This window comes from Aquirufa echingensis (assembly GCF_042714525.1).
Classification (GTDB): domain Bacteria; phylum Bacteroidota; class Bacteroidia; order Cytophagales; family Spirosomataceae; genus Aquirufa; species Aquirufa echingensis.
On sequence record NZ_JBBKYA010000001.1, the window covers coordinates 60052 to 117722 of the forward strand.

The window sequence follows — 57671 nt, forward strand, 5'->3', positions numbered from 1 at the left end:
ACAAAAGGTAAAATTCAATTAGCGGGAGATTTAAGTGGAACTGCTGCAACTCCGACCGTACCTGGATTGGCCAATAAAGAAAACTTGAGTAATAAGTCGATTAGCGTTTCAACAGATGCGACTTCAGATACTAAATATCCAAGTGTCAAAGCCGTAAAAGATTACGTCGATTCTGCCACACAAGGTGTAGCTTTGCAAACAACCGTTGCAGGAAAAGAAGATGTAAGTAACAAATCTACTGCTACGACTTTAGGTACTTCAGACATCCTATACCCTACACAAAAAGCCGTAAAATCTTACGTCGATTCGCAAATCGCTTCTTCCACCATCGTAGATGCGGATGCAACCACAAAAGGTAAAATTCAATTAGCGGGAGATTTAAGTGGAACTGCTGCAACTCCGACCGTACCTGGATTGGCCAATAAAGAAAACTTGAGTAATAAGTCGATTAGCGTTTCAACAGATGCGACTTCAGACACTAAATATCCAAGTGTCAAAGCCGTAAAATCTTACGTCGATTCACAAATAGCCTCTTCCACCATCGTAGATGCGGATGCAACCACAAAAGGTAAAATTCAATTAGCGGGAGATTTAAGTGGAACTGCTGCGGCGCCGACCGTTGTGAAAATTAATGGAGTAGCGCTTGCAGGACTTTCAACAGGATTATTAAAAAATACAACGAGCTCGGGGATACCTAGCATTGCAATAGCAGGAACCGATTATTTGGGTGCTGTGTCACCGGGAAGCTCAGGAAATATTTTAACATCAAATGGGACAACTTGGATTTCTGCAGCACCTGCCGCGGGCACAGCAAGTACCTTATTAAACGCTCGGCTAATCTATGGAAATAGTTTTGATGGATCAGCGAATGTAACTGGTGTGATTGCATCAAATTTTGGAGGGACAGGAAATGGATTCACTAAATTTACGGGAGCAACAGGAATAGAAAAAACATATACCTTACCAAATTCAGATGCAGTTATATTAACGAATCAAACTGCTGTAACAATCAATCAGGGAGGAACAGGTGCCACAAATAAAACTGCAGCATTTGATGCCTTATCACCAATGACATCCCCAGGAGATATCATCTATGGGATTTCAGGAGGGTCTGCAGCAAGATTGGCCAGAGGAACAGAAAACCAAGTTTTAACAATTTCAAATGGTTTACCTGCATGGACAACATCTACAGCAACAGCTCAAGCTCAAGACTCGAATGAAGAAGCAAGCGCTACGCTAAATCAAACAAGTTTCACATTAGCACATACTCCAGCAACAACTTCAAAAGTGCGAATGTACATTAATGGTATCCGAATTAGCAATACGGCTTACACGATTAGTGGCTCAACTGTTACTTACATTCCAACAAACAATGGTGCATACGATTTAGCTGTTGGGGATAGAATTCAATTTGATTACCAATATTAATGAGAATAATAATGCAATGCTTGTACATGTTTAAATCAAGCAGCCTTAAGAAACAAGCAAGTTATTTTTCAACTCAAAAAAATTAGTATTCTAGCCTTCAGGCTGCGAGAAATTCACCCAATAAGATTAAAAAATTTGGACATAGTAATAAATAGATTTTGACAAGCGTATTTCTTACCTAACAAAAATGCCAATTACAAGAAGAGTCTTGGCAAACATGTCGATTCATTTTTTACCAATGATTTTACAACATTTATTAATATGAAAAAAGGACTACTTTTTACCTGTTTTATTTTAATGGCTTATAGTAGTGTAGCCCAACTCAGTGATCTTCATTATTTGCCACCACTGAAACAAGAATCTTCTCCAAATTATGCCATATTTGATCATAAAATTTATTTAACCACACCCAATACGACAAGTTTCGTCGTGGATGTTTACCGCGGAACGAGTACAACAACCTACACATCCGTAACCATCTCAAAAACGAGTGCAGGTACGTTCACACTTCCAACAACAACATCATCCACCGAAAACAATATTTCCATGATGGATAACACGAATACAGGAGTTGTTCAATCCATCGGAGGCCTAATTTTTAAATCAAGAAACGGAGAAAAATTTTATGTTAATTATCGAGGTAAATCAGGATCCCAAGCTACTTCTGTTACCTCTAAAGGTCGAGCAGCATTAGGAACCGCATTTAAATGGGGAGGAATGCCAAATCGAGGTGGTAGCTATGCATTACTAAGTAACTCGATGGGTATCATGGCTACAGAAGATAATACAATCGTAAATATATTTGGATATAACCCTGCCTGCACCTTTCGAAGCGGTAGCAATGCAGCGGGTATTACTGCAGATGCCATCACAATTACACTCAATAAAGGACAAAGTTATGTACTTGAATCTATTCCATCTACAGCCGGATCTCCTAATGTAGATGGCTGGATTGGCACCTCCGTTACATCCGACAAGCCCATAGCTATGAGTGTGGGCCAACTACATGTTCAGCCTGTATTGAATGTAACAAACCAAGATTGTGGAGCCGACCAAATCATACCCGAAAACACCTTAGGGCGCGATTATGTTTTTGTAAGAGGAAACGGAACAGATCAGTCAGAATTTGCCATTATCGTTGCTACTCAAAACGGCACTAAAATCTATGTAAATGGTTCTACAACTGAAATCGCCACAATCAATAACGGTGATTACTACATTATTCCAGGTTCCTATTATTCAACCTCATCCACAACATCCTCCGTTCCAGGCGGTAACATGTATGTCCAAACATCCAAAGAAGCTTATGCCTTTCAATGTCTTGCAGGATCCACAGCTACTCAAACTGTCGATCTAAATTTCATAGCACCCGTGAACTGCCTTTTGAGTAATAAGGTAGATAATATCTCGAACATAACAGACATTGCCGGACTCACGATGACGGGCGGAATCACCCTAATCGCTTCTACTGCGATCAACGATGCAGATATCGTAGTTAATTATGGCACTAATACTGTCAGTTTAGCAACCTTACAAGCCGCAAAAAAATCAGTTAGCGGCACTTCTGACTGGAAAACCTATTACCTCAGTGGCCTTTCTGGGGACGTTGCAGTTTCAGCTCCAGGACCTATTGCTGTAGGTTTCATTCTTGTGAATACAAATGCTGGAGCCTCTGGATATTTTTCGGGATTTGAAACTATCCCAAGTATCAATGTAAACATCTCAGGTGACGGATGTCTCCCAGGATCTACCCTCGTGGCAACGGCCGGTTTTCCTTCCTACGCCTGGTATCGAAATGGAGTTCTTATCCCAGGTCAAACAAACTCAACTTATACACCATCGATTGCAGGCGATTATTACGTAATCGTTTCCACCGGTTCATGCGATTATCAATCAGCTTCCCAATCTCTTTACGATTGTAATCCAGAAGTAGTTACTTCTATTACGGCAGACAAAAACTCCGTCAACTCTGGAGAAACCATTACTTTTTCAATTAAAGCAGCCTACTTAGGATATGATAATTTAACCAATCTAGTCATAAGAAATCAAATTCCGACCAACCTTAACATTATTTCAGCTACACCATCTTTTGGTACGTGGACCGCTTCAGGATCTGATTTCAATTGGAATATTGGAACCATGTATCCCAGTGAGGAACACAGACTCACAGTCGTTACTACGGTCAAAACGCTAAATGCAAATTCCACCCAAACGTATGTGCTCACAAACACCCAAACCCAAACAGATGCTAATAAAATCGTTGACGATTCCAGTGAATCTATCCAATTTTTAGCTCGGGAAATTCCGATACAGTCTAACTTCACATCACTTATCAAACAAATAGGACAGGCTAACTTTAATCTAACACCTCCAAGCTCTAACAGCTCAGGTTCCTTCACATATAGCAGCAGCGATACCAGCGTGGTCAAGATTGTAGGTAGTCAAGTTATCCTCGTAGGTCAAGGTGATGCCACCATTACTGCAACACAAGCAGAAACGGCTTCCCATTCAGAAAAAAGTATACAATCTACCATTTCAGTATTACCCAAAAACGGACTTATTAAAACGGGTAAACTTTCTACAATAAGCGCTCAGGTTGTTAACAAAAATGGAGCAAGAGGTTTTGGTACGGGACACAACCAATATGGGGAAGCAATCATTTCATTAAATTCGCCAACAGTATACACTAAAACGATTTCAAACATCACAAGCACAACAGCTAGCTCAGGAGGAATCGTCGTTTCACACGGAGGGAAAAACGTTACTGCACGAGGGGTTTGCTGGAGAAGATTACCTGGGGCTACAATAGAACACAACTTCACTACGGAAACAGGGACAATTGGAGCATTTGTTTCTAACCTTACGGGATTAAGTCCCAATACACTTTATTATGTCAGAGCTTATGCTACAAATAAACAAGGAACTAGCTACGGAGAAGAAATTAGCTTTACAACAAGTAATTAATCTGAAAAACTTCGAAACGAATAAGTCATAATTTTAATTAGATTTGGTAGATCATTGTAAAGATTATGACTACCACTTGGCTTACAATTTCTTGGCTCTTATATTTCTTTGTCCACAGCTTTTTAGCAAGCACAAGAGTGAAGAATTATTTTTCCAAAACCTGGCCAACTCTTTTCGCTTATTACCGAATCCTATACAATATCATTGCCATCCTGGGCTTAGGCATTTTACTTGTACATAGCCTACCAAAAGCTGCTCAAGCCCTCAACATCTATCTGGGAATGACCCTTAGCGTCACGGGATTCATCTTGATTATACTCGCTTTCCGCGCATTTAACCTCAGGGAATTTTTAGGACTTGAACCCGAAAAACAGACGACATTAGTTGTGTCAGGGATGTATCGTTATGTCCGACATCCGCTGTATTTTGGAACAATTATTTTCATCGCAGGACTTTACCTACTTTTCCCATCTAGCAATATGTTGACCATACTCATCATCAGCTATGCCTACATCTGGATAGGTAGCAGATTGGAGGAGCAAAAATTACGCGAACGATATGGTGAATCTTATCTGAAGTATTCCCAACAAGTAAAATCCCTCATCCCCTATGTTTATTAGAGAAGCTGTCGTCACGGATATTCCTGCCATGCACCGCATTCGCATGGCTGTGAAGGAAAACGTTTTGACTAATCCATTGGCTGTTCAAGAATCCGACTACATCCCATATTTAATGAAAGAGGGAGCCGCTTGGGTATGTGAGGATTCCGATCAGATAATGGGTTTTGCGATTGTGGATGTAGACGCAGGCGAAGTTTGGGCCCTTTTTGTTGACCCTGATTTCGAAGGAAAGGGAATTGGGTCGGGCTTACATGATACGATGGTTGTTGCCTATTTCGCAGCGGGACAAACCGAATTGATTTTAGGAACAGAACCCGGAACGCGTGCGGAGGCATTTTATCGTCACAAGGGTTGGGACCAAACTGGCCAAAAATCCAACGGGGAAATCATTTTTAAAATGCAACGAAAAGACCTACATTTATCGTCCTAAACACGAAGCTATGAATCCTAATTTCGGCGCATTTAAACGCATCATTACTACGCCTGTATTATTCAAGTTTTTTATCTTCAAAAATTTGTCCGCGGCTTTCTGGTCGGGTTTAAACATTCATCACTTTGATGAAGAAACCTGCACCGTACGGGTTAAATTATCCTGGTTTAATCAAAATCCTTTCCGCTCCATGTATTTCGCAGTAGAAGCGATGGCAGCTGAAATGAGTAGCGGAATGCTCGCTTTTGCCCAAGTATACAATCGGAAACCGGCTGTAAGTATGTTGGTCGAAAAGGTAGAGGCTACCTTCGTTAAAAAAGCGACGGGAACCATCTTTTTCACTTGTGAAGATGGCAAAGCGATGGAAGCTGCTGTGGACGAAACGGTCAGAACGGGCGAAGGAGTCAAGTTGACATCCAAGGCCATTGGCAAAAATTTAGAAGGCGTCATTGTCGCCGAATTTACATTTACCTGGAGTTTTAAAGCAAAATCCATATGAACCATCCCATCATGACTTGTTTGTGGTTTGATAAACAAGCCAAAGACGCATTTACCTTTTATGAATCGGTCTTTCCCGATATCCAATTGATTTCCGAAAATCCATTTACCGTGAATTACTCACTCGCCGGAAAACGCTTCATGCATCTGAATGGCGGGCCTGAGTATAAAATTAATCCATCGATTTCCTTTTTCTATAATGCAGCCAATGAGGCAGAAATTGATCGAATTTGGGCGCAACTCATTGAGGGAGGCAACATCATGATGCCTCTAAATACCTATCCTTGGAGCAGCAAATACGGCTGGGTTGCCGACAAATTTGGCGTGAACTGGCAATTGATGCTAGACCATGTCAGCGGCGATAAGGTATATCCCAGCATGATGTTTACGGAAGATAATAATGGGAAGGCGGCGGAGGCAATTGCCTATTACACGTCGATTTTTCCGGACTCCAAAACCGTTCACCTAAGTCCCTATGGGGAAGGTGGCGCGGATGTCGCGAGACATTTAAGTTATGCTCAATTTGAGTTAAATAAGCAGACATTCGGGGCGATGGATAGTTCGCACATGCATGCATTTTCGTTTTCGGAAGGGGTTTCGCAAGTCATCGTTGTGGATACACAAGAGGAAATTGATTATTTCTGGGATCATCTGACTGACGGAGGTTCTCCCGGGAAATGTGGTTGGCTGAAGGATAAATATGGCATTTCATGGCAGGTAGTCCCGAGTAGTTTGGGAAAATTCATGTCGGATCCAGAGACCGCACCCAAAGCAACATACGCCTTTCTACAAATGTCAAAATTCATCATCGCTGATTTAGAAAAGGCTTGTGAAAAATAGCTAAATTTACAGCCCAAATAAACGCTTGCTCATGCAAAAACCCTATGATTTCCTGATTGTTGGCGCCGGCTTTTTCGGCAGTATCTGTGCGAGAGAATTGACGAATCAGGGCTATTCGTGTTTAGTTGTTGAGAAGCGCGATCACATTGGGGGAAATTGCTACACAGAAAAGCGCGATGATATTCATTTGCACGTATATGGGGCGCATATTTTCCATACTTCGAATGAAAAGGTTTGGACATGGATTAATCAATATGCCAAATTCAACCATTACACGAATCGGCCGATTGCCAATTACAAAGGGGAATTATTCGCTTTGCCGTTTAATATGTGGACCTTCAACCAGTTGTGGAATGTAAACACGCCGGCAGAGGCCCAACAAATTATTGCCGAACAGGGAAAAGATATCCAAGGCGAACCTCAAAATTTGGAAGAGCAAGCGATTAAGTTGGTCGGCAAAGACATCTACGAAAAACTCATCAAGGGCTATACCGCCAAACAATGGATGAAGGACCCGAAGGAGCTACCAAAGGAAATCATCAAGCGCTTACCGGTACGTTTTACTTTTGATACGAATTATTTCAACGACCGCTATCAAGGCATTCCGGAAGGAGGCTACACGCAGATATTCGAAAAACTATTGGAGGGCATTGAGGTGCGTTTAGGCGTGGATTATTTGGCAGATAAATCAACCTTTAATGCGATGGCAAATAAGGTCATTTACACCGGTCCAATCGACTCCTATTTCAATTATCAACACGGCGAATTAGAATATAAAACAACGCGTTTTGATCATGTCAAACATGATTATCCAAATCACCAGGGTGTTGCGGTGATGAATTATACGGAAGAAGAAATTCCCTATACGCGTATTATTGAGCATAAGCATTTTGAGTTCAACGAAACACCGAGTACCTGGATTAGTTACGAATATCCGGAGCCTTACAAGGCGGATGTGACGGAGCCTTATTACCCGGTAAATGACCAGGTGAATAATGATTTGTTCCAAAAATACCGTTCGTTGGCTAATCAAGAAGAGCAGGTATTTTTCGGGGGGCGCTTGGGCGAATACAAGTATTATGACATGCACCAGATTATTGATCGGGCACTGACGATGGTGAATACATTTACAAAAAAATCCATGAATGATTCTACTACAACCGGAATTCAATAATTTTTACCTTAGTCTTTTGTTGGCAATTGCACTTGTCATACTGTGCTACAAACGCCCAAACACTTCCATTTATTTGTTTGCGGGATTAGGCTTGCTCATGTTGTTTTGCATGCGACTTCCGGTGTTGATGTACAATAACCAACTGAATGTCGACGAGAGCCAAATGGTTTCTAATTTAAGAGCACTCGCGAAGAACCCCATTTATTGGCAATCCGCAGATGGTGGGACAGTTGGCCCTGCAACTTACTACAGCGCACTTGTGGTGACCCTTTTTCAAGAAAGTATTGATTTCCGCTCGATTCGTTTGGTCGGCTTTATTTTACTGATTTGTAACCTCCTGTTGTTTTACAAAACCTCATGCCTCTTATTTGGGAAAAAAGCCGCCTTGCAAGCATCTGTATATGTGGCAATCTTCTTTACATTTGTGATTCATCCGGACTTCTTGCATTACTCCAGTGAGCAGTTCCCTATCTTCTTATTAAACATAGCCATTTACATACAGGCTATTATGTATGTAAATAAAAAGTCGCATGGCCTATATTACTTTTTTTTAGGGCTGATCGTAGGAATAATTCCCTTTGCAAAATTACAAGCGATACCGCTAATCGCAGTTATGGCGGTATTCCAGTTATTTCAATTACGCCAAAAAACATGGCCCCAATCACTAATGGGGGGAATCGTGGGTGTGGCCACTTTTCCATTGCTTTTGCTCGTATTCTTGAACTATTTTAATCTACTTGAAGATTTTTGGACTTACTATATTGAAGACAATATTATTTACACCGGGACGAATAAACGAGCCTATGGGATTATCAATGTGGTAAAACTATTGGGCAAAAGTTTTGACTTCTTTTTCTATTGGATAGGGATCATCGGGGTGTCCATGCTAATTGGGAAACGGAAAATGCAATGGCTAAGTAATCCCATTTTTATTTTCATTTTTGGTTTGTTGGTAGCGGGCCTATATGCTGCTGTCGTTACAAAAAACAACTTTCCTCACTACCTACATTTCTTAGTTTTTCCGTTAGGTTTATTGTTTGCGCAGGCGCTTTCCTTGCAAACAGAAAAAAATACGCGCATTATATTACTACCCTTTATCCTGTTTTTGGGATGGACGCTGGTGGAGGAGGTTTATATGAGCAAAATTTCAGCCCATCTCAAGTTGATGAAAACAAACGCAGCCTTAAACATAAGCCCTGTCGCGAATTACATTAAATCAAGGGCAAAAGAAGGGGATAAAATGAGTGTTTGGGGATGGCAAGGTAAGCTTTACATCGAAGCTGATGTACTTCAAGCTGTGGCCGAAAACCAAACATTGCATTGTATGCAGGAGTCGGTTTTAAAACAAAATCATATTCATCGATATCTTCAAGATTTGGAGAGAAGTCAGGCCCGTTTCGTTATTGATGCTACGCAAGATGATCCTGGTTATTTGGCTCCTATCGAAAAAGTTGCTGCGGTAAATAATTACGTGTTAAAAAATTATACCCTAGACACGACGATATCCAACAATCGGATTTTCATCCGTAAATAACCCTCCCCCACTCACCTTTGCCAATCCTCCAAGGTTTGGCAAAGGTATATAGGAAAAAGTTCAAGAAACTGATAATTATCCAAGCAGCGCCTTCATCTTTTTCGCGATGAAGTTTGTCGCATATTCAGGCGCTAAGCGGCACAAGAAATCCATGAATTTGGAATCTGAGCCAACCAATATTCGGTATTGATTCGTCTCCATGCCGTGTAAAATAATACGCGCGGCTTCGTTGGCCGGCAAAGCGGTCATCCCCGATGAACCCGAAGAAGCCTTAGGTATTTCGATGCCTGAATTTGCCGTAATATTCGTCGCGATTGCCCCCGGAAATACCACCGAAACATGGATAGCAGTCTCCTTCAATTCTGCATACAAGCCTTCGGTAAATAATTTAACCGCCGCTTTGGCTGCTCCATAAATACTTTGACCCGGTACAGGTAGAAACCCGCCCATGCTCGAAATATTCACGATGTGCGCCTCAGGGCGTTCTAATAAATGAGGCAAAAAAGCCTTCGTGACATTCACACAGCCGTAAAAATTAACATTCATCACCCGTTCCACTTGATCAAAACCCAAGTCCTTCACCTTCACAAAAGGCTGAATGATTCCGGCGTTATTGATGATGCCATCAATCTGCCCAAAATGCTTAATCACCTGCTCCGGCAAAGCAAGCAACTTGGCGCGGTCCGTAATGTCCACCTCCAAAGCCAAAAAATTCGCCGCTCCACCCGAACAAATTTGTTGGGTCTCCAATAATTGAGGCAAATGAATATCCAAGGCTGCAACCTTTCCTCCTTTGGCAATTATTTGATGTGTCATTTCACGGCCCATGCCACTTCCGGCACCCGTAACTAAGAATACTTTTCCTGCGATTTTCATGGCTATTTCAGTTGGTGAATTTGAACAGGCCCCAATAATCCGGATGTCTCCAAAGGCATCGTCGGCTGAATCATCATGGGCATTGAAAGGTACGTAATTCGCTTCACATTAGGCTGTGCATCTCCGACCAAACGATTCACCCAAGAGTTCACCACCTTCACCTCAAGCTGATTCGCTCCTGCATGCAATTGCTTACTTATATCCGCAACAAATGGCTGCTTCCAGCACGTCGCCACCCATTGCCCATTCACATAAATTTCTGCCAAATTCTTCACATCGCCTAAATCCAATTGCCACTTCGAACCCGCAGAAGTACTAGGCACCTCAATCGCATGTGAATAAGTAGCCGTTCCAGAAAAATACTTAATGCCTGCATCCGCATGCTGATTCCATGCCTGTAATTCCGACATAGTTATCATCTCAGGGGCACCCCGATTTTCCTGAAATTTAACCTGCCAAGGTCCTGAAATTGTCATAGAAGAAACCTGGGCTGGCTTTTTTACGACAAGCGACTTAGTTTTAGCATTGCCTTCAAACACAATAAATTTCGCATCCCAAGGACTGAATTCCATGTCTATCAGCGTTCTTCCTTCCTGCATCCGATACGATAACGCTGATATTTCTCCTGTCTCTGGATTGTACACCTGCGGAATCTTGCCGCTAACCCGGAATGATAACGAGGCTTTGTTGGCCTGATCCGACCGACTGTTCACCCAGTAAATTTCCTTGTCTCCTACCTGCCGGTGCTGAAACAATACTTCGGCGGAATTACCCGAAACTCGTAGATCCGCTGCCAACGATTTCGACGCTAAAACAGCATCAGCCCTATGGCCAAAATGAACCGAAGGTAAGGAAATCAATTGCGTTAAAACCCGCTGAAATTCTTGTTCTGAATCTGCTAAACTTGGGCTAGAAATAGGTTTTGTACCGGCTATCCAAGCCCCTTTTTGTGCTAAAAAGAATATCCGCTTCAAAGTCACCAGCGTCATCTGTTTCGCCGTTTCATCTAAATATAATAGTTGATAGCGACTACCCCCCCGACTAACAAATTGACCTTTTTCTACATCAATGGCATCGCGTAAGGCACTCGCGTTCACATAATCAAACTCAAAACCTGCCGGAATGCTAGGCAAGGATTTCATCGCCAAAGAAGTGATATTTTGGTTCTCTCCATAGTAATAAAGGATGTCTGCCACATTGTGACCTTGTTGCAACATATACGAACTCCGACCTAAATAATCCGCCCAAATCTTCGCTTGTTTCGCCCAGGTTTCTTGGCGCGTAAACCATTGTCCAAAGGGTCCTAAGGTCAAACCTGGAAACAACGAATCCAGAGGCTGATGCACCGAGGTATGTATCACAAAACGATTTAATCCGGAAGCTAATTCCATGTCGGCCGTTCGTTTCAATGTTCCCGGATGCGGACTGAAGGAATTCCCTGCTGTCGTCATTGACTCGCCCGCAACGATGTTTTGGCCATATATGTGTGCCACAGAAGCAGATTCACGTATGTCGGCCCGTGAACGCGGCTCTTCATCCTTCCCAGCTGCCAATGCCCCCGGCTGCCACATCGCCGCCATGGGAATATCAGCTTTACGCTTCACATCCATACCATCGGCTAAGTAAATTCGCCCATTTTCATGTGACTCTGTATAACGTTTCATGCCGCGTTTGGCTAATAAATCACCAATCAACTCATAATGATTCTCAACGATCAACTCCCCGATCGTCTTGCGAAAATCCCATAAAAAACGCTCACTCGCCTCCGCATCTTGGACGATTCGACCTGTCAAAACTGGCATCCAAGGCTTCAAATCATATCCCCTTTTTGCCTGAAAATCGGCAGCAAATGTAGGCGACCAGTTCATGTGTCCCGCCTCATAACTATCCAAAACCATATGACTCAAAGCACCAGGGCCTAGTTGGCCACCCGTCGCCTGCGCATACTGATCGAGGTAATTTTCCATGTAGCGCGTAACCGCTCCTCGGTCTAATTTATCCACTTCCAGACCCGTTGCTTCTGGCGAAGCCGGGTGATTTTTCTTTCCCGTTAAGGAATATCCAAAGCGCAAAATTTCCCAATTTCCCGCTGGGGCATCCCAAGACAAGGTACCGTCGGCTTGTACAAATTTCGTCACATCAATCACCTGATTTGCTGCAGGCCCTTTTGAAACGGGAGTCCCTGAAACGGCTAATTCTTTATGTGCTTCGAAACCCGCTTTGGCCTCAAAAAGATGTAACCGCGGCGTAGTAAACACATTAAATTCCGAAATTTTCATCCCCTTGGGTTCGGTGGAAGGACGCATGCCAAACATGGCAGCAATACCCACATCCCCCGGCTTCTCCGTTTGGTAACATAAACGAATCGCTTTCACGCGCTGAGGAGCAAATGAGACCGTCGTTTGTGAGGTGATGGTTGGCGGCACTTTGACCACTTCCGAAAAATTCACCCCATCCGCACTTACTTGTATACTTCGATTATTTCCTCCGCCATTAAATGCCGCTAATTCACCGTATGATTCATTGGAAAGCATCACACTCGAAATTTCGGTTGGCGCTTCAAACGTATATTGAATCCAAGCTTGCTCACCTATTTTCATCGGTGGCAAATAGCTCATGTGATGCAAATCCCCATCCGTTAATTCGGCCAAATTAAATTGCCCTCCACTGGAACTGACTTGTGGTTTTAAGTCGCGCGCCGACTGGATTTGCGAAGCGATAGGATAGGCCAAAACGGCGATATCTTGATAATGCTTGACAACCTTTTCGGCAGAACCTGCGGCAAATCCTCCAGCCTCAAAAGGCACATTTTGCATGGGTCCTGTGATATCCGACGGATGCGGCAAAGCGACAGTAATTTTTTGCCCACCTTGAACGCGCAATTCAGACCAAACATATTTTTTCATGCCGTCTGAAGGCGCCACCCAGGGACCACCTGTCACACTCCAACCCGGCGAACCGGCGATGGCCATTTCTAAGCCTTTTTCTTTGGCATAATCCGTTGCAAAACGGAACGCATCCTTCCAGGCAGGAGTCATGTAGACGAGTTTTTCTTTGACCGCTAGGGGTGTAAATAAACTCGCGTCAAAATTTTGAAACCCTCCAATACCCGATTGCTTCATCCAATCCAAGTCTTTTCGGATACCGTCTTTCGTAATATTTCCATTCATCCAATGCCACCAAACGCGCGGTTGCGCAGTGTGGGGCGGCTGAACAAAACCCTTTGATAAATCAGATACTTGCGCGTACGCAGTTAGATTCGCGACAACCAGTGCCGCGAATCCGAAATGCTTCTTCATGTGCTTGAAATTTATTCTTTAACGCGTGTTCCTTTTGCCTCAAACATCCCCATCAAGGTTCCTTTCAAATTGTCTGTGTCAACTTTCGTTAATTCTACATTGACATCATAGCCTTGCGTAGAGAAATAGATAACCACTTTTTCGCTGTCATCTTCTACTTTCGAGATATCAACAGCAGGAAGTGAATCATCGCCAACAATCTTTAATTGGCCTGTCAAAACGCCATCCTTACGAACCAAGTTCGTCGCGAAAGTCGCATCACCATTTGGCGTACCTAACACTACAATTTTCCACTTACCTGCGAAAAAATCAGTAGGATCCGGCTTCGAAGCGAATGCTGACGCTGAAAACAAAGTCGTCAAAACAAATACAAGTGCAAGAATCTTTTTCATAACAAATAGATTTTAAGGGTTTATAATGAGGCAAATATAGAAACAAATTTTACATTGTCTATTTTTTAGACAATAATTTCTACCTTTGAAAATCACTGAATTAATAGCAGCTATGTCGGGAAGCTTTACCCATCCAAGTCACCAGAATTACATTGCACAATTATCCATTGATTGTGTCATTTTTGGCTATCAGGACGCGACATTAAAGGTGCTCATTCCTAAACTTAATTTCAAGGGTGATTTTTACAGCTTGCCCAGCGGATTTGTTCGTCAAGAAGAAGATTTAGATCAGGCCGCCCTACGTATTTTGGAAGAGCGAACGCAATTGGCCAACATCTATTTACAGCAATTCCATGTGTTTGGTAATGCCGACCGACATAATGAACGCTTTATGCTGGATTTGTTAGCCCTAAACCCACAATTAACCGGTCCCCAAGAAGAATATGATTGGTATGTGCGACGCTTCGTTTCGGTGGGTTATTATGCGTTGGTTGACATCAATAAAGTAAAACCCCAATGCTCAGAATTGGATGAAAAAATGGAATGGATACCCGTGCAGGAGCTTCCCAAACTCATTTTGGATGGGGCAGAAATTATTGCCAAAGCACTAAAAGCCATGCGACTTCATTTTGACGATCATGTTGTAGGCTATAACCTCTTGCCAGAAACCTTCACCATGAAGGAATTGCAACAATTGTACGAAACAGTTTTCGACAAACCCTACCGAAGAAACAATTTTCAAAAAATGATCTTAGATTTGAATATTGTGGACAGATTGGAAAAACAATTTACGGGTGCCGCGAATAAAGCACCCTATTTATATACCTTTAAACCTACCTCAAACAAATGAAAATTGCATTGTTTCTATTGATGAGTATTGCGGCCTTTGGCCAACAAGTCATTAAACTTTATCCGGGCAAGGCTCCGGGATCCGAAAACTGGAACTGGGAAGTAAAGGAGTTCACGCCCATGCCGAATAATCGGATGTTGTTCAATGTGACCGAACCGACGCTGACCATTTATCCTGCCGCTCCGGGCAAAGGAAATGGCACATCCATCATCGTAGCTCCAGGAGGCGCCTTCCATATTTTGTCCATCGATTCAGAAGGACATGATGTCGCCAAATGGCTTAGCGCACGCGGAATTACGGCGTTCGTGCTCACCTACCGCGTCGTGAAATCCAATGGCCCCAATCCCTTCGCGGAGCTAATGCCTTTGATGAATAACTTCAAAAAGCTCGACGAAATCAATGCCCCCATCGTAGAAATGGCTACCCAAGATGGCATCGAAGCCATTAAATATGTCAAAGCAAATGCCAAAACACTCGGCATTGATCCGAACAAAATGGGCTTCATGGGCTTCTCGGCTGGCGGAACCTTAACCATGAATGTGCTACTAAGCGCTCCTCAAAACTTAAAACCAAATTTCATCGCACCCATCTACCATTATGCAGATGCGGTGACAGGCAAAGAAATGCCAAACGCTGTGACTCCGGCTTTCATCGCCGTGGCTGCTGATGATAATTTAGGCTTCGCGCCGCACAGCATCCGACTTTTCGAACGCTGGACTGCCGCCAAACACCCGAGTGAATTGCATGTATATGAAAATGGAAGCCACGGATTTGGGATGCGAAAAAACAATACGGCGAGTGATAACTGGACGGTAGATTTTGAGAACTGGTTAAAGGTTCGCAAGTTTTTGTAGGCCCTAGGCTGAAGCCTAGGGTTATGATTTTATAGCCCCAGGTATTGATAACCCCAGACTTTAGTCTGGGGATTTGAAAAACAACCCGCCAACTATCCTATCCCTTCTAGGGATACTCCTTCTCGTTAATTTCCGTACATTCGATTTCTAAACCGATTGAACATGAAATTTGCCCAGATCATTTGCCTGACCTTGCTAAGTCTTTCGACATTCGCGCAAGTAAGCCTCACTAAACTCCAAGTTGAATACCAAGATCGTCCCTTAGGGATGGATGAAAGCAAACCGCGTTTCTCCTGGCAAATGTTAAGTTATTCTGCTTCTCGGGGAGATAGACAAATGGCCTACCGCGTTCTAGTCAAAGACGAAAAGCAAAACGTGGTTTGGGATAGCCAAAAAGTCAAATCGGATATTTCCATAGGTCTTCCTTATGCCGGAAAAGCGTTAACGGCGCGTCAAAAATATACTTGGCAAGTGCAAGTTTGGGACCAAAAAAATCGACTCATATCCGCCAATTCATCCTTCGAAACTGGCCTATTAAACAGTGGATGGAATGATGCGCAATGGATCGGATCCAATGATTTGCCGCTCTACAGCAACTACCTGTCGGTCTATAAATTTCAGTACAAAGTTCAGTTGGACGAGGCTTCCCATTCGAAAAAAGCATCCTTTGTTTTTGGTGCAAATGACCCTCGTTTGCAGAATAAAAACCTCAATATTCAAGGTGTGGCGAGTGCCAAAAACGAAGCCTACATTCGATTTGAGTTAGATATCTCAGATAGCACGCAAGCCTTTTTTAATGTCTTTCGCGCAGGTTATGACCCAAAAGATCAAGCGAATAAGCCTTTATATCGCTTCCCTATTCCAACAAATCTGCTTTCAAAAGTCAATCAATATCAAGTACATACCATCTTTGCGACTTGTAATTTTGGCGTGTATGATGTGTACATCGATCAGGCCGATAAGGACCACAAAATCAACCCAAGTCCCAAAAACGCAAGTCCCTTTGCCCCTTCCGGATTCAATTTAAATCCGGTCGGTGTGGGAAATAATTTCATCTCCTATCCGATGTTGGCCGAAATCGGCTTTCAGGTGCCCACAGGTGAAACGGCTTATTTCTCCGAGGTATTCATCAAGAATTTCCGCCAGCCGAGTAATACACTTTTTGCAGCAGCTGACAATCCAAAATTATGGCCCGGCTGGGATGGAAAACAGTTCCGCGTCAATGGAACGATGGCAGTCGCGAATCCGAGTCAGCACGCCACGCCGATGTTGCGAACCAAATTTTCCACGCAAGGCAAAGCCATCAAAAAGGCACGGATTTATGCAACGGCCCGTGGGATTTATGAATTGTACTTGAATGGAAAACGCGTGGGCGACGAGTATTTCAATCCCGGTTTAACCCAGTACAACAAGACGCATCAGTACCAAAGTTTTGACGTGACCTCCCATTTAAAATCCGGTGAAAATGCCTGGGGTGCGTGGTTAAGCGAGGGCTGGTGGTCAGGAAATATTACCTACAGCGGGGATAGTTGGAACTATTTTGGGGACCGACAATCCTTATTGGCCCAATTGATAATCGAATATGCCGACGGCAGCGAACAAGTAATCCATACGAATCCGTCGCAATGGAAAAGCTATAACGACGGTCCCATTCGCGTGGGCAGTTTCTTTCAAGGAGAAGTCTACGATGCGCAAAAAGATGCCGCAATTGCCAGTTGGACAACAGCGGATTACAGCGATAAAAACTGGAAACCGGCAGCTGCGATTGCGCTGGAAGGAACAGCCTTTTTGGACAAATCATTGGACTACAGCCACATGAAATTAAGCGGGCAGTTGGACGATCGTGTACAAGTTCGCAAAGTTTTGCAAGCGCAGTCGATACAAGAGCCCCGCAAAGGCGTTTTCGTTTATGACATGGGGCAAAACATGGTGGGCTTTCCCAAGATTTTCATTCCAAACGGAAAGGCTGGACAGGTCATTACCTTGCGCTATGCGGAAATGTTATACCCAGATTTGGCAGAATATGCTTCGCAAAAAGGGATGATCATGTTGGAGAATATTCGCGCTGCTTTGGCACAGGATATTTATGTATTGAAAGGTGGCGATGAATACATTCAGCCCCGTTTTACCTTCCATGGCTATCGTTATTTAGAAATTACGGGAGTCGATCAGGCACCTGCGTTGCCACAAGTGGCGGGCATTGTGCTATCGTCGATCAGCGAAATTTCTTCGTCTTATGAGACCTCAGACCCGATGGTCAATAAATTATGGACCAATATTACTTGGTCAATGCGTGGAAATTTCTTATCCATTCCTACAGACACCCCGGCTCGAAATGAGCGGATGGGCTGGTCGGGGGACATCAATGTCTTCTCCAAAACAGCCACTTATTTAGCTCCAGTCAACAATTTCTTACGTCGGCATTTACAAGGCATGCGCGATGTGCAGCGGGCGGATGGACGTTTCACGGATGTTGCGCCGATGGGCGGAGGATTTGGAGGGACGCTTTGGGGAAGTGCAGGAATTGTGATTCCGTGGGAGACATATCAGCAGTATGGTGACAAGGCTTTGTTGGCTGAACATTACGATGCGATGAAGCGTTATGTGGCTTTTTTGGAAACCAAACAGAACCCGGAAGGGATATTGAATGAGGGTCCACTTGGTGATTGGTTGAGCCCGGAAGGAAATAAAAATGACAACACCGCATTTTGGATGAGCTACCAGGCCTATAATTACGAGATTATGGTGAAGGTTGCGGGGATTTTGGGATTTGCGGAAGATGCAAAGAATTATGCTCAAAAAGCTGCTGCTCGGAAGGCCTTATTCAATGCCATATACATGGATGCTTCAACGCATAAAACGGTGAAATCAGGCGTAAAAGCGGCGACCATGGGCCCGCCGAATGCTGCCGCTGTTACGGGGAAAACCGACAAAGGCCAGTTGGTCGATACGCAAGCTTCCTACGCCATTCCATTGGCATTAGGCATTTTCGATGCGACGAATAAACCATTCGCGGTCGCGGGATTGGTGGAGACGGTGAAGCGCTCGAATACGGATGATGGTGGTGTGGCGCGTCCACCCTATTCGTTGATGACAGGATTTATTGGAACGGCGTCCATCAGTGAGGCATTAGCCGCAAATGGCCAACATGCCGAAGCTTATCGCTTATTAACGCAAAAGACCTATCCATCTTGGTTATATTCGGTGGCGAATGGGGCGACGACGATTTGGGAGCGCTTGAATTCGTACACGGTGGAGAATGGATTTGGAGGAAATAACAGCATGAATTCGTTTAATCATTATTCGTTCGGCGCGGTGGCGGCCTGGATGTACAATCATTCGTTGGGCATTCAGCGCGATATCGATTCTCCGGGATTCAAGCATTTCTATTTACGTCCGATTCCTGATCCGACGGGTGTATTAACGCATGCCAAAGGGCATATTTCCAGTATGTATGGAAAGATTTCCAGCGGCTGGGAAGTGAAAAACGGTCGGGTGACTTATAATTTTGAAGTGCCCGCAAATACTTCGGCACAATTGACCTTACCCGTGAAAGTGGGCGCGCGCATCACAGAAGGAACACGTAAATGGAAAGCAACGAGCGATTCGTTTGTGCAGGAATTAGCAAGCGGGAAATACGAATTTATCGTGGAATAACACCCCACTTACCTTTGGCAAACCTTGGAGGATTGCCAAAGGTATAGGCTGGGAATCAAAATTTTGAACTATAAACTGATAAAATCGATACCATGCACAGATTTATCACAATCATTTTATTTTCCATTACACTTAACACATTCGGCCAAATCAAACTCCCCGCTTTGGTTGGCGATAACATGGTGCTGCAACGCGACAAGCCCACGACCATCTTGGGTTGGGCAAGTCCCGGAGAAAAAATTCGTATAGAAACCCGTAATAAAGTCATTAAAACACAAAGCGATAAAACGGGGAAATGGACAGCTCAAATGCCCGCCTTTTCAGCAGGAGGACCTTTCGATATGCGCATCAATGACGTCCTAATTCACAATGTACTTTGGGGCGATGTGTGGTTGTGTGCGGGGCAGTCCAACATGGTTTTGCCCATGGAACGTGTGAAAGAATTGTATGCCGAAGAAATAAAAAAGGCCCAATATCCACAGATACGTAATTTTTTCATCCCAACGGTCTCGAGCAAGATTCAAGAAAAAACCGATTTGCCAAAAAGCATTTGGCAAGAAACCAATCCCCAAAGCGTCCTCAGCATGGGAGCAGTCACTTATTTCTTTGCCCAAAAACAATTCGAAAAAAACCACATACCCATCGGCATCATTAATGCCAGCGTGGGCGGCTCGCCCATCGAATCGTGGTTGAGCCTAGACCAATTGAAACAATTCCCAGCCTACGCGCAGGATACCACACGCGTCCAAGCCGCGGCGGTAACCAAATCATTGCCCGACAAAGGATTAACCGAATCCGTAAAATGGTTCGAAACAAATTACCAGCCGCAAGGCTGGAAAAACTACTTCATTCCTGGATTTTGGGAAGATCAAGGACTCGGGAATCTCAATGGCGTGGTGTGGTTCCGCAAAGAAATCGAACTGACTGCTGAGCAAGTAAATCAACCTGCCAAAATCTTCATGGGTCGGATTGTGGATGCCGATGAAATGTATGTCAATGGCACGCGAATCGGGAATATCACCTACCAATATCCACCCCGTCGCTACGAAGTCAAACCAGGTATTTTGCATCCCGGGAAAAACATCCTCGTTATCCGCGTGAGCAATCAAGCAGGAAAAGGAGGATTTGTTCCCGACAAACGCTATGAATTGCAATTAAGCAACGAATCCCTTTCGCTGATGGGTCCATGGCAATATAAAGTGGGTTCGGTTTGGAACCCCAATCCCGTTGTTTCCACAGCACAAATGTATAGCCCAACGGCACTGTATAATGGCATGATTGCGCCGCTTGTTCCATATAGCTTACGTGGAATCTTGTGGTATCAAGGGGAATCCAATACCAGCAAAGCCCAAGACTATAAAGATCTATTAAAGGCTTTGGCAGCAAATTGGCGCGCGAAGTTCCAACAGCCCGAATTGCCGTTTATCTATGCGCAATTGCCGGGTTTTGGCGACCGACAATTTCTTCCGGTTGAAAGCAATTGGGCACAATTGCGCGAAGCGCAACGAAAGGCGGAAGCGGAAATTCCCAAAAGCAAAATGGTTGTAGCCCTTGACCTCGGCGAATGGAATGACATTCATCCTTTGCGCAAAAAGCCTTTGGGTGAACGCTTTGCTGACGCTGTGACCCAGGAGCCCGCTGGGCCGCAAATTGCAAAGGCCAAAAGAAAGGAAAACAAAATTGAATTGGAATTTAAACCCGAAGGAGGTCCATTGAAAATCGACAAAAGCGCTGAAAACGAATTGCAATATTTCACCATCGCGGGGAAAGATCGCAAATTTGTTTGGGCCAAAGCCTATATCGAAAATAACAAGGTCATCGTTTCTTCCGATGAAATAAGTGAACCCTATTTCGTGCGATATGCTTGGGCAGATAATCCCGAAGGAGCCAATTTAACAAATGAAACCGCTTTGCCAACTGGACCCTTCGAGATCGAAATTAAGCCTTAATCATTCGAAAATTGATTCTCGAGCAAGGACTCTTTAAAGATGTTCGCGAAAGAATAGGCGAAGGTGATGAAAACAGAACGCGTATCCACTTTCATCGTTCGAACTAAATTGAAATCCGATGGAGCGCTGATATTCCAGCCTGTACTTTGCATGTTAAATACGTCACTAAGCACAATTCCTAGACCGCCTTTGCCGTGTAAAATTTTGGTCTGAAAACCCAAATCTACATTATATACAGCCTTTCTCGTTCCCTGTGCCATGGCCGTAGGAGCATTATAAGCCCCGAATACCTGTAGTTTCGTATTCTTCGAAAGGTTGAAATTATTCACAACTTTTGTGTACCAACTAAACACGTCGTTGGCCACATCCGTATTGCCAGCATTCCCGCTCAATTTTTGATTAAAAAGAGAAACGCTGGTATTCACCGACCAAAACTTCGTTGGGAACCAATTAAAAATCTCCTCAATTCCCACTGTCGATGCATTCCCAATATTCTGTGGCGTAGTGATCGCGACCCCATTCGGTTTCATCTCAATCACCGTCCGAATTACATTATTCGATAATCGAAAAAATGCACTGCTTGATAGACTCCAGCCGTCCCCTTCTTTGTCATACCCTAACTCCATCACATGCACTAATTCCGGTTTCAAATAAGGATTTCCACCATGTTGATTCAGCGAATCTGTAATGTCCATCATCGGATTTAATTCGCCCAAACCGGGACGATTAATTCGTCGGCTATAGCTGAATTTCACAAAATCCGAAGGATTAATAAAATAAGCCAAATTTGCCGTTGGGAATAAATTAAAATAATTCCGCTGGAAGGAAATACTTGAATTGGAAACCGAAGATCCCGAATTATTTACCTGTTCCGCACGCAAACCAATGTCGTATTTCCAAGCTTTGCTTGGCTCTGATTTGATTTGCACATAGGCCGCATGCACCTGTTCCTGAAAATCAAACACATTACTTAAGGCCGCATTTTTTACATAATTGCCTCTAAGCAAAGTCTGATTTTGGTAATCAATATTCGTGGAACGAATAATACCTTTATACCCCGTTTCAAGTTTTACTTTTTCTGAAAGCGGTTTCACATAATCCACTTTAAGATTCGTTGTTTGCGGTTTTTGATAACTGTAAGTCCGCTGCATGAAGGGAATCCCTAAGGCTGAACCCGATTCGTTTTGTGCATTCGTGATGATGTCCGTATCCTGATTTTCTTTCCCAATCGACGTGCTCGCATTCCAAACAATTTTCTCACCCTTGCTTGCAAATTGATGTGCATAAGTAATGGCGAATTCCCCAACAAGGGCCTTTTCTACCTCAAAAGATTCCCGGCGATTACGCGACGTAAACGAGCCCCACTGCGAAGCGAAACGCGAAGTCAAAGTCTCGTCATTATCTTGTCCTTCCAAATTTCCAATAAACTCCAGGTTAATCACATCGCGATCCGATGCCGCATAGTCAATGTTCAATTTAAGATTTTGCGTTTGTTCCGTCCGATTATCCTGACGGCCTTGCGTCAATAAATAGTTTAAGGGTTGATCAAAACTCGTCCGATTCGTAGTTGCCTGACGCGTACGTTCCGAATATTTCATATCATAATTCAAACCGATGTTCCATTTCCCCGACTGGTGATTAATGCTAAACGCAGAGCTTCCTCGAGCCTTCGCACCCATACCACCCCCGATGGACGCCATCGCATTCGTTCCACCCGTAGTCACTTTTTTCAACTTAATATTGATAATCCCACCTTCGGAATCCGCATCGTATTGCGCAGAAGGATTGTTGATGATTTCGACACTTTCCACGCTACTCGCCGGAATTAAATCCGTCGACGAGATTCCTGAGGTCCGACCGTTAATTAAAATCAGCGGACCTTTTCCTCGAACGGTAATTGCTCCATCTGCATCCACAACAACAGTGGGTACCGACTTCAATAAATCCGTCGCGGAACCGCCGGCTTGTGTCAAATTATCTTTGGCTTTGATGATAAAACCTTGCGTGGTTTTTTGAACGAGTTCTTTTTGGGAAACAACTTCTACAGAAGCGAGTAAGCGATTATCCTCGGTCAGCATCGTCGTTCCCAAATCGGTATTTTCTTGAACGCGGAACGCTATACGTTTGGGTTCATAACCCATCATTTGAAATTTGATCAAGTAGTTACCGTTGGAAGCTGTCAATTTGAATTGCCCTAAACTATCAGAAACGGCACTTTTCAGCAATTTGACCGTATCGGATTGTGCATACAAAAGCACATTTGCAAATTCTACGGGCGCCTGTTTATCGTGTAATTTCCCTTGAATGGAAAAAGGAGATTGGGCAAAAATTGAAAGAGAAGTAAGAAGGGAAAGTAGTAAACCGCTGAAGGTTTTATTGATTAACATATCATGGTGGTTAGTACAAAGACGTTCCAAATTTCAACAGCCGATTGAAATTGAAAACATGTAAGCGACAAAACTACGAATCTTCGAGACAAATTCGCCTGTAAATTTATCAATGGCCGAATTCTTCCATCAATGGTCAAGCCTGCCTTGCTTTTTAAACTGGGATGGCGACATCCCCAACTGCTTTTTAAACACCCGATTGAAATAAGACAGGTTTTCAAATCCCGATTCATAGCAACAAATGCTGATGGGTTTGTCTTGTAACAATAGCTGTTTCGAATAATTGATCCGGTATTGATTGACAAAATCCGTGTAGGTTAGCAAAGTCGTTTTCTTGATGTAGCGACAAAAAGCCGGAACCGTTAGACTCAATTCCTCGGCAATCAGTTCCGTATTAATCTTGTCCTGAAAATGTTTCTCCACATATTGATATACCCGCGCCATCCGCTCCTGTTGTTTCAAAACTTGTTGGCTCGCAATCGGCCGAACGCGCAACGAAATCGCCGTTTCACTTTCCGCTAACAATTGAAAAATATGCAATAACTCGACAAATTGATCAAAACGACTCAACGTTGGAATCAACTTCATGCGTTCCCCGACCAAGCGTTTCGTTTCGCCATCAAAGGCTAATCCCGAATTAGCCCGCTCCATCAATGCTCGAACTTTTTGCATTTCAGGAACCTGCCCCATGCGGACTTGAAAATAATCGGGTGGGAATTGAATCACAACCGTCTCCACACGTGTTTTGGCGCCGTAATCAAAATTCAAATGCGGAATATTCGAACCAATTAAGGCTAAATCTGATCCATAATAGGTCGAAACATGATCGCCAATGTGCCGTATTCCGCGTTCCGCTTCCACATAGACCAATTCGATTTCGGGGTGAAAATGCCAATAAAATACTTCGTTGAGCTGCGGCGTCAGCAACAAGCGAAACGAACTCTCCGAATCGGGTTGAATCTGTTCTAATTTTAATTTCATTGACATAAATCTGTCTGATTTAAACCCAATATATCCATAAATATCAATACAGTGCAAATAGTTGTCAATAAGGCATTAATTGGCAAGTCATAAAATGTAGAGATTTGTCAAAAGAATTTAACCTTACCCGATATGCAAAACGAAACCATGATTCCGAACAATGCGCATTATGACATTCCCGGAAATCCGTCGACTGCTAAAAGCAGCCAATTATCCTTAAACAATCGCACAAATGGTGAAGCCTTGCGCGTGTTGAGCGAGGAAGATTGGGAATTTTGGAAAACCAACGGCTATATCGTCATCAAACAAGCCGTTCCACGCGAACAGGCGCTGGAGACAGCCAAATTCCTTTGGGAATTCGAAGAAAAAGATCCTAATGATCCGAGTACCTGGTATACAGCTCCACGAGCAGAAATGAAAATGAAGGAGTTGGGAGGAACGGGCATGGTGGAGTGCTACAACAATCAGCATCTTTGGAATAACCGACAAATGCAACGCGTATATGATGCCTTTGTGGACATCTGGGGGACGGAAAAGTTATGGGTGACGATCGATCGCGCGAATTTAAATTTCCCGATCCGACCTGGCCACGAATACAAAGCATTCATTCACTGGGACTACGATCCAGAAACTAAACCCGTTCAAGTCCAAGGCGTATTAGCGCTTGTGGACCAAACAGACGAAAATATGGGAGGATTCCAATGCATCCCGGAATTATTTAGAAACTACGATACTTGGAAATTAACACAACCCGAAAACCGTGATCGTTTCAAACCAGACACGACGGGCTTCACGCCAACCAAAGTTAAAATGGAGGCTGGCGATTTATTAATTTTCAACAGCCTTCAACCCCACGGTATTCGAGCGAATAACAGCGATAAAGTACGCTGTGCCCAATACATTTCCATGATGCCGGCTGAGGAGGATAATGCAGCTTTGCGCGAATGGCGCGTGAATTCCTGGAAAAACCGCATCGCTCCAGAAGGCTATGCCTTCCCGGGTGACCCACGCAACTGGGAACAAACCAAATATGATACTGCCAAACTCAATCCTTTGGGAGAAAAAATCCTCGGACTAAGCAAGTGGTAATGAAAAGGCTCAAGAAATCTTGAGCCTTTTTTGTTTGATTTATATAAACATCTATTTGAATATTGTATAGAATAACTGGCTTCTCGCTCATACCTTTGTTTGATTAATCCATAAATAAGCACATGGAAAAAATTGAAACCTTAAAGGATTTCTACCAAAACAAATTCAATTGGATACCCGAAAATTTAAGCAAAGATTGGGGACATTTCAATGTATTTAAACTCGACCCATACATCGGAATTGGTGCGAAAACCGTGCCGTACCGTCGACGTGATTATTATAAAATCACCTTAGTCAAAGGCTCTGGAACGATTTATTACGCAAATAAAATCATTGAAGTCAAAGAGAATGCTATCGTGTTTTCAAATCCATTAGTTCCCTATAAATGGGACTCTACAGAGAATTTACGTACCGGTTATTTCTGCATATTCAACCATGATTTTTTCCAACAATACGGCAATTTTTCGGCTTATTCACTGTATCAACCTTCGGGCACACCTGTCATAGAATTGAGCGATGCTGGGTATGAATCTTTCCAGGTTATTTTTGAAAGAATGTTAGCCGAAATCGATTCCACTTATATCCACAAGTATGACATGTTGCGGAATTTGGCCTTAGAAATGATGCATACTGCCCTCAAATTGGAACCAGCAAATTCAAGTCGATATGCTCCAGGCAATGCAAATCAAAAGATTTCGATGTTATTCCTCGAATTATTGGAACGGCAATTCCCCATCGAAGGGCCCCAAAACAAAATCAAATTAAAGACCCCGTCTGATTTTGCAAACCAGTTGGCCGTCCACGTAAATCACTTAAACCGCGCGGTAAAAGAAACAACAATCAAAACTACGTCGCAACTTATCGCTGAGCGCATCAGTCAGGAAGCCAAATTAATTCTATCACATGGAGAATGGACCATCGCTGACATTGCTGAAGCATTAGGTTTTAATGAAATCAGCTATTTCAATCACTTTTTCAAAAAACAAGTGGGCATCAGCCCCGCAAAATTTAGAAATAATATACATCATGGAAAAACGAAAATTAGGGAATAGTGGCTTAGAAGTTTCAGCCATGGGCCTTGGTTGCATGGGCATGAGCTTTGGTTATGGACCTAAAGCTGATGAAAACGAAATGATTAAAATTATCAGGGCAGCTGTTGAAATAGGCATTACTTTTTTTGACACGGCAGAAGTATATGGACCATTTATCAACGAAGAATTAGTGGGAAAAGCGTTAGCTCCATTTAAAGGTGAAGTGGTCATTGCGACCAAATTTGGCTTTCATTTAGACCCGAACCAAGGCTATAAAATGAACGGATTAGATAGTTCGCCAGCGAATATTCGCAAGGTTGCCGAAGCCTCGTTAAAGCGCCTAAAAGTAGATGCGATTGATTTGTTTTACCAACATCGCGTGGATCTGAGCATCCCCATCGAAGATGTGGCTGGCACAGTTAAAGATTTAATCAAAGAAGGCAAAGTAAAGCATTTTGGCTTGTCGGAAGCGGGAGCAGCCAACATCCGTAAGGCCCATGCAGAAATGCCGGTAACGGCCTTACAAAGTGAATATTCTTTATGGACACGGGAACCAGAACAACAAATCATCCCGACCCTCGAAGAATTAGGCATCGGTTTTGTTCCATTTAGCCCGCTCGGCAAAGGATTTTTAACGGGAAAAATTGACGCGAATACGGAGTTTCATGAAACAGATTTCCGCAGAACCGTACCTCGTTTTACCGAAGAAGCGCGTGAACATAATCAGAAATTGATCAACGTTCTAGCAGGCATTGCACAAGAAAAAAATGCAAGCCCAGCACAGATCAGTTTGGCTTGGTTATTAGCTCAAAAACCTTGGATTGTACCTATTCCGGGGACGACGAAAATGCATCGTATGCATGAAAATTTTGATGCCATTCAAATGCAATTAAGCGCTGATGACATCAAGCAAATTTCCAATGCGACCTCCCAAGTAGAGGTTCAAGGGACCCGGTATTCCGCAGCTGCCATGGAAGCTTTGGCCAAAAGTTAAAATTTTATCCTATTTCACGTACGAGAATCGTACCTTTGCATCTTCTTCTGAAAAACCAATCATGAAATCATTCGTATCAATCTGCCTATTATTATTCATACAATTCACGATTTTGGCTGAAACAGCAACAGATTCCACCAAGAAAGAAATCCAATTCGCTACCTCTACCTTAATCACCAATAACGGAATTTCCATCATCCCTATTTTTACCTTGGGAAAACCTGCTGCAATCATCAACTTTACCGTTGGCCGCAAATTGACCTTTGAACCCGAATTTCGCGTTTCCTTAGAAGGTAAACCTTGGTCCTTCATCTATTGGTTTCGATACAAATTAGCGAAAACGCCCAAATTCACTTGGAGTGTAGGAGCCCATCCTGCAATCATTTTCAAAACCATTCCCGTGATCGTTAATGGAACTAATGACGAGGTATTGCGAGCTCAACGCTTTTTGGCAGCCGAAATGTCTCAAAACTACCGCTTCAATAAACACGTAAATCTTGGCTTCTATTATTTAGTAGGCGCAGGAAGTGTGGAAAATAAAACCAAACCCACGAACCTGTTGACTTTGCGTGGCGGATACAATAACATTGAATTAGGCAAGGGGTTTTTAGCGGGTGTTAATTCCCAATTGATTTACTTGTTTACCAATGGCGAAGAAGGATCTTATGTCAACGCCACATTTACGTTGACGCATAATACGAGTCCTGTCACGCTTTCGTATTTTTACAATCAACCGATTAATTCCGCGATTACCGGTGGAAAAGATCCGGTCTGGAATGTGGGGGCAACCTATGCCTTCAATAAAATGTTTAGCATGAAATAAAAAAAGCCCGGCTACTACACCGGGCTTTTTCAATTAACCTAAGGCTTTTCGAGCCTGGCCATCTGGGTTATTAACGAGAGAACACTGATCATCTAAAATCATCGTCTCCCCGTTTGTCTTCGTATAAGGTTTCCAATTCGGTAAGCCTCCGCCATTGGGGTTACCCGTTTTGACAAAGTTCAAAAAGGACTTTGCCATTTTAGTGGATAAGGCCCGAGGACGTTTGCCTCCTCCGGTATGCGTCAACATCAAGTCGGTGTTGTAAAACCAAAAACAAATATCATCGCAATGGAACGCACGCATACGACCATCGAATAGAGGTGGCTGCCAGCCGAACCAAGAAACATACACGGGCGCTTTGCCTTGTGAGAATTTCGCATCCGCCGCCGCGATAGCACCTTTCCGATTTGAGTTAATCATCGCCCAAATTTCAATCGGTTTCGCATTTGGGAAGTTTTGATGGAAGGCCTCCACAATAGCCGCCGACTGGTCGGCAAAGCGTGGTTTAATTTTGTCAACTACCCCCGCAAGGGTTATCAATTCCAAACTCGCATCTGTACGCGATGGACTGAACTCGTGGAATGTCGTATTGATGATCAACGGAATATCCGCGGAGAAGTGGTTCGGGTCACTAAAGAACGGTTGGTCGTTCATCGTAACACCATCCGCCACAGGTGAAAATCCACCTCGCGTAATGCCCATTTTCTTCGCCTCTTCATTCATTTTCTCCACGGCGCGCGACGTAATATCAATGTATTGTCGCCAAGGAATTTGTTGGAGCTTCTCAATTTCACCCTCTTTCAAACCCGCCTCTTCCATGACCTTTACACCTAGCTTTTCTGCGTATTCTTTATTAACCCCACCCAAGGACGATCCAGACAATGCAACCGCTTTGTGAAACAATCCTTTGGCAGAAGGCATATTCATCAACGAAGTAACCTTAGCTCCTCCGCCAGATTGCCCAATGATGGTCACATTACCTGCATCTCCACCAAAATGTGCGATGTTGTTTTTGACCCATTCTAATGCCGCAACCATATCTAAATTCCCCACATTTCCTGAATGTGGATGGCCACCTGCCGCCTTAAGATGCGAATATCCAAAGGGTCCCAATCGGTGATTAATTGATACAAAAACGACATTGCCCAAACGGGAAATATTTTCGCCATGATAGCCATCTTGCTCAATTGCATTTCCGTTGGTAAATCCACCACCATGCAACCAGACGATCACAGGACGCTTACTCGAATCAATCGCCGGAGTCCATACGTTCAAGCGCAAACAATCTTCGGATACATCATCGTAATTCCAATGATCGACAAAAGAAGCATAAGCATTCGAATAACGCTTCTCCATGATTTGCGGAGCGGTATTTCCCCACCAAACACAAGGTTTAATCTCCGACCAAGCAGCCGGTTTTTGCGGGGGCATAAACCGATTTTTTCCACTTGTATCCGCACCGTAAGGAATTCCCAAAAACTGATTAATTCCACGCAAAATAAATCCACGTACTTTGCCATATTCAGTTTGTGCTACAGCGATTTGGTCGCCCACGAATAAGACTTGATCGTCTGTACTCGCCGCCACGGAACTTGTCATTTGTTTCCCCACACTAAGTGAGGCTGCACCCAATCCTAAGGATTGAATAAAATTTCTGCGATTTGATTTCATAGAATATAGGTTGTTTATTTTAGTCCATAAATTTTTACTTGGCGCATAGACCACGGAATCTCGTCGGCCACTTTCGCAATACTTTCCACTAATTTTAAGCGGACAAATTTCGTTTTGACTTGATCAAAACTCACGACGTTATCCCCTTCTTTTCCTTTGTAATTCGCCACGTGTGTATTCCAAGTTAAACCATCCAACGAAGTTTCGATTTGCATAAGTCGAGGATAGGTCGGTATCATCGTAGGTGCTGCACCCGGAACCGGTTTAGCCGGACGTTTGAATATAGAGGATGAACTGAAGTGGAATTCCGACAAATTCATCGACTGTGGAAATTCAATCTGATACCACATGTCTTTAGCCTGCGTAATGCCGGTCGACCAGCCTTCGTAATTCGTCGCACTGCGCGGGGATGCATTTCCACCTACACGCGTAGAAACCGTATTACTCGCGCTGAATTTCCAAGCAGCATCTGCCGGAAACTCCTTAGGCACTTGACTCATGAGGGCTTCAAATTTATACATCGAAGATTGCTTGGCCGTCTTCGCCCGTATCGCCGCAACTTGTTGGGCCGTCACAAACGACGCATCATTCGACAAACCACTACGGATATACGAAACGACATCAGCGATCCATTGGTCCGACTGCTCTTTCATCGGTTGCATCATCCCGCCAGCATAATTCTTCCCTTCGACTGCTCCTTCCAAACCGTGCAATAACACGCGCACTGCATATTCGGGATGCGACTGAATGCGGAAACTTCCTGCCAAAGCTGGGGCTAAGAGTTTATTGTTACCCGCTGATTTTCCCATACCGTCATTGCCATGGCATTGTGAGCAAAGTTCGGCAAAAACCAATTCGCCACGTGCCAAAATTTCTTTTTGGTCCTTACTCAATTCTGTTCCATTAAATGGCCCGTTTTGACGAGGCTTAGGAGGCGTGATTGTTTGCTCGCCAACCAGTTTTACACCACCCGAAGGATGCTTGGCTATACTCGCTTTGACCTGTGTTTCTAAATCCGGCGCTTTCACAAATTTCGCAGAAAAAATCGCCTGCATAGCAACTTCCGGATCAGCATCCAACATACTTTTTTCGTACATCGAAGCAAAAGACTTATCCCCTGCTTTGTACAAAGTTTCTGAAGCTTTAAGCGCCTGGATGCGGATACGAGGATTTGCATCTGTGCCTAATTTTTGAACCACACTAGCTGGCAATTCCCCGAGACCTTCAAGCGTCCAAAGCGCATGGATTCGACCATTGATCGACGAGCCTTGTAAGGCCATTTGCTTCAAAGCGGGCACGACAGATTTGTCTTTACGTAATACTAAAACTTGCTGCGCCATATCTTGCCACCAGCCATTCGGATGATTTAGGTAGCTCACGAGTTTCGCAGATTTTTCATCATACATACGTGCAGGCTTCTTATCCCGTTCTTTCCCATCATAAGTAATGCGCCAAATCCGACCAAGTCCCACGACTTTGTCCAAACGATATTGATCAATTTTCAAACGCAAATAAGAGTCTTTGGGCGTCCATTGTCCTTCCTGTATAATCCCATGGTACATATCCACAATGTACATGGTTCCGTCGGGGGCCGTGGCCATATCCACCGGGCGGAATAAGGGATCCGTTGATTTTAAAAATTCCGACTTTTGGTCTTGATACACATTATGTAAGGTCGTCAAACCCTCCTTCACAACGGGATTGATTTGTCGGACAATCCGCGCCACAGGTTCTCCGTAAAACAACTGCCCACGTAAAGATGCAGGTAAGCGATCTCCGCGATATATATCATTTCCCGCGGAACCAGTTACGCGATTTAGCGAACCATCGGGTTGGCGAATTTCATCCATTCCGCCCTGCATGTCGGCAACTTTAACCGCCGCACCATACGGAACTTCAAAGCCTTTCGCGAGCTCATTAGGCACATCAAAATTTCCATATTGGATGGGAAATTGGAAGTACGATGGAACCCCTGAGGCCCCACCTTGAAACCATAATTTACCATTATCATCTTGACTAATTCCCCATTGTGCCCGATTCGCGCCGGTCTTTTCTCGGATGATTCCATTGGGCGTTTCGCGAATCCGGAAGGCATTGACGGTACTGTAAAGCCAATTATCCATTCCATAAAACAAGAAGGCTTGTTGGTGTTCCACATTCCCCGAACGGCCATATTTCGTCGTAAAAAGCTCTTTTTTATCTGCCTTTCCATCGCCATTCGTATCCGTGTATTTGTAGATATTATCCGCATCAGACTCCATCGTCAAAACAGCATCTTTGCCATAAGGCAACACAAAACGCGGAAAAATAAGTTTATCGACAAAGGTCGTCCCGGTCTCATAGACACCATCGTTATTTTTATCTTCCCAGCGGGAGATCCGACTGATGGGTTCGAGTTCGTTTTTGGAATCTGCATCCAACATATACGAACGAAGTTCTAGGACGTACATCCTGCCATTGCCGTCAAATACAATTTCGCCGGGTTGTTGGATGGCAGGCTCCGTTAATACCGGTTGAATTTTATAGCCAGGAGGCAATTGAAATCGTTTGGCTTCTTCTTCCACGGAGAATGGTTGGATTGGATCTTTGGGTGAAAGGTCGATTCCCTTCCAGTTTTCGTCGTTCGGGTCCACACCTGCAGGAATTCGCAACGTATCTAGGGTTCTTGTAATATCAGAAAGTGGTTGTTTGGCAGCACTCAAGGCCATCAAAAGGCCCAAGCCTAGCAGGCCAAAAGATAAAATTCGTTTCATAGGTTTAGTATTTGAGGTCAATCTCAGAATGAAAGAACAATTTAATGTCCTGATTTACAACTATTTTTAGACAAAATAGAAAATAACTGAGACGAACCGTAGGCTATCCCGTAGATTTGGATCACCATTTTTTATCCCCATGAAATGGTGGTAATTTTGCAGGCTAATTAAGCTTCCTATAATGACTCAAGCCTCAAACCGAACCAAAATCATTTTGGTCCTTGGTATATTGTCCGCGATTGGACCCTTGTCCATCGACATGTATTTACCCGCTTTCAAAAACATTGCGCATGCCTTAAACTGTTCGCAAGAACAAATGGGCTACACCTTGTCCAGTTTCTTTTTTGGGATTTGTGTGGGCCAATTAATCAGCGGGCCATTATTGGATCATTTTGGTCGGAAAAATGTGTTGTACATCGGCCTTTCCATTTATGTACTAAGCTCCATCGCATGTGCCTTTGCTCCATCAGTAGAAGCATTAACCATCTTCCGCTTGTTTCAAGCACTCGGCGGAAGTGTGGGAATGGTTGCCCCAAACGCTGTGATTCGCGAAACATTTGAAGAAAAAGAACGTCCCAAAATCATGTCATTAATGATCTTGATTCTCGGCGTATCACCCATTTTAGCCCCATCTTTAGGAAGTCTTTTATTGTCTTTAGCGAGTTGGAAAGCCATCTTCTTAGTCTTAGCCGGAATCTTGTTAGTTATCATCTTCTTGATAAAATCATGGTTGCCTGAAAAGATCAATCACGAAAAGCGAGGGCCGTTTAAGGTTGCGACGATTGCCAAAGCTTATCGCGCCTTGTTCAAAGAAAAGGAATATTTGATTTTTGCCTTTACGGGAGCGATTGGAGCGGGAAGCATTTTTACCTACGTGGGTGGAGCTCCATTGACTTTCTTGAATTATTACCAAGTGAGTGAGTCGAAATTCGGCTTGCTCTTCGCGATTGTTGCATCCGGAATTATCTCCGCCAGCCAACTAAATCACATCGTACTCAAGAAATTCAGCAGTTTGCAAGTATTACGCGTGACTTTGCCGACTCAATTAGGCCTTGCTTTGATTTTAGCCATCTTATCCAAACTGAATTTGATGACCATGGAGCTGAATATCTTCTTGCTCTTCTTGATTATGGGCTGTCAGGGTTTCAATTTTCCCAATGTAGCTACATTAGCTTTAAGACCTTTTCACCGCGGAGCAGGAACCGCTTCGGCCATGTTAGGATCTATCCAAATGGCTTGGGGCGCGGTTTGTTCGGTACTCGTAGGTTTACTTTTCGACGGCACTCCTTTCACCATGGCTATTATCATTTTCGGATGTGCGGCGCTGGCAAATACGATCTTGTTTGGTGTGGGAAGAAAAATAGTGAAGAGTTAAGAGCGAAGAAGTAAGAGAGAGGGCAGAGAAAACGACTAGCGACTGAACTCAGGTGATTTTAAAATAACCCAAAATTCGAAATTGAAACTTATAACCCTAGGCTTTAGCCTAGGGATCCCCAGACTGAAGTCTGGGGCTATAAATAAAACTATTAGACTAGCGACTGAACTCAACATTCCCCACTTTCATCTATACATTCGACCGCTGAGCAGAAAAATTAACAAACTAAAATATCACCAATGTATCTTTGAGGTACAATATTATTCAATCCGCCTAATGAAAAAATTCATTCTAACTACCCTTGTTTCGATTAGCACATTATTTGCATTCGCACAAGTTCCAGGAGCCCCAACCGGAGCCAAAATGCCCGACATGAATCGCGGCCACATCTATGGAAAAGTCGTTGACGATCAAGGAAAGCCGGTCGAATTCGCATCGGTTGTTTTATTAAAAACGACGATTGACCCGGCAACAAAAAAACCGAAAGATATTTTAGTTAAAGCCCAACAAGCAGAATTGAACGGGGACTTTAATTTCAAAGAGATTCCAATCAACGTTAAGTTGAAAATCAAAATCAGCTTTGTAGGTTTCACAAATTATGAAGCTCCTGTAGCTTTCGCGATGCCTCCCATGGGTGGCATGAAACCCGGCCAAGCACCCGATCCAGAAATGATGGCGAAAATGATGGCTGCCTTCGAAAAAGATTTGGGAAATATCAAATTAGCAACCGACTCCAAAGAACTTGATGCTGTCGTCGTAACAGGAACAAAAGCGCTTGTTGAAATGGATATCGATAAAAAATCATTCAACGTAGGACAAAACATCGTGACATCTGGAGGTACTGCGATCGACGTGATGCGTAATATTCCTTCCGTGCAAGTGGACATCGACGGTAACGTAAAAGTGCGTAATGCAAACCCGATTTTATTCATCGACGGTCGGCCTACCACCCTATCCATGGACCAAATCCCAGCCGATATCATCGAAAAAGTGGAGGTTATTACGAACCCATCAGCGAAATACGATGCATCTGGTAGCATGGCGGGCATCATCAATATCGTATTGAAGAAAAATAAAAAGAACGGTTACAACGGTATGGTGAATGCGGGTGTGAACCGCAGAGGAGGAACCAATTTGATGGGTAATTTCAGTTACCAACAAAATAAATGGAACTTGACAGCAACGATCATGAACATGATGGAGCGTAATGTTTCCAATGGTTATAGCGATCGTCAGGCGAACATTGGCGGAATTCAATCTTCCATTTATCAAAACCTAGATAACTCAACGAAAGGCTTCATGCTTTTCCCTCGTTTCTCAGCAGATTACGCTGTAACAAATCGGTCTACGATAACTTTAGGTGCATTCTTCGGTGGGGGTGGTCAATTTAGACCCAATGAAACATTGGACATCACAAGTACAGTGAATGGCGTGAAATCATTCAGCAATCGTTACACGGAAAGTTTACGTGAATTTAAACCACAAGGTTTCCAGTTTGGCTTCAAACACACCTTCCCGAAAGCTGGCGAAGAGTTAACGATGGACATGAACTTCTTTGGCGGAACGAATAAAGGGGAATCGGTGATTACGACCAACTACCTTAATAACAACGCGATAACAGGAACTCAAATCCAAAAGAACATAGGAGATGGCAAGAACAAATTCATCACGATTCAAACGGATTATGTAAAACCCATCAAAAACGAGGGTACGATTGAAATGGGTTTAAGAGCTCAAATTAATGAGCTGGCCAATACAAACATAAACACCCTAAAACCTGTGGGATCAGATGTTTATAAAGAGATCACATCAGCATCCATCAATTATTCAAGTACAAATGATGTCTATGCGGCTTATGTATCCGTTTCAGGCAAAACAACGGCCTTCTCATATAAATTAGGTTTGCGTGGCGAGAGTTCGAACTATTCAGGGGAATTGATAAATACCAAGCAACAATTCAGCAACAAGTATCCATTGAGCTTATTCCCTTCCATCTTCTTGAAGAAGGATTTATCGAAAACGGATCAATTACAATTAAGCATTACGCGCCGGGTAAATCGGCCTAATTTCTTCCAAATCATTCCATTTGTCGATTACAGCGATAGCTTAAATATCACCCGTGGAAATGCGAATTTAGTGCCTGAGTTCACAACATCTGGCGAACTTTCTTATAGCAAGACAAAAGGATCTGCCACATTCTTGTTCTCGGGTTATTACAAATACACCGACAATTTGATTACCCGTTATTACAGCAAAGAAATCAACCCGATCAGCGGTAAGATGGATTTGATAAATACATTTATCAATGCGAATTCAAGCATTAATTATGGGGCTGAGTTAACGTATACCAACAAGTTTCAAAATTGGTGGGATTTTACGGCCAACGTGAACGTATATAATTCGAAGATCAACACAAGCAACATTGAAAGCTCTGGTGCTGTGGCGGATGGTATGTGGACAGCCTTTGGTAAGATCAACAACAATTTCATCTTGCCGAATAAATGGGTGATTCAATTATCGGGAGATTACCAAGGAAAAACGAATATGCCCGTAAGTCAAAATCAAGGCCAAATGGGCCCTCCGGGCATGCAGGCGCAAAGTTCGTCCCAAGGCTATGTGGAGCCATATTATGGCATTGATTTAGCGATCAAAAAGTCATTCTTGAAAAATGATATGGCATCTTTGACTTTAGCATTCAATGATATTACAAAGACACGTGGAAATACGCGCGTTTCGTTGGGAGATGGATTTACGCAGACCTCATATCGGATTTCAAATCCACAGCAAGTGCGGTTAACTTTATCCGTACGTTTCGGTAAGTTTGATATGAGTCAGATGAAACGAAATAATAACAGCGGGGCTGATATGCAACAGATGCAATAAGGAACAACTAAATAAGATTTTAAAAACGGCCCAATTGGGTCGTTTTTATTGTTAGCGAGCTACTACTTTAAAAAGCATATCTTTCAAATACTGTTCAACAAAGGTTTCTTTCGACTGCCTATTGACATCTGTTAATTTAGGCAAATATGTACTGAAAAATAGCTGCGAATGAGCCGTTTCAATTAGCGTTGTACTCAAAGAATGCGGAAAAGGATATGCCGGTTGGTAGGCCTTAATTAAATCAGAAATCCGAGCACACAAATCCTTGTAGGGCTTGAACACCTCATTTTCATTAATCTCCTTTACCTCTTTCACAAGATATACCTTGCTGCTTTCCGCAATCACAATTTGATGGAGAACATTCTTATTATAGTCCGACTGCCCAAAACGCTCAGGTAATTCACGGGTAAACAACTCCACCACACGTTCTAATTTGGCACGCAAATCTTGAATAGGCTCTAATTGAACAACCACTAAATATTCCATGTAAGACCAGTACCAATTTAGAATATATAGCAACAAACGATGCTTATTGGTAAAATAGCGATAAATTGAGGCCTCTGTCGTATTCATTTCTACGGCCAATTTTTTAAACGTAAAATGTTCAAATCCTACTTCATTGATTAATTCAATCGCATGCTTGACAATCTGCTTCCCTAATTCAGTTCCTTCCGGATCCCGTAAATAAATATGCTCGTTGACCTTAAAACTTAATGAATAATCCATGGTTATATTGTTTTACCCCGACAAAAATAGACGATAATAATACTACCACAAAATATATTTTAATTTTATTTGCAATAGTATTACTATTATTTTAAAAAGTATTTTTAGTTTTGTGCCACAATCGTTAAAACATGACACATTCAAATCCATTATCGCGCATTGCTTCATTGGTAAATCTGCATAAAAAGGAGGTTACATCCATTTACCTCTTCTCCATGCTCAGTGGTTTGATCAACTTAAGCCTTCCCTTAGGCGTGCAAACCATCATCGGATTGGTCATGGGCGCGACGATGGTGAGCTCCATTTATGTGCTAATTTTCTTAGTTGTTTTAGGCGTATTTTTGGTAGGCCTCCTGCAAATCAATCAAATGAAAATTATCGAGACGATACAGCAACGGATATTTGCCAACTACGCCTATGCCTTTGCGGATACGATTCCTCGTTTAGATTTAAAGCAAATGGATCATTATTTCATCCCAGAAAAAGTGAACCGTTTTTTTGATACCGTGAATATTCAGAAAGGCTTTGCCAAATTGTTGCTCGACATTCCCATCGCGAGTGTACAGATTCTCTTTGGTATTTTATTGCTTGCGTTATATCATCCTTTGTTCATCCTTTTAGGCGTTATTTTGTTCATCTTACTTGTGCTTATCTTGAGCTATACGAGCAAAAAGGGAATTAGCACGAGCATCGAAGAATCAAATTACAAATATGAAGTGGTGGGCTTTTTCAATGAAATGGCACGCACACTCAAGTCTTTCAAATTCAGCCAAGGGTCTAACCTAAACTACGAAAAAACGAATGCCCATACGCGTGGATACCTGCACGCACGCACGCAACATTTCGAAGTATTGTTGTTCCAATACAAATCGCTCATCTTCTTTAAAGTGAGTTTGACGATTTTGATGCTCACCTTGGGAACCTATTTATTGGTCCAACAACAATTAAACATAGGTGAATTCATCGCCGCTGAAATTGTCATTTTGATGGTCATCGGGGCCGTGGAAAAGCTAATCATCAGCCTGGATAGTGCATACGATGTCATTACCGGACTTGAAAAAATAGCTAGTGTTACCGAGAGCCCTACAGAGCACTCGGGCAAACTTGAATTAGACATACAAAAAGGTTTAGACATCCAGATGACCGGTTTTAGCTTTTCTTTTGATGCCGACAAAAAAGTACTTGATTCGATTTCTTTACGTATCAAGCCGGGCCAAAAAGTAAGTATTTCAGGCCCGGAAGGATCTGGAAAATCAATTCTACTACGTATGTTGACCGGCAATTACCAAGACTTTCTAGGTAGTTTCCAAATCAATCACTTCCCGATTCAAAACTATAACCTACAAAGCCTGCGTAAACATACCGGCGTGCTGTTGCATGGGCAAGAAATTTTTGGGGGAAGCCTTTGGGAAAATATTAGTCTAGGCCAAAAAGAAATCTCCCCGGCTTTTATCCTTCAAAAAGCTCAGGAACTTGGCTTTGATGATTTATTACATCATTTCCCTGAAGGTTTTGACACAATTATCGAACCGATCGGAAAGAAAACACCACAAACAATCATTCGAAAAATCCTGATTCTTCGTGCGCTTTGTGGAGACAAAAAACTCCTATTACTCGAGGAACCCTGGGCTGGTTTAAGTGAAGAAACCGCAGAAAAAATAAAAAGATACCTGATCAATCTGCCCGCGGATACGAGTGTCATTGTCGTATCGAACGACACAGATTTCAACAAATTGACAGACCAACAAATTAACATGCACCATGGAAAAATTTAATGCATTTGACCACATCTACCAAGAAGGCAAAAGCACGGCAATTAAACCTTGGCTTATTGCTTTGTTGCTCATTTCTTTGGGACTAATCTTCTTGCCTTGGACGCAGAATATCCGAAGCAAAGGTCATGTCACGAGTCTCTACCAGGAGCAAAAACCGCAAAAAATCTACAGCCCTATTGCGGGTAAAATTAGCCAATGGTGGGTGAAAGAAGGAGATACCGTGCAAGCAGGTGATACATTGGCAAAAATCACTGAAATCAAAGGCGAGTACCTCGACCCGAATTTAATTGCTCGCACGCAGGAACAACTCCAAGCGAAAAAGGAATCCATGCGTTATTACGAACAAAAAGTGACGGCCACTGATGCACAAATGGACAATTTGCGTAACGCGAAAACTTACAAGCAAGAGCAATTACGCAATAAGGTCAAGCAGCTCCAACAAAAATTAGTGGGCGAAAACGCCGAATTAGTCGCAAGCCAAAACGACTACAATTTAGCCAAAGACCAATTCGAACGAAATCAAAAAATGTTCCGGGAAGGACTCATTTCGCAGACGCAATTCCAACAACGAAACGTATCCATGCAAAACGCATTGGCAAAAAAAACAGTTGCAGAAAATAAGGTCAATCAAACCCAACAAGAGATTGCGAATGCGCAGATTGAACTAAAAGGCGTGGACCAGGAATACGGCGAAAAAATCAATAAGGCGGAAAGTGATCGTTTTCAAAGTTTGAGCCAAGTGGAAAGCAACCGTGGCGATGTGGCAAAACTTGAAAACCAAGTCACCAATTACACGATTCGTAATGGGATGTACTACATCATTGCGCCGCAAGCGGGTCAAATCATCCAAGCGCAAAAATCGGGTATCGGGGAAATCATTAAAGAAGGGGAAGATTTATTGACCATCGTTCCCGACAATAATCATGTAGCCGTAGAGATTTTTGTTCGTCCGGTAGACTTGCCGCTCGTTGCATCTGGACAGGCGGTCCGACTGATATTTGATGGATATCCTGCGATCATCTTCGCAGGAGGATGGCCTGATCAGTCCTACGGAACCTTTGCCGGAAAAGTATTAACGGTGGAAAATACGATAAATGATGCTGGGCTATTTCGGGTCATAGTTGTTGAAGACCCAAGCATTAAAAAATGGCCTAGAAGACTTCGCATTGGAGCTGGTGCCCAAGGAATTGCCTTGTTAAATGACGTTCCGCTTTGGTATGAATTGTGGCGAAATATTAATGGCTTCCCGGCAGATTATTACACAGCGAAAAAGGCTAAAAAGAATGAAAAATAAAGTCCTATTCTTATTATTTGTGTGTACGGCAAGTTTTGGCCAACAAAAAACCTTGAGCTCATCCGAGTTTTGGCAAATTGTACAGAACTACCACCCGATTGTGAAGCAAACGGTCATCGAGATTAAAAAATCCGATGCGCAATTGCTGATTTCACGCGGAGCTTTTGACCCTGTTATTCAGCATTACAGCACCCAAAAGACACTGGACGGCAAAAACTACATCGATTACCATGCACCTGCTTTATCCATACCCACATGGTATGGCATCGAATTGAATGCTGGAATCGAAAATATTCAAGGCGCGCGATTAGACCCGAGCCAAACCATGGGACAGACAAGCTACTTGGGCATTCAAATTCCTTTGGCGAAAAACCTCGTGATGGATAAGCGCAGAGCAGCCCTCCAACAAGCTAAAATTATGCAAAAAATGGCCTTGCAAGATCAGCGCAAGGAGCTCAATGCCTTGTTGCTAGAAGCTATGGAAAGCTATTTTTCTTGGCAGCGAAGCCATCAGGCCCTAATGGTTGTTGAAACGAATTACAAGAAGGCAACTGACCGACTCGCCTTTGTGAAAAAGAGTGTGGAGCTGGGTGACCGACCGGCCATCGATACCTTAGAAGCCTTGACGCAAAAACAAAGTTTTGAAAATCAGTTATATGCCAAAATACTTGAATTTAACAATGCGCGCCTAGCAGTTTCCGCATTTTTATGGTCGGCAGAAAATAACCCCGTGGACCTTCCCGAACAGGTTATCCCAGCACAAAATAACGAGGCAGGGCTGTTGGCTAACTTTGATCTTAACCTCGAAAGTCTTGTGGAAAAAGCGACGCAAAATCATCCGGAAATTAACGCTTACCGACTGAAATTGGATGCCTTGGGCATTGAGAAAAAGTTGAAATTTCAGAGCCTTTTACCCAAACTAGATGTTAGTTATAACCATCTGTCAAAAGGTGGACCATCACTTTATGGAGCATCATTTTTGGAAAACAATTACAAATATGGATTGAAATTTGAGTTACCATTGCGTCTTTCAGAGGGTCGTGGAGCTTACCAACAAGCGAAATTAAAATTAGAGGAAGAGCAGCTGAATCTTAACCAAAAATCCTTGCAAGTAGCGATTAAAGTACGAAGCTATTACAAACAATTTGAAAGCCTTAAGCAGCAGATTCGAACGCAAGAAGCTGCCGTGGCAAATTACCAATCACTTGTCAGAGCCGAGGAATCGCGGTTTGAATTGGGAGAATCTTCCTTGTTTTTGATTAACAGTCGGGAAGTAAAAGCCCTAGAAGCCGCAGAAAAATTAATCGACCTGAAAACGTATTTCTTAAAAACGACGGTGAGTTTGCAAGCTTATGCGGGTATTTTGAGCGAGACTTCAGGACTTTGATTTGACCTCCGCAAAAGCTTTGTCATAATCCGTTCGTAGGGTTCCCATCACACGATCCCAGAACAAAAGATACAAGCCGTAATTCCCCGTAAAGTATTTGTGATGTTGGTTGTGCGCCACCGCGGTATTCACCCAGCGGCCTATACGCGTTGTACTGAATCCTTTGGGATATAACTCCCATCCTAGATGTCCATAAATGTTGTAAATAATGGAAAATAGGAAGAAAATCGGTACATGTGTCACATGCATCGGTATCGAAAAGTAAAACAAAATGATAATTCCATTTTCCACTATCGCTTCCAAAGGGTGAAAGGCATAGGCAGCCCAAGGTGATGGATTCGTTGATTTGTGATGAACCAAATGAACCCACTTAAAGAGTACCGGATGGTGCATCAAGCGGTGCGCCCAATAAAAATACGTATCGTGCAGTAGAAACATGATTGGAAAAGCGAGCAAGTAATAAGCCCAACCATATTCGGCGATGTCTTTGTAAATAGTGGTATGCGGCCGAATAGCGGGATTAAAAACCACAGCTGTCACGATGGCTGCGAAAATGCACATGCTTGAAAATGAATACAGCATTTCACGCAGGTAATCTTTCGATTCTGGGAAGCGCAATTGAATTTTCTTAGCCGCGATGCGATTCCTCAAGATGAAATAGCAAATAAAAAAGGCGATGCCAGCCAAGATAAAATAGCGGCTACCTACTATGCGTAAGATTTCTAGAAATTTATCACCTGAAAAATTCATCGGCCGAAATTATACAAAATCTTCCAATTATGCTATTCTGAAAAGCAAGCACAAAAAAGGGGAGCAAGCTCCCCTTTAGATGTTATTGATATTTCGCAGGATCCAGTCGGAAGAAGCGAACTGCATTATTAAACAAGATGTCTCGTTTCTGGTCAAAAGATAAATACTGCGCATTTTCAATCACCCCAATCGACGTTTCCATCAATTTAGGCCACACCATTAAATCCGTTCCATACATGATTCTTTTGCCAAATCCTGCTTGCACTAACCGACGTAAATACATGTGGATTTCCTCTAAAGGGTATGACCAAATCATTCCCGCCAAATCCACATACACATGCGAATTCGCACCCATCAAAGCAACCATTTCATCAATCATCGGATAGCCCGCGTGCATCACCCAAACTTTTAATTTTGGGTGCTTCGCTAATAAATCTTCTAACAATAAGGGATTTCCCATCGAGGCACGATACTTAGGCGAAGTTAAATTTGCCATCCCATTTCCGCCTGTTCCCATGTGAATCGCCACAGGAATATTCAAACGCTCAGCGACCTCAAAATATTTGTCCACTTTAGGGTCACTCGGCGAAATACCTTGGTATTGTAAACCAATTTCTCCTACAACCTTGTAAAATCCAGTCTTCAGCGAATCTTCAAACGCTTGAACCGTAATGCCATCTGCCGAACTAAATCCAATCGACGGAATCACGCGATCTGGTGCTGCCGCTTTTTTCCAATTGCGAATCACAGATGGATCACCTGACGCAACAATCGTCATGTTCAAACGTTGCATCGTTTTCATCAACTCCTCTTGAAATTCTTGGTCAGATTTAGCTGCTTTTAAGGAAATTGCGCCATCGCCATTCAGGAATTTGGGCATGGGTTCATTCGGATCCGTTCCGGGCATATTACTTAGAAACCAAGGCGACATATCATTCGCCATTTGCGCATTAACCTTCATCGCATGTACGTGGACATCGATAATAGGCAAATGTTTGGTTTGGGCAGCGAGCTGAAATCCACAAGCTACTAGGCAGGCAATAAAGAGTTTTTTCATGTTTTTAATCGTTAAATAGTTTAGGTGCAAAAGTCGCTAAATCATGGCGCCAAGTTAAAAACGTATGGCCGCCATCGTACGTATTCGTTTGATAATTAATGCCAAATTGGTCAAAAATAGCATTGACCGCCAAGCCATTTTCATAGGCAATGTCGCGCTGCCCGCCCATCGAAATCCAAAATAATTTAAATTGATTAATTGCCGGATTCTTGAGTTTATCCGCATATTTTTCGACCAACATTTTCCTTTGGGCCGCAAAATATCCCGTACTCAAAGGCATAACATAGCCAAACTTCTCTGGAGCAAAAATAGCCATATTCAACGCTTGTAATCCTCCCATCGAAAGGCCCGCATACGCCGTATGATTCCGATCCGATTTGACGCGGAATTTCTCTTGAACCAGCGGCATAATTTCCGTGAACATTTGCTTGTAATAAGGATCCTCATCAATGCCCGGATTCATGAAAAATCCAGTTCCCGGATGGCCCATCGGCATCACAACAAGCATGGGTTTGCATTTACCTTCGGCTAACAAATTATCTAAAATAAAATTCGCCCGACCGGCCGTTAGCCAAGACGCATCGTTGTCTCCTCCGCCATGTTGGAGATATAAAACTGGCAATTTATCTTTCATCTTCTCATATCCTGGCGGAGTGTAGACATGGAAACGCGTCGGCTTGCCAGTCACCTTTGACTGAAACCAAACTTTTTCTACGCTTCCATGTGGTACGTCACGCAACGCACAATAAGCTGATTCGGGACCATTGATTTCGAACAAATTCGAATAGCCATTTTCACCCTCTTTCAATTGCGTATTCTTCGGATCCAACGTCTTTACGCCATCCACAACAAAATCATAAGAATAGACATCCGCTACCAACGCTTCCGACGTCGTATAGGACCAAACGCCGATGTCATTTTTGCTTAATTGTTTCGGGCCAAAGCTTGTTGAGAAATCCCCAGAAACCGTTACTTGGCTAGCTCTCGGGGCATAGATGCGGAAAACTACTTGTTTAGACGGCAATACTTCCGTCGATTTCAAGGTGTCATTCGGCGTAGGTGCCGGCCGAGAAGGTTGTGCCCATAAGGCTGCGCTGCTCAATAGGCAAGCGCCAAGAATCCAGTTTTTCATATTGTTTATTTTTTTCTTCCCCACCAATTCGCCAAAATCGAGGCAGTAATATTTTGCATCGAACCAAAAATCCCTGGCACCAATCCCATCGTGGCGATGTAACCCATTTTGGCGGCTATGCCTGAGGCTAAACCCGCATTTTGCAAGCCTACCTCAAAAGCAATCGTCCGCGAATCTTGCTCATTAATTCCCATCCATTTACTAATTCGGTAACCGAAAAAGTACCCTGCAATATTGTGTATTAAGACCAATACAATCAATAACCAGCCAATCGACATTAATGCTTGATGTCCCGCCGAAACCGTTAAGGCCACAATGAAAATGATCGAAGCCATGGACAAAATAGGCAAGAGTTCATCTAACCACTTCTGTTTCCCATAGGCATATTGATTGTACACCAAACCCGCTAATACCGGAAAAATGACAATCTCTGTAATGTGCCAAAACATGTCCCAAAAATCAATAGGGACCAATTGGTTCGCCAATATCTTCATCAATAAAGGCGTAAATAAGGGTGCGAGCAAGGTGGAGATCGCGGTGACGGTCACCGACAAAGCTAAATTCCCACCAGAAATAAATGCCATGACATTAGAGGCCATGCCACTTGGCGAACAACCCACCAGAATAATCCCCGCCGCAATTTCAGGCGGAAGGTCTGTAGACATCGCCAACAACAACCCGATTCCAGGCATGATCAAATAATGACAGAATATGCCGGCAAAGATGGGTTTGGGCGATTTGACAATCTCCACAAATCGGGTCAAATTCATGTGAATCCCCATGCCAAACATCGTTAAAACCAATAAGGGTGTAACGAGTTTCTTCAGCGGAAAGCCCTGGTAACTAACCATGTTTTCCGGAAACGTGAAGGCATATGTGGAAGCTGCGAAAATGAAAAATGTATAAGAAAACCCTTTTAATATGGCATGCCCTTGAAAGCCCAGCGCAAGCAAAGTAAAAAAGAAAATCAGTAAAATTGGGGCAAACGAAACACCTAAGATAAAGCAGATAGCGGATCCAATGCCCGCAAGCAATCCCAAGCCCAGACAGGCCTGACAAAGAAGGTGTTTCATGTTTAATAGGTTTATTTTGATAAAAATAGCGAAAATTAATTTTTGTCTCCACCTCCATCCCCTAACTTTAAAGAAATAAACCGTTTAACATGAAAAACTTTCGATTAATTGCCTTGGCATGTTGCCTAGGAGCCCTTTCCCCACTTAAAGCTGCCACGGTTGATAGTCTAGATGTACCTAGCAAAATCATGAACAAGGCCTACAAAGCCGCGGTCGTTTTGCCTGCATCCTATGCGAAATCCAAATCCGCCTTTCCTGTTCTTTATTTATTACACGGTGGCGGAGGCCACTTCAGCGATTGGTTGAAATTAACACCCGATAAATCACTTGTTCAAAATTTGGCCGACCAATACAACTTCATCGTGGTCATGCCAGAAGGGGAAACATTCGGTTGGTACATGGACAGCCCAGACCCATCCAGTCAGTTTGAATCCTACATTATCAAGGAAGTTTTACCAAAAATTGACGCCACCTACCGCACCGTAAAAAGCGAGAAAGGGCGTGTCATCACCGGCCTATCCATGGGTGGCCACGGAGCGATGTATTTATCTACACGCCATCCGGATTTATTCGGCGCGGCAGGAACCATGAGCGGTGCAATGGATATGAATTATACCAAATTCCGCGTGAATGAAACATTTGCCAAATCCTTGCAAGATCGCTTTGCGAAACTTTTTGGAACATCTGATACGTCGAACGATTTATTCGTCAAAAACTCCGTGGTGAATATGTCGGAGCAAATCAAAAAGAATGGCCATCCCATCATCATCGACTGCGGGGTAGACGATTTTCTGATTGACGTCAATCGCGAATTACACCGCCGATTGGTTTACAATGGTACGCCGCACGATTTTACGGAAAGACCCGGTGCTCACACATGGGATTACTGGCAAAACTCCTTGCCGAGCCATTTCTTATTTTTCCAAAAAGTTTTCAAAGCTAACGGTACATCCGTTCAATAATATGACTCAAACTACCCAAGTAGCGATTGTTACCGGTGCCGCGCGCGGCATCGGTTTAGCCACCGCACAATTATTTCAAAGCCACGGATATCGCGTTGCACTCGTTGATCGAGATGAATCCGAGGTAGTAAAAGCGGCTGCGGGAATCGAAAATTCGATTGCGATTGCTTGCGATATTTCGTCACCTGCCGACGTATCTCACATGATTGAAACCGTCATGAATTCCTTTGGTCGGATAGATGCACTCGTTAACAACGCAGGTGTGGCGGAGTTTAAACCGCTCGAAGAAACCGATTTTGACTGTTGGCGTAAAATCATGTCCACCAACCTAGATGGCGTATTTCTATGCACACAGGCAGCTATACCAGCCTTGAAGGAAAGCCGAGGTGCCGTTGTGAACATCGGCTCCATTTCAGCTGTTCGGGCGAGTACCTTGCGAGTAGCTTATGGCACATCCAAAGCGGCGGTGGTTCACCTGACGAAGCAATTAGCCGTTGAACTAGGTGATTATGGCATTCGTGTGAATTGTGTCTCGCCGGGTCCGGTAAAAACGCAACTGGCAGCTGCCGTTCATTCCCCTGAAATCATCACGGCCTATTACAATGGCATACCCTTAAATCGATCGGCAACGGTTGGCGATATTGCTGAAACCGTCTATTTTTTATGCTCAGAAAAAGCGGGTTATGTGACGGGCCAAATGATTGCAGTCGATGGCGGATTTGATGCTGCTGGCGTGGGACTACCGGCATTAAGGGCTAAAAGAGGGCAATAAAAAAGGCGCCCTCTCGAGCGCCTTTTTTCTATTTTAATTTCATGTTCACAGGATCCCACTGGATTATTTTCTTGCTGAAATAACTTTCGTTACAAGCCAATGCTGGCGCAGCAGCTCTAAATCCAAAAGTCGCATCTTCCACGACTTGTTTTCCCGTGCGAATCGCATCAAAGAAATTCGTAAAGTGATCCACGTGCTCATCATATCCAGGAGGCGCTTTGAAAATCACATCCTCCTTGATTGGACGCTTGCGTTGTGCCTCCGTCCATTTGGCATTGTATTCCTTCGTCATCTCATCTTGCATGCTTTTCGAGAAAGTAAATACGGAATCGTATCCACCAAAACCCGGTGCCTCCGGCATAATGCTATGCTTCACGGAAATCGTATTTCCCTTCACATCCATCACCCCTTCCGAGCCGATCAGACGAATCACTTCTTGCCCGCCCGTTCCGCTGACAAAGTTTACTTGTAAGGTTAATTGGAATGCTGGATGTTCAGGTGTGTCGGCATATTGCATAACGCCCGACATCACATCTGGCAAGTTCCGACCGTCTTTCCAATGGCTGAATTGGCCAGTTGAGAAAATCGTTTCGGGACCATTTGAGTTGGTCATAAAGTGTGTACCGCTCAATAAGTGAATGAATAAATCACCCGCAACTCCCGTTCCCACTTCTTTGAAAGCACGCCACCAAAAGAATTTTTTCGCATCAAATTCCATTTTGGCTGTAGCCTCGATGAATCGATTCCAATCACACGTTGACGCATCTGCATCCTTCGGAATGGTATACTCCCATGCCCCGATCGAGCTTTGGCGATCGTATACAGCATTCACCATGTTCAGTTTTCCGATTTCGCCGTTGGCCAACATCTCTTTAGCCTTCGCCAAACCAATGCTACTCACGCGTTGAGAACCTACTTGTAATACTTTATTGTATTTTTTTTGCGCTTGAATCACGCGATGTCCTTCGTCGATTTTATAGACCATCGGCTTTTCGCAATATACGTGCTTGCCTTTTGCGAGCGCGTCGATTGTGATGCGTGCATGCCAAACGTCATGCGTTGCGATGATGACCGCATCAATATCTGGACGATCTAGCAATTCTTTGTAATTACGTGTCGTGTACAAATCTTTGCCATAAAGTTCTTTGGCATTTTCAATGCGCCCCGTATATAAATCACAAATTCCAGCTAATTCTACGCCGGGAACTTTCAATGCTGAAGCTAAATCGAAGTGGCCTTGTACTCCAAAACCAATCACGCCTAAGCGAATTTTATCGCCTACTGAAATGGGTTTTTCGTAAAGCAAAATACGCTCTTCGGCTTTTTGCTGAGCAGCGAATGATTGAAGTGGTGCCGCTGCTGCGACCATACTCGTTGCACCAATTTGCTGCAGAAAACGTCTGCGCGATGCGGAACTGTTATTTTTCATAATAGGTTATTTTTTCAAGCACTAATTTACAAATCTTCTAATGCGTAACGCACATACGCGAACTTTTTCCCATCCGGACTCCAAGAAGGTACATTAATCGTTCCCTGACCGCCATAAAACGCCTCCGTCAAATCTTTTATTTGCTTCGTTTTTAAATCCAATAAACGCAATTTGATTTGTCGGCCAAAAGGATGCGCCTGCACCTGATCTTCCATGTAGGTAATTATTGTTGCCACTTGGTTGTTCGGCGCAATGTGGGCAAACCAATTGGAATAATGATCAAAGGTCATTTGCTCAGGCTCAGAGCCATCTGGTTTCATCCGCCAAATTTGCATCATCCCAGTGCGATATGAATTGATGTAAATGTATTTTCCATCGGGCGAATATTCCGGCCCATCATCAAGTCCATCCGTGCTCGTAAGTCGAATTTCCTCCCCTCCGTTTGTCGACATGGCATACACGTCATAATTCCCATTGCGCGCGGCGCAATACACCATGGTTTTCCCGTCGGGAGAAATCCCATGCCAATACGATGGAGTCAATGGAGTTAATTGGATCGGTGTTCCTCCATCCGAGGCAACCTTGTAAATGAACGAAGTATGCTCTTTGATTTCAGCTTTTGCGCTGGAAATAAATAAAGTCTTTCCGTCAAAACTATAGCCATGATCATTGTTGGCCTTCTGCACCTCCCCCGTATTCAGCACCCCTAATTTCTCACCCTTGGGGCTTATTTTTTCGAGTTTTCCGTAGGCATTGATCAACAAGAATTTCCCGTCGCGGGACCAGTTGGGCGCCTCAAAATGTCTTTTTTCTTCTAAGATTTTCTCGGATTTTCCGCTTGCCAAATCGTAAATGTACAAGGAACTGATGGCTTTTTTGCCCGCTGGCACTTGTGCCGAAAGCGAGCTGGCGATGAGCGCCAGGGCGAGTATTTTTTTCATGATAGGTTTAGATTGATGTAAGTTTACGCAGAAACGAAGAAGATTCCTATCCTGATGAATCCCGCTTAGCTTTCTCTCTTACCTTTGGCAATCCCCCACTTACCCTTCACTTACCTTTGGCAAACCTTGGAGGATTGCCAAAGGTAGTGCGGGATGGGCGCAAATGAACCGCTAAAACTGATAATCTATATCAACTTATTGGAAAGAAAATACGATCGGAAAAGCAAAACTCACGATGGCCGCCCACAGCGCATAATAAGGCAAAAAGCGCGTCATACTATCCTCCACATCTGCAAGTGTTTTTTGTCCGTTCAACAAGCCAAGCAATTGTCGGGTCACGAAAATCAAGTTCAATAAAACCAATACATTACTGCCCAAAACCGCCAGTCGGTTCGGCGTAATACCCATTTCCATCAAACGAAAGGCGATGGCCGACAAAGCTACGCCATTATTAATAATCGCTAAAAAGGCCAAAACAACAAGTGAAATCCTTTGGAACTGAGAGGCAGCATCTTTCGTTGACTCACTCACTGAAAACAGCAGCAATGCCATCACGCCGATCAAAATCCCATTGAAAATCAACAAAAACTCACGATCATTATATGGATCCTTTCCCGTGTAAATAAATGCCACAAGGAAAATGAGCAACATCAGCGTCACCAAAGGCGTAAAAATCCGCGCAATCACCGGGGAAATTTTGCTAACAAGTGTAGGATTTTGTTGGACCAATAATGTCGCCAACAAAGGCACAGCAGGCAAGGCAGAAAGCACCAAATAACGGAAATAAAAATCTTCGATTTTGATGCCAATCAAATTGAAAAGATTAATCGTTAAGGCGGTAAAAAGACCTCCGGCTAACATAATCACCGCACACATAACTAATAAATCCCCATGAAACCGCAGAAAATCTATGCGTTTGTCAATCTGAGATAATTGAGCCCCACAATACACATAGCCCACCAACATCCAGATCAAAATTGGCAAGTGAATACAACTTAAAATCAGGGTATCGCTCGCCGTATTTTGAGGCAAATAATTGATAAACAAAACGGAAATTACCATTAACACGAATGGCACACCTAGATCTTTCCAAGTCAATCTTTGCTTAAAAGCAAAAAAAGCAGCCAATCCAGGCATCACGATAAATGCCATGTTGCGAGGAAAATAGAAGTCATGTGAAATAGATAACAAATCAGGCAATTGCATGAAAAATGCAATACATAAAGCTACAACCCCCACAAAAATCCAATCTTTTGCCATGCCCCAGGTAATCTCCTCGGACCTATTCCGTAATCGTTCTGACCAGATTTGGGCACTGAGCTCCGACTGGATTTCAGGATAAATTTCATAAAATGCACGCTTGAAAGCGGAAGGATTTGTGCGGTATAATTGTTCCAAAGTCGCCGCCTCATGGATATATTCTTTGATTTGATTTTTCATACTACGATTGCATTTGTTTAATGAGTTTTTCCAACGAAAGTAAATGAGCCGAAAAGGCATTACGCCCTAATTCCGTGACCGTGTACTGTGTATTAGGTTTCCGACCAATAAATTGTTTTCGCACTTCCACATAACCTAATTTTTCGAGCGCTTGCATATGGCTCGCTAGGTTTCCATCGCTCAATTGCAAGGATTCCTTCAGACGCGCAAAGTCAATCTCTTCTTGCACAACCAGCAAAGACATCATGCCCAAGCGTACGCGGCTTTCAAACGCTTTATTTAGATCATCGATGAAATTAGACACGTTCGTATTTGACATAAATAATGAAACCATATAGGATATGGACCAACCCAAAACCTAGCGCCCAAATCAATAACCCATAAGACAAAAAGCCCGCGGCCAATAGCCCAAGACCTGTAAAAATTAGACCAACCGTATAAACGGCGTTTAATGTAAACTTACTAGCACTAAGCAAACCCAACCCATAAAACAAGAGTGTAACAGGAGCTGCGAGGGCCACCAAACCTAATTGAATCAAAAGCATAGAAAAGATACCCCCAACAAACACCGGGATAAGTAAATTAAACGCGAATCGCTTGGCAGATCCATCCCAAGTATTTTTTCCCGATTGGCGCGCATTTCGCCTGGCCATGTAAAATCCAATTCCCATGCATACGGCTAAAAGGCCAATAAAAATGTAGCTAATTTGTATCTGATTGGAGCTGTGCCAAATTCGATCCAGCGCCTCCGCTTCAAAGGGACTAATTCCCGTTCGTAGATAAACGAAGTAAAGGCTCAATAAGGATAAAATACCCGCAATCATACCCGATAGACCACTTATCGACTTAAATCGGGTAGCCTGATCCATCATATTCCGCATCTCTTGGATGGCGGCCAACTGTTCTTCGTGATTTTTCATATTAAAAAGTACTTTGTATTGCAAAGCTAAATATAAAAACCAATAAAACAAGTTGCTAGCTCAAATGGCGTTGGACAATTTCCGTAATTTCCGTTTGTAAGCGGCGAATAATATTCCATTTGGCATACGGCCTGTAATAGCAGATACTCACTTCGCGACTTAAAGTACCATCCTCAAGAGCCAACAAATGTCGTTTTCTCTCTTCATTCAACTGACTTACATACAAGGCCGGTAACAAGGTCATCCCTTGAAAGGTATCCACTAAATTCAAGAGTGTATCAAAGGTGTTTGATTCGACCGACAGATTACTTGGTAGAGATTTATTCTTTTTCAGGTCACAGAGTTGGATAATTTGATCCCGCAAACAGTGTCCTTCCTGCAATAAAAAAAATCGTTGCTGGCTTAAAGCCGCCTTACTTATTTTTGTTCCCACAGCAGCCAAGTGCCCATACAAGCGTAGATCTTCCGCATACAACAGCTCCGTCTCCAAATCCGTAGCCGCAATGGGCGTACTCAAAATTCCGACATCCAATTTTCCCTCCCGCAAATCTTTAACTAATTGATTCGTCGTTACCTCATGAATCTCCAAATTTAAAAGTGGATACTTTTCCACCAAGAACTTCATGATCAAGGGTAAAATCGAACTTGCAATCGTAGGAATAATCCCCATTTTAACTCGCCCCTCAATTTTCTGATTAATTGCCTTAGACGAAGCAAGCAGCGCATTGGCATGCGCCACAACCTGTTGGGCCTGTACCAAAATTTCCCGCCCATTCTCCGTCGTAGCAATCGGATTAGCCTTGCGATCAAAAATCACGATATCCAGCTGCTCCTCCAACTTCTTCACCATCGCACTCAAGGTTGCCTGCGTAACATGGCAATAATCAGCTGCCTTACTGAAACTTTTAAATTGGTCAACAGCCAAAATGTACTCCAATTGGTGAATATTCATATCTATAGATTTTATCTATGCCAAATATAGAAAATTTCAGTTTTCTCTATTCGAATGCTTCACCTAATTTCGAGACCAAATCGGAATAAAATCAACACGATCATGAAAAAACTACTTATCCTTTGCGGCTTGTTAGCTTCCACGGTTACCATCGCTCAAGATTATGCAAATCCACATGGTGGAGGGGCAAACCCACATGCAGCCAATCCACACGCAGCGGGCGGTGCAAACCCACACGCAGGAATTAACCCACATACGGGTATGAAGCCATCAGCAACGACCAACAAAGACTGGTGGCCAAATCAATTGAACATAGGCATGCTTCGCCAAAATTCAGAAAAGTCAAACCCGATGGGTCCCGACTTCAACTACATCAAAGCATTTAAAAGTCTTGACTACTTTGCCTTGAAAAAAGACATCGCAGCAGTCTTGACTAAATCACAAGATTGGTGGCCTGCCGACTTTGGTAATTATGGTCCCCTATTTATTCGCATGGCGTGGCACAGCGCAGGTACCTATCGTACAGGTGACGGACGTGGAGGTTCGCGCGCGGGCCAACAGCGTTTTTCGCCATTAAATTCTTGGCCAGATAATACCAACTTAGATAAGGCACGTCGTTTACTTTGGCCTATCAAACAAAAATATGGCGATAAGATTTCTTGGGCCGACTTGATGGTCTTAACGGGAAACGTTTCTTTAGAACAAATGGGCTTTAAAACATTTGGTTTTGCGGGTGGACGTACCGACGTATGGGAGCCAGAAGCAAACGTATATTGGGGCTCTGAGAAGAAATGGTTAGACGATAAAAACCGTTATTCAGAGGGTCGCAAATTAGAGAATCCACTAGCCGCTGTGCAAATGGGCTTGATCTACGTGAACCCAGAAGGACCGAATGGCGTACCAGATCCTGTGGCATCTGCAAAAGATATCCGCGAGACCTTTGGTCGGATGGGTATGAATGATGAGGAAACTGTTGCCCTAATCGCAGGTGGTCACACGTTTGGTAAAACACATGGTGCTGGTCCCGCAACAAATGTAGGTCCAGATCCAGAAGCAGCAGGCATCGAAGAGCAAGGTTTGGGATGGAAGAGCACCTACAAATCAGGAAAAGGAAAGGACGCGATTACTTCGGGTTTAGAAGTTACTTGGACGTCGACTCCGACGCAATGGGGCATCGGTTACTTGCATTTACTATTCAACAATGAGTGGTCGCTGGAGAAAAGCCCAGCAGGTGCAAACCAATGGGTTGCGAAAAGCAGCGCAAACATCATCCCAGATGCATTTGACAAAAATACCTTCCACAAACCAACGATGTTGACAACGGATATCGCCTTGCGCATGGATCCAGCATACGAGAAAATCTCGCGCAATTTCTTAGAAAATCCAGAAGTTTACGCGAAGGCATTTGCCAAAGCTTGGTTCAAACTAACGCACCGCGACATGGGTCCAAGCTCAACCTATTTAGGACCAGAGGTACCTAAGGAGCAATTGATTTGGCAAGATCCCATTCCTGCCTTGAACCATGAAGTAATTAACGCAGCAGATATTGCGGCCTTGAAAATGAAATTGTTGAACTCCGGTTTATCGATCAGCGAATTAGTGAGCACGGCATGGGCTTCAGCTTCAACTTATCGTCATTCAGATCGCCGTGGTGGCGCAAACGGAGCGCGCGTTCGCTTATTGCCACAACGTAATTGGGAGGTAAATAATCCGAAGCAATTGGAAAAGGTCTTAGCAGTTTTGGAAAAAATCAAGAAAGAATTCAATGCAAAATCAGGCAAGAAAAAAGTATCCATCGCGGATTTAATCGTGTTGGGCGGTTCTGCCGCAGTTGAAAAAGCCGCAGCCAATGCCGGTGTGAAAACAACGGTTCCATTTATCCCAGGCCGCATGGACGCCTCACAAGAGCAAACTGATATCGCGTCAATTGGCTTATTAGAACCGATGGCTGATGGTTTCCGCAATTACTTGAAAACACAATACACGATTTCGACGGAAGAATTATTCGTAGACAAGGCACAATTGTTAACATTAACAGCGCCAGAGATGACCGTATTAACAGGCGGTATGCGTGCGTTGAACACGAATTACAACGGCTCGAAGCACGGGATTTTCACAACTAAGAAAGATGCCCTGACTAATGACTTCTTCGTGAACTTATTGGAAATGGGAACAACTTGGAAGCCAGCAAACGCAACGAAAGAAGAGTTCGTAGGAACAGATGAGAAAACAGGTGCGGTACGCGCAACCGCGACACGTGCCGACCTAATCTTCGGTTCAAATTCTGAGCTTCGTGCCTTAGCTGAAGTCTATGCAACTAAAGACGCACAAACAAAATTTGTAAATGATTTCGTGAAAGCATGGACAAAGGTGATGAACCTAGACCGCTTTGACGTGACTTTTAAATAAGTTGATTAGTAAGGTTTGAGTTAAAAGCCGATTCCTATTGGGAGTCGGCTTTTTTATTTCCTTTTCGCCTTCATCTCTGCCGCCTTCGCTTTGGGAACACCAAACACTTTTCCATCAGCAGCATCATTCAAAAACCTATCGATGTAGCCATTGCTAATCGTGCTATTGTCCTTGTATTTTACGCGCAAAGCCTCCAATTGTCGATGCAAGGTTTTGCGAATGGAAGCATACGCTGGATCATTATAGACATTTTTCAATTCCAACGGATCCTTTTCGCGGTCGATAAGCTCCCAGGTATCCGCTGAGAAATAATAATGAATCAATTTATATTTCTTCGTCACAATGGCATAATGGCGGTTCACCATGTGTTCCGCTGGATATTCATAATAGTGGTAATAAACCGCATCGCGTGACCAAGCTTTGCCCGTCATCAACGGAATCAAACTTTGCCCTTGCATGTCTTTGGGTGCCGGAATGCCCGCTGCATCCAAAAAAGTTTGCGCAAAATCGAGGTTTTGAACCAAGGCATCTGATTTTTGCCCGGGCTTAATGTGCTTTGGCCAAGAAACCATCAACGGCGTTTTGAACGACTCATCGTAAATAAAACGTTTGTCAAACCAACCGTGCTCACCCAGGTAAAAACCCTGATCAGAAGTATAAACGATAATTGTGTTTTCCATTAATTTGTTGGCTTCCAAATAGTCCAACAAGCGACCCACATTTTCATCCACGGCGCGAATCGTTCCCAAATAATCTTGCATGTAGCGCTGAAACTTCCAGCGCATTTTATCTTGTTCCGTCATGCTCGGATAGGCCTTTTTAAACTCCGCATTGATGCGATCGTAAACCCGCTCAAAATTCGCTTTTTGACTTGGATTCAAGCGCCCCATTTCCGCAGCAAAACGTCGCTTATCAAAACCAATTTCCGGAATCTTCAAGGAGTCCATGGTCGCAGGATATACTTTGTTGTCGCCGGCCCAACTCATGCTCGTCAGGATATTCATTTCCGCTTCTTTGGCAGGTGCCGTCCGACCGGAATAATCGTCAAAAAGCGTCTTTGGTTCCGGGTAATTTTTCTGCGTCATTTCATCCAAATGCCGCTCGGCCATCAGCCACGAACGATGCGGCGCCTTGTGCAAATACATGAGCATAAAAGGCTTGTTGGCCGACCGCTCCTGCTTCAACCAATCCAGCGTCATATCCGTAATGATATCGGTCACATAGCCATTGACCTTAATATTTCCCTCCTTTTTTGTAATGAAATCCGGGTTGTAATAATTGCCTTGATCTGGCAAGATTT

The 57671-nt window shown here is 43.4% G+C and carries 43 protein-coding genes (1 of these 43 running past the window's edge); 24 read left to right on the forward strand and 19 right to left on the reverse strand.

Annotation, left to right across the window (positions count from 1 at the left end):
• From SKC38_RS00300 to SKC38_RS00335, 8 genes are all read left to right on the forward strand, one after another.
• Positions 1 to 1428: hypothetical protein (locus SKC38_RS00300; RefSeq protein ID WP_377974110.1), on the forward strand; the 1428-nt coding region annotated here is incomplete at its 5' end.
• Between the two features lie 261 nt (positions 1429 to 1689).
• Positions 1690 to 4392: a hypothetical protein gene (locus SKC38_RS00305; protein WP_377974111.1), complete on the forward strand. Its 2703-nt coding sequence runs from the start codon at positions 1690 to 1692 to the stop codon at positions 4390 to 4392.
• Between the two features lie 137 nt (positions 4393 to 4529).
• Positions 4530 to 5012, forward strand: a complete 483-nt coding sequence (locus SKC38_RS00310) for a methyltransferase family protein (RefSeq protein ID WP_377974112.1) — start codon at positions 4530 to 4532, stop codon at positions 5010 to 5012.
• Entirely contained in the window at positions 5002 to 5442 is a 441-nt protein-coding gene (locus SKC38_RS00315) for a GNAT family N-acetyltransferase (RefSeq protein ID WP_377974113.1), read from the forward strand. Before SKC38_RS00310 ends, SKC38_RS00315 begins: the two co-directional genes overlap by 11 nt.
• 10 nt (positions 5443 to 5452) lie before the next feature.
• Positions 5453 to 5941, forward strand: a complete 489-nt coding sequence (locus SKC38_RS00320) for a DUF4442 domain-containing protein (RefSeq protein ID WP_377974114.1) — start codon at positions 5453 to 5455, stop codon at positions 5939 to 5941.
• Positions 5938 to 6780, forward strand: a complete 843-nt coding sequence (locus SKC38_RS00325; protein ID WP_377974115.1) for a VOC family protein — start codon at positions 5938 to 5940, stop codon at positions 6778 to 6780. The genes SKC38_RS00320 and SKC38_RS00325 overlap by 4 nt, the downstream gene beginning before the upstream one ends.
• Positions 6781 to 6811: 31 nt before the next feature.
• Positions 6812 to 7954 (forward strand): UDP-galactopyranose mutase, encoded by a 1143-nt coding sequence (glf, locus tag SKC38_RS00330; RefSeq protein WP_377974116.1) that lies wholly within the window; start codon positions 6812 to 6814, stop codon positions 7952 to 7954.
• A complete protein-coding gene (locus SKC38_RS00335) occupies positions 7926 to 9488 on the forward strand; it encodes a hypothetical protein (RefSeq protein WP_377974117.1) in 1563 nt (520 codons plus the stop codon). The genes glf and SKC38_RS00335 overlap by 29 nt, the downstream gene beginning before the upstream one ends.
• Positions 9489 to 9563: 75 nt before the next feature.
• Here the strand turns inward: SKC38_RS00335 and SKC38_RS00340 are convergent, their stop codons facing one another.
• From SKC38_RS00340 to SKC38_RS00350, 3 genes are read right to left on the reverse strand one after another with little or no spacing between them, the layout of a single operon-like run.
• The gene (locus SKC38_RS00340; RefSeq protein ID WP_377974118.1) at positions 9564 to 10364 is read right to left on the reverse strand and encodes an SDR family NAD(P)-dependent oxidoreductase; all 801 of its coding nucleotides are present in this window, start codon (positions 10362 to 10364) and stop codon (positions 9564 to 9566) included.
• 2 nt (positions 10365 to 10366) lie between these two features.
• The gene (locus tag SKC38_RS00345; protein ID WP_377974119.1) at positions 10367 to 13663 is read right to left on the reverse strand and encodes a glycosyl hydrolase; all 3297 of its coding nucleotides are present in this window, start codon (positions 13661 to 13663) and stop codon (positions 10367 to 10369) included.
• 11 nt (positions 13664 to 13674) lie between these two features.
• Complete coding sequence (locus tag SKC38_RS00350; RefSeq protein ID WP_377974120.1) at positions 13675 to 14055, reverse strand: hypothetical protein; 381 nt, start codon at positions 14053 to 14055, stop codon at positions 13675 to 13677.
• An 85-nt stretch (positions 14056 to 14140) separates the two neighbouring features.
• On the opposite strand from SKC38_RS00350, the gene SKC38_RS00355 reads away from it, so the two are divergent.
• The 4 genes from SKC38_RS00355 to SKC38_RS00370 all read left to right on the forward strand — a co-directional run bounded on the left by SKC38_RS00355 (position 14141) and on the right by SKC38_RS00370 (position 21365).
• Positions 14141 to 14905, forward strand: a complete 765-nt coding sequence (locus SKC38_RS00355) for an NUDIX hydrolase (protein ID WP_377974121.1) — start codon at positions 14141 to 14143, stop codon at positions 14903 to 14905.
• Positions 14902 to 15759, forward strand: a complete 858-nt coding sequence (locus SKC38_RS00360; protein WP_377974122.1) for an alpha/beta hydrolase — start codon at positions 14902 to 14904, stop codon at positions 15757 to 15759. The genes SKC38_RS00355 and SKC38_RS00360 overlap by 4 nt, the downstream gene beginning before the upstream one ends.
• 162 nt (positions 15760 to 15921) lie before the next feature.
• Entirely contained in the window at positions 15922 to 19416 is a 3495-nt protein-coding gene (locus SKC38_RS00365; protein ID WP_377974123.1) for a family 78 glycoside hydrolase catalytic domain, read from the forward strand.
• A gap of 92 nt (positions 19417 to 19508) precedes the next feature.
• Positions 19509 to 21365 carry a sialate O-acetylesterase gene (locus SKC38_RS00370; protein ID WP_377974124.1) on the forward strand — a complete coding sequence of 619 codons (1857 nt, stop codon included), beginning with the start codon at positions 19509 to 19511 and terminating at the stop codon, positions 21363 to 21365.
• Here the strand turns inward: SKC38_RS00370 and SKC38_RS00375 are convergent.
• Both SKC38_RS00375 and SKC38_RS00380 read right to left on the reverse strand, forming a co-directional pair.
• Positions 21362 to 23752, reverse strand: a complete 2391-nt coding sequence (locus SKC38_RS00375; protein WP_377974125.1) for a TonB-dependent receptor — start codon at positions 23750 to 23752, stop codon at positions 21362 to 21364. The genes SKC38_RS00370 and SKC38_RS00375 overlap by 4 nt on opposite strands.
• Positions 23753 to 23881: 129 nt before the next feature.
• Complete coding sequence (locus SKC38_RS00380; RefSeq protein ID WP_377974126.1) at positions 23882 to 24739, reverse strand: AraC family transcriptional regulator; 858 nt, start codon at positions 24737 to 24739, stop codon at positions 23882 to 23884.
• Positions 24740 to 24865: 126 nt separating this feature from the next.
• Between SKC38_RS00380 and SKC38_RS00385 the strand changes: the two genes are divergently transcribed.
• The 4 genes from SKC38_RS00385 (at position 24866) to SKC38_RS00400 (ending at position 28670) form a co-directional block, all read left to right on the forward strand.
• Positions 24866 to 25822, forward strand: a complete 957-nt coding sequence (locus tag SKC38_RS00385; RefSeq protein WP_377974127.1) for a phytanoyl-CoA dioxygenase family protein — start codon at positions 24866 to 24868, stop codon at positions 25820 to 25822.
• A 122-nt stretch (positions 25823 to 25944) separates the two neighbouring features.
• Entirely contained in the window at positions 25945 to 26874 is a 930-nt protein-coding gene (locus tag SKC38_RS00390) for a helix-turn-helix domain-containing protein (protein ID WP_377974128.1), read from the forward strand.
• Positions 26849 to 27847: an aldo/keto reductase gene (locus SKC38_RS00395; RefSeq protein WP_377974129.1), complete on the forward strand. Its 999-nt coding sequence runs from the start codon at positions 26849 to 26851 to the stop codon at positions 27845 to 27847. The genes SKC38_RS00390 and SKC38_RS00395 overlap by 26 nt, the downstream gene beginning before the upstream one ends.
• Before the next feature lie 61 nt (positions 27848 to 27908).
• A complete protein-coding gene (locus tag SKC38_RS00400; protein ID WP_377974130.1) occupies positions 27909 to 28670 on the forward strand; it encodes a hypothetical protein in 762 nt (253 codons plus the stop codon).
• Between the two features lie 33 nt (positions 28671 to 28703).
• Here SKC38_RS00400 and SKC38_RS00405 read toward each other — a convergent pair whose 3' ends face one another.
• Together SKC38_RS00405 and SKC38_RS00410 are read right to left on the reverse strand one after the other, a co-directional pair.
• Positions 28704 to 30341 carry a carboxylesterase/lipase family protein gene (locus tag SKC38_RS00405; RefSeq protein ID WP_377974131.1) on the reverse strand — a complete coding sequence of 546 codons (1638 nt, stop codon included), beginning with the start codon at positions 30339 to 30341 and terminating at the stop codon, positions 28704 to 28706.
• Between the two features lie 14 nt (positions 30342 to 30355).
• On the reverse strand, positions 30356 to 33094 hold the full coding sequence (locus SKC38_RS00410) for a DUF7133 domain-containing protein (RefSeq protein ID WP_377974132.1): 2739 nt from the start codon (positions 33092 to 33094) through the stop codon (positions 30356 to 30358).
• Positions 33095 to 33275: 181 nt separating this feature from the next.
• Between SKC38_RS00410 and SKC38_RS00415 the strand changes: the two genes are divergently transcribed.
• Together SKC38_RS00415 and SKC38_RS00420 are read left to right on the forward strand one after the other, a co-directional pair.
• Complete coding sequence (locus SKC38_RS00415) at positions 33276 to 34469, forward strand: multidrug effflux MFS transporter (RefSeq protein ID WP_377974133.1); 1194 nt, start codon at positions 33276 to 33278, stop codon at positions 34467 to 34469.
• 276 nt (positions 34470 to 34745) lie between these two features.
• Positions 34746 to 37352 carry a TonB-dependent receptor gene (locus SKC38_RS00420; protein ID WP_377974134.1) on the forward strand — a complete coding sequence of 869 codons (2607 nt, stop codon included), beginning with the start codon at positions 34746 to 34748 and terminating at the stop codon, positions 37350 to 37352.
• 51 nt (positions 37353 to 37403) lie between these two features.
• On the opposite strand, the gene SKC38_RS00425 is transcribed toward SKC38_RS00420, so the two are convergent.
• On the reverse strand, positions 37404 to 38078 hold the full coding sequence (locus SKC38_RS00425) for a TetR/AcrR family transcriptional regulator (RefSeq protein ID WP_377974135.1): 675 nt from the start codon (positions 38076 to 38078) through the stop codon (positions 37404 to 37406).
• Between the two features lie 131 nt (positions 38079 to 38209).
• Between SKC38_RS00425 and SKC38_RS00430 the strand changes: the two genes are divergently transcribed.
• From SKC38_RS00430 to SKC38_RS00440, 3 genes are read left to right on the forward strand one after another with little or no spacing between them, the layout of a single operon-like run.
• Positions 38210 to 39853, forward strand: coding sequence for a peptidase domain-containing ABC transporter (locus tag SKC38_RS00430; protein WP_377974137.1), 1644 nt, complete (start codon positions 38210 to 38212; stop codon positions 39851 to 39853).
• On the forward strand, positions 39840 to 41147 hold the full coding sequence (locus tag SKC38_RS00435; RefSeq protein WP_377974139.1) for an HlyD family secretion protein: 1308 nt from the start codon (positions 39840 to 39842) through the stop codon (positions 41145 to 41147). The genes SKC38_RS00430 and SKC38_RS00435 overlap by 14 nt, the downstream gene beginning before the upstream one ends.
• Complete coding sequence (locus SKC38_RS00440) at positions 41137 to 42534, forward strand: TolC family protein (RefSeq protein ID WP_377974141.1); 1398 nt, start codon at positions 41137 to 41139, stop codon at positions 42532 to 42534. Before SKC38_RS00435 ends, SKC38_RS00440 begins: the two co-directional genes overlap by 11 nt.
• Here SKC38_RS00440 and SKC38_RS00445 read toward each other — a convergent pair.
• From SKC38_RS00445 to SKC38_RS00460, 4 genes are all read right to left on the reverse strand, one after another.
• The gene (locus SKC38_RS00445) at positions 42523 to 43284 is read right to left on the reverse strand and encodes a sterol desaturase family protein (protein WP_377974143.1); all 762 of its coding nucleotides are present in this window, start codon (positions 43282 to 43284) and stop codon (positions 42523 to 42525) included. The two genes, SKC38_RS00440 and SKC38_RS00445, sit on opposite strands and share 12 nt — an antisense overlap.
• An 82-nt stretch (positions 43285 to 43366) precedes the next feature.
• Positions 43367 to 44341: an amidohydrolase family protein gene (locus SKC38_RS00450; protein ID WP_377974144.1), complete on the reverse strand. Its 975-nt coding sequence runs from the start codon at positions 44339 to 44341 to the stop codon at positions 43367 to 43369.
• Positions 44342 to 44345: 4 nt separating this feature from the next.
• Positions 44346 to 45473 carry an esterase gene (locus SKC38_RS00455; RefSeq protein WP_377974146.1) on the reverse strand — a complete coding sequence of 376 codons (1128 nt, stop codon included), beginning with the start codon at positions 45471 to 45473 and terminating at the stop codon, positions 44346 to 44348.
• A 5-nt stretch (positions 45474 to 45478) separates the two neighbouring features.
• On the reverse strand, positions 45479 to 46546 hold the full coding sequence (locus SKC38_RS00460) for a bile acid:sodium symporter family protein (protein ID WP_377974148.1): 1068 nt from the start codon (positions 46544 to 46546) through the stop codon (positions 45479 to 45481).
• A gap of 89 nt (positions 46547 to 46635) precedes the next feature.
• On the opposite strand from SKC38_RS00460, the gene SKC38_RS00465 reads away from it, so the two are divergent.
• Both SKC38_RS00465 and SKC38_RS00470 read left to right on the forward strand, forming a co-directional pair.
• A complete protein-coding gene (locus tag SKC38_RS00465) occupies positions 46636 to 47508 on the forward strand; it encodes an alpha/beta hydrolase (RefSeq protein WP_377974150.1) in 873 nt (290 codons plus the stop codon).
• Position 47509: 1 nt separating this feature from the next.
• The gene (locus SKC38_RS00470) at positions 47510 to 48280 is read left to right on the forward strand and encodes an SDR family NAD(P)-dependent oxidoreductase (RefSeq protein ID WP_377974152.1); all 771 of its coding nucleotides are present in this window, start codon (positions 47510 to 47512) and stop codon (positions 48278 to 48280) included.
• Positions 48281 to 48308: 28 nt separating this feature from the next.
• Here SKC38_RS00470 and SKC38_RS00475 read toward each other — a convergent pair whose 3' ends face one another.
• The 6 genes from SKC38_RS00475 to SKC38_RS00500 form a co-directional block, all read right to left on the reverse strand.
• Complete coding sequence (locus tag SKC38_RS00475) at positions 48309 to 49709, reverse strand: Gfo/Idh/MocA family protein (protein WP_377974153.1); 1401 nt, start codon at positions 49707 to 49709, stop codon at positions 48309 to 48311.
• A 26-nt stretch (positions 49710 to 49735) separates the two neighbouring features.
• On the reverse strand, positions 49736 to 50650 hold the full coding sequence (locus tag SKC38_RS00480) for a TolB family protein (RefSeq protein ID WP_377974155.1): 915 nt from the start codon (positions 50648 to 50650) through the stop codon (positions 49736 to 49738).
• Between the two features lie 195 nt (positions 50651 to 50845).
• Positions 50846 to 52090: a hypothetical protein gene (locus SKC38_RS00485; protein ID WP_377974156.1), complete on the reverse strand. Its 1245-nt coding sequence runs from the start codon at positions 52088 to 52090 to the stop codon at positions 50846 to 50848.
• Position 52091: 1 nt separating this feature from the next.
• A complete protein-coding gene (locus SKC38_RS00490; protein WP_377974158.1) occupies positions 52092 to 52409 on the reverse strand; it encodes a winged helix-turn-helix domain-containing protein in 318 nt (105 codons plus the stop codon).
• Positions 52387 to 53010, reverse strand: coding sequence for a hypothetical protein (locus tag SKC38_RS00495; RefSeq protein WP_377974159.1), 624 nt, complete (start codon positions 53008 to 53010; stop codon positions 52387 to 52389). Before SKC38_RS00495 ends, SKC38_RS00490 begins: the two co-directional genes overlap by 23 nt.
• Positions 53011 to 53065: 55 nt before the next feature.
• Positions 53066 to 53962: a LysR substrate-binding domain-containing protein gene (locus SKC38_RS00500; RefSeq protein ID WP_377974161.1), complete on the reverse strand. Its 897-nt coding sequence runs from the start codon at positions 53960 to 53962 to the stop codon at positions 53066 to 53068.
• A gap of 261 nt (positions 53963 to 54223) precedes the next feature.
• Here SKC38_RS00500 and katG point away from each other — a divergent pair, with 261 nt between their 5' ends.
• Entirely contained in the window at positions 54224 to 56371 is a 2148-nt protein-coding gene (katG, locus tag SKC38_RS00505) for a catalase/peroxidase HPI (protein ID WP_377974856.1), read from the forward strand.
• Positions 56372 to 56424: 53 nt separating this feature from the next.
• Here katG and SKC38_RS00510 read toward each other — a convergent pair whose 3' ends face one another.
• A protein-coding gene (locus SKC38_RS00510; protein WP_377974162.1) for a sulfatase family protein crosses the window boundary here: on the reverse strand, positions 56425 to 57671 show its 3' portion. Its footprint extends 403 nt past the window's final position; 1247 of the gene's 1650 nt are visible here — the last part of the coding sequence; its start codon lies beyond the right edge, outside the window — the gene reads right to left on this strand; the stop codon is at positions 56425 to 56427.

Coding starts and splice junctions, on each gene's coding strand:
- SKC38_RS00305 (WP_377974111.1), top strand. CDS start 1,690: ATGAAAAAAGGACTACTTTTTACCTGTTTTATTTTAATGGCTTATAGT.
- SKC38_RS00315 (WP_377974113.1), top strand. CDS start 5,002: ATGTTTATTAGAGAAGCTGTCGTCACGGATATTCCTGCCATGCACCGC.
- SKC38_RS00320 (WP_377974114.1), top strand. CDS start 5,453: ATGAATCCTAATTTCGGCGCATTTAAACGCATCATTACTACGCCTGTA.
- SKC38_RS00325 (WP_377974115.1), top strand. CDS start 5,938: ATGAACCATCCCATCATGACTTGTTTGTGGTTTGATAAACAAGCCAAA.
- glf (WP_377974116.1), top strand. CDS start 6,812: ATGCAAAAACCCTATGATTTCCTGATTGTTGGCGCCGGCTTTTTCGGC.
- SKC38_RS00335 (WP_377974117.1), top strand. CDS start 7,926: ATGATTCTACTACAACCGGAATTCAATAATTTTTACCTTAGTCTTTTG.
- SKC38_RS00340 (WP_377974118.1), bottom strand. CDS start 10,364: ATGAAAATCGCAGGAAAAGTATTCTTAGTTACGGGTGCCGGAAGTGGC.
- SKC38_RS00345 (WP_377974119.1), bottom strand. CDS start 13,663: ATGAAGAAGCATTTCGGATTCGCGGCACTGGTTGTCGCGAATCTAACT.
- SKC38_RS00350 (WP_377974120.1), bottom strand. CDS start 14,055: ATGAAAAAGATTCTTGCACTTGTATTTGTTTTGACGACTTTGTTTTCA.
- SKC38_RS00360 (WP_377974122.1), top strand. CDS start 14,902: ATGAAAATTGCATTGTTTCTATTGATGAGTATTGCGGCCTTTGGCCAA.
- SKC38_RS00365 (WP_377974123.1), top strand. CDS start 15,922: ATGAAATTTGCCCAGATCATTTGCCTGACCTTGCTAAGTCTTTCGACA.
- SKC38_RS00370 (WP_377974124.1), top strand. CDS start 19,509: ATGCACAGATTTATCACAATCATTTTATTTTCCATTACACTTAACACA.
- SKC38_RS00375 (WP_377974125.1), bottom strand. CDS start 23,752: ATGTTAATCAATAAAACCTTCAGCGGTTTACTACTTTCCCTTCTTACT.
- SKC38_RS00380 (WP_377974126.1), bottom strand. CDS start 24,739: ATGTCAATGAAATTAAAATTAGAACAGATTCAACCCGATTCGGAGAGT.
- SKC38_RS00385 (WP_377974127.1), top strand. CDS start 24,866: ATGCAAAACGAAACCATGATTCCGAACAATGCGCATTATGACATTCCC.
- SKC38_RS00390 (WP_377974128.1), top strand. CDS start 25,945: ATGGAAAAAATTGAAACCTTAAAGGATTTCTACCAAAACAAATTCAAT.
- SKC38_RS00395 (WP_377974129.1), top strand. CDS start 26,849: ATGGAAAAACGAAAATTAGGGAATAGTGGCTTAGAAGTTTCAGCCATG.
- SKC38_RS00400 (WP_377974130.1), top strand. CDS start 27,909: ATGAAATCATTCGTATCAATCTGCCTATTATTATTCATACAATTCACG.
- SKC38_RS00405 (WP_377974131.1), bottom strand. CDS start 30,341: ATGAAATCAAATCGCAGAAATTTTATTCAATCCTTAGGATTGGGTGCA.
- SKC38_RS00410 (WP_377974132.1), bottom strand. CDS start 33,094: ATGAAACGAATTTTATCTTTTGGCCTGCTAGGCTTGGGCCTTTTGATG.
- SKC38_RS00415 (WP_377974133.1), top strand. CDS start 33,276: ATGACTCAAGCCTCAAACCGAACCAAAATCATTTTGGTCCTTGGTATA.
- SKC38_RS00420 (WP_377974134.1), top strand. CDS start 34,746: ATGAAAAAATTCATTCTAACTACCCTTGTTTCGATTAGCACATTATTT.
- SKC38_RS00425 (WP_377974135.1), bottom strand. CDS start 38,078: ATGGATTATTCATTAAGTTTTAAGGTCAACGAGCATATTTATTTACGG.
- SKC38_RS00430 (WP_377974137.1), top strand. CDS start 38,210: ATGACACATTCAAATCCATTATCGCGCATTGCTTCATTGGTAAATCTG.
- SKC38_RS00435 (WP_377974139.1), top strand. CDS start 39,840: ATGGAAAAATTTAATGCATTTGACCACATCTACCAAGAAGGCAAAAGC.
- SKC38_RS00440 (WP_377974141.1), top strand. CDS start 41,137: ATGAAAAATAAAGTCCTATTCTTATTATTTGTGTGTACGGCAAGTTTT.
- SKC38_RS00445 (WP_377974143.1), bottom strand. CDS start 43,284: ATGAATTTTTCAGGTGATAAATTTCTAGAAATCTTACGCATAGTAGGT.
- SKC38_RS00450 (WP_377974144.1), bottom strand. CDS start 44,341: ATGAAAAAACTCTTTATTGCCTGCCTAGTAGCTTGTGGATTTCAGCTC.
- SKC38_RS00455 (WP_377974146.1), bottom strand. CDS start 45,473: ATGAAAAACTGGATTCTTGGCGCTTGCCTATTGAGCAGCGCAGCCTTA.
- SKC38_RS00460 (WP_377974148.1), bottom strand. CDS start 46,546: ATGAAACACCTTCTTTGTCAGGCCTGTCTGGGCTTGGGATTGCTTGCG.
- SKC38_RS00465 (WP_377974150.1), top strand. CDS start 46,636: ATGAAAAACTTTCGATTAATTGCCTTGGCATGTTGCCTAGGAGCCCTT.
- SKC38_RS00470 (WP_377974152.1), top strand. CDS start 47,510: ATGACTCAAACTACCCAAGTAGCGATTGTTACCGGTGCCGCGCGCGGC.
- SKC38_RS00475 (WP_377974153.1), bottom strand. CDS start 49,709: ATGAAAAATAACAGTTCCGCATCGCGCAGACGTTTTCTGCAGCAAATT.
- SKC38_RS00480 (WP_377974155.1), bottom strand. CDS start 50,650: ATGAAAAAAATACTCGCCCTGGCGCTCATCGCCAGCTCGCTTTCGGCA.
- SKC38_RS00485 (WP_377974156.1), bottom strand. CDS start 52,090: ATGAAAAATCAAATCAAAGAATATATCCATGAGGCGGCGACTTTGGAA.
- SKC38_RS00490 (WP_377974158.1), bottom strand. CDS start 52,409: ATGTCAAATACGAACGTGTCTAATTTCATCGATGATCTAAATAAAGCG.
- SKC38_RS00495 (WP_377974159.1), bottom strand. CDS start 53,010: ATGAAAAATCACGAAGAACAGTTGGCCGCCATCCAAGAGATGCGGAAT.
- SKC38_RS00500 (WP_377974161.1), bottom strand. CDS start 53,962: ATGAATATTCACCAATTGGAGTACATTTTGGCTGTTGACCAATTTAAA.
- katG (WP_377974856.1), top strand. CDS start 54,224: ATGAAGCCATCAGCAACGACCAACAAAGACTGGTGGCCAAATCAATTG.